The organism is Mesorhizobium sp. B2-4-12, assembly GCF_006441575.1.
Taxonomy (GTDB): Bacteria; Pseudomonadota; Alphaproteobacteria; order Rhizobiales; family Rhizobiaceae; genus Mesorhizobium.
Map to the genome: position 1 here is coordinate 1 of NZ_VFVC01000033.1, position 55,729 is coordinate 55,729.

The 55,729-nt window shown below is 63.1% G+C and carries 55 protein-coding genes, 1 pseudogene and 1 riboswitch; of the genes and pseudogenes, 18 read left to right on the forward strand and 38 right to left on the reverse strand.

Annotation, left to right across the window (positions count from 1 at the left end; translation table 11 throughout):
- Positions 1-290: 290 nt before the first annotated feature.
- The 5 genes from FJ934_RS18995 to FJ934_RS19015 all read right to left on the reverse strand — a co-directional run bounded on the left by FJ934_RS18995 (position 291) and on the right by FJ934_RS19015 (position 6,560).
- Positions 291-1,154 carry a patatin-like phospholipase family protein gene (locus tag FJ934_RS18995; protein WP_140611260.1) on the reverse strand — a complete coding sequence of 288 codons (864 nt, stop codon included), beginning with the start codon at positions 1,152-1,154 and terminating at the stop codon, positions 291-293.
- Positions 1,151-2,512 (reverse strand): pitrilysin family protein, encoded by a 1,362-nt coding sequence (locus FJ934_RS19000; protein WP_140611262.1) that lies wholly within the window; start codon positions 2,510-2,512, stop codon positions 1,151-1,153. Before FJ934_RS19000 ends, FJ934_RS18995 begins: the two co-directional genes overlap by 4 nt.
- Positions 2,513-2,514: 2 nt before the next feature.
- Positions 2,515-3,903, reverse strand: a complete 1,389-nt coding sequence (locus FJ934_RS19005) for a pitrilysin family protein (protein ID WP_140611264.1) — start codon at positions 3,901-3,903, stop codon at positions 2,515-2,517.
- A gap of 120 nt (positions 3,904-4,023) precedes the next feature.
- Positions 4,024-4,578 carry a 16S rRNA (guanine(966)-N(2))-methyltransferase RsmD gene (gene rsmD / locus FJ934_RS19010; protein ID WP_140611266.1) on the reverse strand — a complete coding sequence of 185 codons (555 nt, stop codon included), beginning with the start codon at positions 4,576-4,578 and terminating at the stop codon, positions 4,024-4,026.
- On the reverse strand, positions 4,575-6,560 hold the full coding sequence (locus FJ934_RS19015; protein ID WP_140611268.1) for a pseudouridine synthase: 1,986 nt from the start codon (positions 6,558-6,560) through the stop codon (positions 4,575-4,577). Before FJ934_RS19015 ends, rsmD begins: the two co-directional genes overlap by 4 nt.
- 180 nt (positions 6,561-6,740) lie before the next feature.
- Here FJ934_RS19015 and FJ934_RS19020 point away from each other — a divergent pair, with 180 nt between their 5' ends.
- Positions 6,741-7,190, forward strand: a complete 450-nt coding sequence (locus FJ934_RS19020; protein WP_140611270.1) for a nucleoside deaminase — start codon at positions 6,741-6,743, stop codon at positions 7,188-7,190.
- Positions 7,191-7,231: 41 nt separating this feature from the next.
- On the opposite strand, the gene FJ934_RS19025 is transcribed toward FJ934_RS19020, so the two are convergent.
- From FJ934_RS19025 to FJ934_RS19035, 3 genes are all read right to left on the reverse strand, one after another.
- Complete coding sequence (locus FJ934_RS19025) at positions 7,232-7,912, reverse strand: hypothetical protein (RefSeq protein ID WP_140611272.1); 681 nt, start codon at positions 7,910-7,912, stop codon at positions 7,232-7,234.
- 245 nt (positions 7,913-8,157) lie between these two features.
- Positions 8,158-11,148, reverse strand: coding sequence for an isoleucine--tRNA ligase (gene ileS, locus FJ934_RS19030; protein ID WP_140611274.1), 2,991 nt, complete (start codon positions 11,146-11,148; stop codon positions 8,158-8,160).
- 283 nt (positions 11,149-11,431) lie between these two features.
- Positions 11,432-12,244, reverse strand: coding sequence for a MipA/OmpV family protein (locus tag FJ934_RS19035; RefSeq protein ID WP_140611276.1), 813 nt, complete (start codon positions 12,242-12,244; stop codon positions 11,432-11,434).
- Between the two features lie 186 nt (positions 12,245-12,430).
- Between FJ934_RS19035 and FJ934_RS19040 the strand changes: the two genes are divergently transcribed.
- A complete protein-coding gene (locus FJ934_RS19040; RefSeq protein WP_140611278.1) occupies positions 12,431-12,985 on the forward strand; it encodes an HdeD family acid-resistance protein in 555 nt (184 codons plus the stop codon).
- Positions 12,986-13,075: 90 nt separating this feature from the next.
- Here FJ934_RS19040 and FJ934_RS19045 read toward each other — a convergent pair whose 3' ends face one another.
- Both FJ934_RS19045 and FJ934_RS19050 read right to left on the reverse strand, forming a co-directional pair.
- Complete coding sequence (locus FJ934_RS19045) at positions 13,076-14,056, reverse strand: bifunctional riboflavin kinase/FAD synthetase (protein WP_140611280.1); 981 nt, start codon at positions 14,054-14,056, stop codon at positions 13,076-13,078.
- Positions 14,057-14,062: 6 nt separating this feature from the next.
- The gene (locus FJ934_RS19050) at positions 14,063-14,923 is read right to left on the reverse strand and encodes a TIGR01459 family HAD-type hydrolase (RefSeq protein WP_140611282.1); all 861 of its coding nucleotides are present in this window, start codon (positions 14,921-14,923) and stop codon (positions 14,063-14,065) included.
- Between the two features lie 424 nt (positions 14,924-15,347).
- On the opposite strand from FJ934_RS19050, the gene FJ934_RS19055 reads away from it, so the two are divergent.
- Entirely contained in the window at positions 15,348-15,980 is a 633-nt protein-coding gene (locus tag FJ934_RS19055) for a LysE family translocator (protein ID WP_140611284.1), read from the forward strand.
- A gap of 7 nt (positions 15,981-15,987) precedes the next feature.
- Here the strand turns inward: FJ934_RS19055 and FJ934_RS19060 are convergent, their stop codons facing one another.
- A complete protein-coding gene (locus tag FJ934_RS19060; RefSeq protein WP_140611286.1) occupies positions 15,988-16,812 on the reverse strand; it encodes a DUF2189 domain-containing protein in 825 nt (274 codons plus the stop codon).
- Between the two features lie 190 nt (positions 16,813-17,002).
- Here FJ934_RS19060 and FJ934_RS19065 point away from each other — a divergent pair, with 190 nt between their 5' ends.
- Entirely contained in the window at positions 17,003-17,515 is a 513-nt protein-coding gene (locus tag FJ934_RS19065; RefSeq protein WP_140611288.1) for a CAP domain-containing protein, read from the forward strand.
- 259 nt (positions 17,516-17,774) lie between these two features.
- Here the strand turns inward: FJ934_RS19065 and FJ934_RS19070 are convergent, their stop codons facing one another.
- The 8 genes from FJ934_RS19070 to FJ934_RS19105 form a co-directional block, all read right to left on the reverse strand.
- Entirely contained in the window at positions 17,775-19,307 is a 1,533-nt protein-coding gene (locus FJ934_RS19070) for a DHA2 family efflux MFS transporter permease subunit (RefSeq protein WP_140611290.1), read from the reverse strand.
- A 306-nt stretch (positions 19,308-19,613) separates the two neighbouring features.
- Positions 19,614-20,789 (reverse strand): HlyD family secretion protein, encoded by a 1,176-nt coding sequence (locus FJ934_RS19075; protein WP_140611292.1) that lies wholly within the window; start codon positions 20,787-20,789, stop codon positions 19,614-19,616.
- Positions 20,786-21,265: a MarR family transcriptional regulator gene (locus tag FJ934_RS19080; RefSeq protein ID WP_140611294.1), complete on the reverse strand. Its 480-nt coding sequence runs from the start codon at positions 21,263-21,265 to the stop codon at positions 20,786-20,788. Before FJ934_RS19080 ends, FJ934_RS19075 begins: the two co-directional genes overlap by 4 nt.
- Positions 21,266-21,424: 159 nt before the next feature.
- Complete coding sequence (locus FJ934_RS19085; protein WP_181165683.1) at positions 21,425-22,474, reverse strand: iron ABC transporter permease; 1,050 nt, start codon at positions 22,472-22,474, stop codon at positions 21,425-21,427.
- Positions 22,474-23,421, reverse strand: coding sequence for an ABC transporter substrate-binding protein (locus FJ934_RS19090; protein WP_140611296.1), 948 nt, complete (start codon positions 23,419-23,421; stop codon positions 22,474-22,476). Before FJ934_RS19090 ends, FJ934_RS19085 begins: the two co-directional genes overlap by 1 nt.
- Positions 23,422-23,468: 47 nt before the next feature.
- Positions 23,469-24,254: an ABC transporter ATP-binding protein gene (locus FJ934_RS19095; RefSeq protein ID WP_140611298.1), complete on the reverse strand. Its 786-nt coding sequence runs from the start codon at positions 24,252-24,254 to the stop codon at positions 23,469-23,471.
- Positions 24,251-24,655, reverse strand: coding sequence for a DUF1636 family protein (locus FJ934_RS19100; protein WP_210241969.1), 405 nt, complete (start codon positions 24,653-24,655; stop codon positions 24,251-24,253). Before FJ934_RS19100 ends, FJ934_RS19095 begins: the two co-directional genes overlap by 4 nt.
- An 85-nt stretch (positions 24,656-24,740) precedes the next feature.
- A riboswitch (cobalamin riboswitch) is annotated at positions 24,741-24,948 on the reverse strand.
- A 317-nt stretch (positions 24,949-25,265) separates the two neighbouring features.
- Positions 25,266-26,213, reverse strand: coding sequence for a helix-turn-helix domain-containing GNAT family N-acetyltransferase (locus tag FJ934_RS19105; protein WP_140611302.1), 948 nt, complete (start codon positions 26,211-26,213; stop codon positions 25,266-25,268).
- A 709-nt stretch (positions 26,214-26,922) separates the two neighbouring features.
- Here FJ934_RS19105 and groES point away from each other — a divergent pair.
- Both groES and groL read left to right on the forward strand, forming a co-directional pair.
- On the forward strand, positions 26,923-27,219 hold the full coding sequence (gene groES / locus FJ934_RS19120) for a co-chaperone GroES (RefSeq protein ID WP_010915433.1): 297 nt from the start codon (positions 26,923-26,925) through the stop codon (positions 27,217-27,219).
- 69 nt (positions 27,220-27,288) lie between these two features.
- Positions 27,289-28,941: a chaperonin GroEL gene (gene groL / locus FJ934_RS19125; RefSeq protein WP_140611304.1), complete on the forward strand. Its 1,653-nt coding sequence runs from the start codon at positions 27,289-27,291 to the stop codon at positions 28,939-28,941.
- 171 nt (positions 28,942-29,112) lie between these two features.
- On the opposite strand, the gene FJ934_RS19130 is transcribed toward groL, so the two are convergent.
- Positions 29,113-29,721, reverse strand: coding sequence for a TetR/AcrR family transcriptional regulator (locus FJ934_RS19130; RefSeq protein WP_140611306.1), 609 nt, complete (start codon positions 29,719-29,721; stop codon positions 29,113-29,115).
- Positions 29,722-29,888: 167 nt separating this feature from the next.
- On the opposite strand from FJ934_RS19130, the gene FJ934_RS19135 reads away from it, so the two are divergent.
- Positions 29,889-30,275, forward strand: coding sequence for a nuclear transport factor 2 family protein (locus FJ934_RS19135; protein ID WP_140611308.1), 387 nt, complete (start codon positions 29,889-29,891; stop codon positions 30,273-30,275).
- Positions 30,276-30,381: 106 nt separating this feature from the next.
- On the opposite strand, the gene FJ934_RS19140 is transcribed toward FJ934_RS19135, so the two are convergent.
- From FJ934_RS19140 to FJ934_RS19170, 8 genes are all read right to left on the reverse strand, one after another.
- Positions 30,382-30,993 (reverse strand): LysE family translocator, encoded by a 612-nt coding sequence (locus tag FJ934_RS19140; protein ID WP_140611310.1) that lies wholly within the window; start codon positions 30,991-30,993, stop codon positions 30,382-30,384.
- 74 nt (positions 30,994-31,067) lie between these two features.
- Positions 31,068-31,388, reverse strand: a complete 321-nt coding sequence (locus FJ934_RS19145; protein ID WP_226890681.1) for a YkgJ family cysteine cluster protein — start codon at positions 31,386-31,388, stop codon at positions 31,068-31,070.
- 34 nt (positions 31,389-31,422) lie between these two features.
- Positions 31,423-31,584 carry a hypothetical protein gene (locus FJ934_RS28065; protein WP_181165684.1) on the reverse strand — a complete coding sequence of 54 codons (162 nt, stop codon included), beginning with the start codon at positions 31,582-31,584 and terminating at the stop codon, positions 31,423-31,425.
- Position 31,585: 1 nt separating this feature from the next.
- Positions 31,586-31,990 carry a hypothetical protein gene (locus FJ934_RS19150; RefSeq protein WP_140611313.1) on the reverse strand — a complete coding sequence of 135 codons (405 nt, stop codon included), beginning with the start codon at positions 31,988-31,990 and terminating at the stop codon, positions 31,586-31,588.
- Positions 31,991-32,447: 457 nt separating this feature from the next.
- A complete protein-coding gene (locus tag FJ934_RS19155; RefSeq protein ID WP_246671564.1) occupies positions 32,448-33,230 on the reverse strand; it encodes an SRPBCC domain-containing protein in 783 nt (260 codons plus the stop codon).
- A complete protein-coding gene (locus FJ934_RS19160) occupies positions 33,227-33,547 on the reverse strand; it encodes a metalloregulator ArsR/SmtB family transcription factor (protein ID WP_140611315.1) in 321 nt (106 codons plus the stop codon). Before FJ934_RS19160 ends, FJ934_RS19155 begins: the two co-directional genes overlap by 4 nt.
- A 69-nt stretch (positions 33,548-33,616) precedes the next feature.
- Complete coding sequence (locus FJ934_RS19165) at positions 33,617-34,369, reverse strand: SDR family NAD(P)-dependent oxidoreductase (RefSeq protein ID WP_140611317.1); 753 nt, start codon at positions 34,367-34,369, stop codon at positions 33,617-33,619.
- 83 nt (positions 34,370-34,452) lie between these two features.
- Positions 34,453-35,106: a glutathione S-transferase family protein gene (locus tag FJ934_RS19170; RefSeq protein ID WP_140611319.1), complete on the reverse strand. Its 654-nt coding sequence runs from the start codon at positions 35,104-35,106 to the stop codon at positions 34,453-34,455.
- Positions 35,107-35,295: 189 nt separating this feature from the next.
- Between FJ934_RS19170 and FJ934_RS19175 the strand changes: the two genes are divergently transcribed.
- On the forward strand, positions 35,296-35,484 hold the full coding sequence (locus FJ934_RS19175; RefSeq protein WP_181165685.1) for a CsbD family protein: 189 nt from the start codon (positions 35,296-35,298) through the stop codon (positions 35,482-35,484).
- A gap of 57 nt (positions 35,485-35,541) precedes the next feature.
- On the opposite strand, the gene FJ934_RS19180 is transcribed toward FJ934_RS19175, so the two are convergent.
- Positions 35,542-36,669 (reverse strand): metallophosphoesterase, encoded by a 1,128-nt coding sequence (locus tag FJ934_RS19180; RefSeq protein WP_140611323.1) that lies wholly within the window; start codon positions 36,667-36,669, stop codon positions 35,542-35,544.
- A gap of 165 nt (positions 36,670-36,834) precedes the next feature.
- Complete coding sequence (locus FJ934_RS19185) at positions 36,835-37,389, reverse strand: TetR/AcrR family transcriptional regulator (protein ID WP_181165686.1); 555 nt, start codon at positions 37,387-37,389, stop codon at positions 36,835-36,837.
- A 149-nt stretch (positions 37,390-37,538) separates the two neighbouring features.
- Between FJ934_RS19185 and FJ934_RS19190 the strand changes: the two genes are divergently transcribed.
- The 4 genes from FJ934_RS19190 (at position 37,539) to FJ934_RS19205 (ending at position 41,091) form a co-directional block, all read left to right on the forward strand.
- Positions 37,539-38,375 (forward strand): NIPSNAP family protein, encoded by an 837-nt coding sequence (locus tag FJ934_RS19190; RefSeq protein WP_140611387.1) that lies wholly within the window; start codon positions 37,539-37,541, stop codon positions 38,373-38,375.
- Positions 38,376-38,525: 150 nt separating this feature from the next.
- The gene (gene fumC, locus FJ934_RS19195; RefSeq protein WP_140611327.1) at positions 38,526-39,923 is read left to right on the forward strand and encodes a class II fumarate hydratase; all 1,398 of its coding nucleotides are present in this window, start codon (positions 38,526-38,528) and stop codon (positions 39,921-39,923) included.
- A 177-nt stretch (positions 39,924-40,100) separates the two neighbouring features.
- Positions 40,101-40,523, forward strand: a complete 423-nt coding sequence (locus tag FJ934_RS19200) for a DoxX family protein (RefSeq protein WP_140611329.1) — start codon at positions 40,101-40,103, stop codon at positions 40,521-40,523.
- A 163-nt stretch (positions 40,524-40,686) separates the two neighbouring features.
- On the forward strand, positions 40,687-41,091 hold the full coding sequence (locus tag FJ934_RS19205; protein WP_140611331.1) for a DoxX family protein: 405 nt from the start codon (positions 40,687-40,689) through the stop codon (positions 41,089-41,091).
- Positions 41,092-41,098: 7 nt separating this feature from the next.
- Here FJ934_RS19205 and ppx read toward each other — a convergent pair whose 3' ends face one another.
- Together ppx and FJ934_RS19215 are read right to left on the reverse strand one after the other, a co-directional pair.
- Complete coding sequence (ppx, locus tag FJ934_RS19210; RefSeq protein ID WP_140611333.1) at positions 41,099-42,637, reverse strand: exopolyphosphatase; 1,539 nt, start codon at positions 42,635-42,637, stop codon at positions 41,099-41,101.
- Positions 42,637-44,838: an RNA degradosome polyphosphate kinase gene (locus FJ934_RS19215; RefSeq protein WP_140611335.1), complete on the reverse strand. Its 2,202-nt coding sequence runs from the start codon at positions 44,836-44,838 to the stop codon at positions 42,637-42,639. Before FJ934_RS19215 ends, ppx begins: the two co-directional genes overlap by 1 nt.
- 221 nt (positions 44,839-45,059) lie before the next feature.
- Here FJ934_RS19215 and FJ934_RS19220 point away from each other — a divergent pair, with 221 nt between their 5' ends.
- The 4 genes from FJ934_RS19220 (at position 45,060) to FJ934_RS19235 (ending at position 47,234) form a co-directional block, all read left to right on the forward strand.
- On the forward strand, positions 45,060-45,305 hold the full coding sequence (locus FJ934_RS19220) for a zinc-finger domain-containing protein (RefSeq protein WP_140611337.1): 246 nt from the start codon (positions 45,060-45,062) through the stop codon (positions 45,303-45,305).
- A gap of 18 nt (positions 45,306-45,323) precedes the next feature.
- Positions 45,324-46,544, forward strand: a complete 1,221-nt coding sequence (locus FJ934_RS19225) for an FAD-dependent monooxygenase (RefSeq protein ID WP_140611339.1) — start codon at positions 45,324-45,326, stop codon at positions 46,542-46,544.
- An 89-nt stretch (positions 46,545-46,633) separates the two neighbouring features.
- Positions 46,634-46,933 (forward strand): BrnT family toxin, encoded by a 300-nt coding sequence (locus tag FJ934_RS19230; protein ID WP_140611341.1) that lies wholly within the window; start codon positions 46,634-46,636, stop codon positions 46,931-46,933.
- Entirely contained in the window at positions 46,911-47,234 is a 324-nt protein-coding gene (locus tag FJ934_RS19235; protein ID WP_140611343.1) for a BrnA antitoxin family protein, read from the forward strand. The genes FJ934_RS19230 and FJ934_RS19235 overlap by 23 nt, the downstream gene beginning before the upstream one ends.
- Positions 47,235-47,251: 17 nt before the next feature.
- Here the strand turns inward: FJ934_RS19235 and FJ934_RS19240 are convergent.
- The 6 genes and pseudogenes from FJ934_RS19240 to FJ934_RS19265 all read right to left on the reverse strand — a co-directional run bounded on the left by FJ934_RS19240 (position 47,252) and on the right by FJ934_RS19265 (position 52,916).
- Positions 47,252-47,916: pseudogene (locus FJ934_RS19240) on the reverse strand (TIGR02117 family protein).
- A 115-nt stretch (positions 47,917-48,031) separates the two neighbouring features.
- A complete protein-coding gene (locus FJ934_RS19245; protein WP_140611345.1) occupies positions 48,032-48,835 on the reverse strand; it encodes an amino acid ABC transporter ATP-binding protein in 804 nt (267 codons plus the stop codon).
- Positions 48,836-48,859: 24 nt separating this feature from the next.
- A complete protein-coding gene (locus tag FJ934_RS19250) occupies positions 48,860-50,017 on the reverse strand; it encodes an amino acid ABC transporter permease (protein ID WP_140611347.1) in 1,158 nt (385 codons plus the stop codon).
- 4 nt (positions 50,018-50,021) lie between these two features.
- Entirely contained in the window at positions 50,022-51,209 is a 1,188-nt protein-coding gene (locus FJ934_RS19255) for an amino acid ABC transporter permease (protein ID WP_140611349.1), read from the reverse strand.
- Between the two features lie 63 nt (positions 51,210-51,272).
- On the reverse strand, positions 51,273-52,301 hold the full coding sequence (locus FJ934_RS19260) for an amino acid ABC transporter substrate-binding protein (RefSeq protein ID WP_140611351.1): 1,029 nt from the start codon (positions 52,299-52,301) through the stop codon (positions 51,273-51,275).
- A gap of 369 nt (positions 52,302-52,670) precedes the next feature.
- Entirely contained in the window at positions 52,671-52,916 is a 246-nt protein-coding gene (locus tag FJ934_RS19265; protein WP_140611353.1) for a hypothetical protein, read from the reverse strand.
- A 91-nt stretch (positions 52,917-53,007) separates the two neighbouring features.
- Between FJ934_RS19265 and FJ934_RS19270 the strand changes: the two genes are divergently transcribed.
- Both FJ934_RS19270 and FJ934_RS19275 read left to right on the forward strand, forming a co-directional pair.
- Positions 53,008-54,189 carry a cystathionine beta-lyase gene (locus FJ934_RS19270; RefSeq protein ID WP_140611355.1) on the forward strand — a complete coding sequence of 394 codons (1,182 nt, stop codon included), beginning with the start codon at positions 53,008-53,010 and terminating at the stop codon, positions 54,187-54,189.
- A gap of 229 nt (positions 54,190-54,418) precedes the next feature.
- Positions 54,419-55,498 carry an HPP family protein gene (locus FJ934_RS19275; protein WP_140611357.1) on the forward strand — a complete coding sequence of 360 codons (1,080 nt, stop codon included), beginning with the start codon at positions 54,419-54,421 and terminating at the stop codon, positions 55,496-55,498.
- Positions 55,499-55,729: the final 231 nt, after the last annotated feature.

Consider the following 55,729-nt stretch of genomic DNA (forward strand, 5'->3'; position numbering starts at 1 on the left):
GCCCATGGTGCACCTCCGCATCCATAGGAATCAGACTTCAGTCGAAAAGGGAATCCCAACGATTCACCCTATTCGCCTGACGCTCTAGTCTGGCGGATGGTATCGCGGACTTCGGATAAAGCGGCCGAGGATGGATCTAGCCCTTACCGGCCATGATCGACTGACGTTCGCCTTGCGGTCGCCGCAAGAATAACCGGCACGACATGGCGCACGTCCGCCCCAATTCGCTCGATTGTCGATCGCATCGAGCGTCGTTTCGCCCGGTAAGTATCGGCCTGAAAACCTGACGATTACCCAGCCACCCGATTCCCGCGCTCGCTCTTGCCAGCCCGCGCGTCCACAACCCTCTCCACCTCCCGCTTCAATCGATCCTTAATTTCGGCCGTTTCGTTCATCAGGGCATCGATCTTCAGGAAGTCGAGCACGCGGTATTTTGACACTGCCGGGCGGACCAATATATCGGGGCGGCACTGTTTCAGCTTGTTGGCGATGATCGACTGCATCATCAGCTGCGTGGCGCCGAACATCAGGTCGACGGAGGTCGGCTGTTTGCGGTCGGCTTCTTCCGGCGCGCCGACCACGTCAACGCCAATGATGATGTCGGCGTCGTCCTCGATCAGGTCGAACGGCACGGGATTATAGATGCCGCCGTCGATCAGCAGCCTGCCGTCGCGGGTCACCGGCCGAAAGACGGCGGGAATGGCGGCAGAGGCGGCGAGTGCGGAGTGCAGGTCACCGTCGTCGAACACGGCGAGCTTGTGGCCGAAATAGTCCGTCGCCGTCACCTTCAGCGGGATCTTCAGCTCGGCGAAGGTTTCGGGAATGGCCTCGGGCAGGAAGGCCTTCAGAATGCGCTCGACATTGAACTGGCTGACCCGGATGCCGCCTTGCATGGCTTCCGCGATCGTGCCCGGCCGGGCGCGCCACATGCGGCTTGCCACTTCGGCGCGCCGGCCGAGAATCGAGCGGGCATAGTCGTGGATGTCCTTGCCGGTCATGCCCGATGCCATGCCAGCGCCCATGATGGCGCCGATCGACGAGCCGGCGATCGCCACGGGCCGGATGCCAAGCTCGTCCAGCGCCTCGATGACATGGATATGCGCCAGACCGCGCGCCCCGCCGCCGCCGAACGCTATCCCGAAAGTCGGACTCATCCCTTACCGGCCCCGGCCAGCGGAGGCCCGACCACCATGATGGTCGGCTCGGCCGAGAGCAGCTTCCGCGCCGCCGCCTTGACCTGATCCAGCGTCACCGCATTGATGTAGCCGGCGCGACGCTGCATGTAGTCGATGCCGAGATCGTCCAGCTGCAGCTCGACCAGCGTCGCGGCGATAGAACTGGAAGAGTCCAGATTGTTGATGGCATAGGCGCCAATCAGATATTTCTTGGTCGCCGCAAGTTCGGCCTCTGTCGGGCCCTCCTCCGCCAGTCGCTTGACGACGTCGCGCACGATGCCGAGCGTCTCGGCCGCACGGTCGGAGCGCGTTCCGGTGCTGACGATCAGCGCATTGGCATGGTCCTGATTGACCAAAGAGGAATTGACGCTGTAGGCCAGCCCACGCTTTTCACGCACTTCCTGGAACAGGCGCGAGGTGAAGGTGCCGCCGCCGAGGATTTCGTTCATCAGGACGGTGGGGAAGAAATCCGCCGCCTTGCGCTTCACGCCGGGCCAGGCGAGCTGGAGCGAGGTCTGCGGCAGGTCGTAATTGACCTCCACACGCTGCGCCAGCTTGGGTTCGATATCCGCAACAGGGGCGAGCGCCTGGTTCTGCGGCAGGTCGCCGAACACCATGTCCAGCTTCTTCTTCAGCGTTTCGGCATCGATGGCGCCGACGACGGCGACATGCAGACCGCCGCGCGCGAACACCGCCTTGTGCAAGGCTTTGAGATCGTCCTGCGTGATGGCAGCGATGCTCTGCCTCGTGCCCTGGTCGGAGCGCGAATAGGGATGGTCGCCATAGATGGCGCGTGTCCAGCGGTTCTGCGCCACCGTGTCGGGGTCATTCTCGTTGGCGATGATGCCGGACAGGATTTGGGCGCGGATGCGGTCGATCGGTGCCTGATCGAAGCGCGGCTCGTCGACCGCTAGCCGCAACAGGTCGAAGGCCTCGTCTCGCTGTTCAGCCAGCATGCGCATCGAACCATAGACGCCGTCGCGGGTCTCTTCGAAGCTCATCTCGGCGCCGGCATCGTCCAACCTGATCTGGAAGGCTTCCGAGTCGAGAGAGCCGGCGCCTTCGTCGAACAGGCCGGTCATCAGGTTGGCCAGGCCTTCCTTCCCTGGCGGATCCTGCGTCGAACCGCCGCCGAAGACGAAGCGGATGGCGACGACCGGCACGGAATAGTCCTCCACCAGCCAGGCAGTGATACCCTTCGGAGAAGTGACGGACTGGATCTCCATGGCGCGGGCAGCAAGCGCCGGCAAGATCAGGAAGAAGATGGAGAGGAAGAGGGTTGCCAGTGCGGCACGCGCCTTACCTTCGCCGCTTGTAGGATGGTGGTGCTGGCTCATCGTCAATTCCCCGCCTGTTGCTGCGGCAAGAGATAGCCGGTCGTCGAGCGAGCCAGCACCAGATAGCGCGCGGCGACGGCCTTGACTTCGTCCGCCGTGACCTTGCGGATGCGGTCCGGCCATTGCTGGACATCCTGCACGTTGCCGCCGGTAGCCAGGGTCGAGCCATAGATGTTGGCCATGGAATCCTGCTTGTCGCGGGCAAAGATCATCGACCGGACATAGCGGTCCTTGGCCTTTTCGAGCTCATCCGCTGTGACGCCGTCGGTCGCGATGCGCGCCACCTCGGCATCGACCGCGGCCTCGACATCGGCCAGCTTGGCGTCGCCGCGCGGCGCGCCGTAGACGGTGAAATTGGTGTCGTCGAGCATGGTGCCCTGGAAATAGGCGCCAGCGCTGGAAGCGATGCCTTGCTGGACCACCAGCGCCTGGTAGAGCCGGCTGCGGTTGCCGCCGCCGAGGATCTCGGCCAGCAGGTCGAGCGCTTCGCCTTCGCCCGGCTTGGCGGTGTGGTAGGACGGCACCACCCATTGCGTCGAAAAACTCGGTACGCTGACGCGGGCATCGGAAAGTGTGACGGTGCGCTTGGTGTTCTGTTCCGGCTCTACCGGGCGTACGCGCGGCGGCAGGTCCGGCCCGCGGGCCACCTTGCCATAGGTCTTCTCGGCGAGCGCCTTCACGGTGTCGGGTTCGACATCACCGGCCACGATCAGCACGGCGTTGTTGGGCCGGTAGTATTTGTTGTAGAAGGCCACCGCGTCGGTGCGGTTCAACTGCTCCATCTCCTGCATCCAGCCGATGACCGGAATGCGATAGCGTTGATTCTGCCACAGCGTGGCATCGACTTCCTCGTCGAGCACCGCCTGCGGATTGTTGTCGATGCGCGAGCGGCGCTCCTCGAGAATAACATCGCGCTCGGTCTTGATGACGTCATCGGTCAGGACGAGGTTGCGCATGCGGTCGGCTTCGAAGCTCATCATCAACTCGAGCGCCGATGGCGCCACCGTCTCGTGGAAAGCGGTGTAATCGTAGGAGGTGAAAGCGTTGTTGGAGCCGCCAATATCGGAGACGGCGCGGTCAAACTCGCCGGCCGCGTGATTGGTCGTCGCCTTGAACATCAGATGCTCGAAGAAATGAGCGATGCCGGATTTGCCAGGCGGCTCGTCGGCACTGCCGATCTTGTACCACACCATATGGGTGACGATCGGCGCGCGGTGGTCGGGAATGACGACGACTTCCATGCCGTTGTCGAGCAGGAAATCCGTCACCTTGAACTCGGCCGGCATCGTATTGGGCAATACCGGGCCGTCGGCCAGCACCGGGCCGGTCATGGTAAAGGCCAGCGACGTCGTCAGCAGTGCCATCCGCAGCCATTCGGCCCTTTGTGTCATCAATGGCTCCGGTCTCCTCGGCAAGACGATAGGCAAGCTGTCTGTGACAAGCAAAGTGAATTGTTGGCTATGTTGCCGGCAAAGGCGGCGGCAAAGAGGCCGCCGCTGGGCGCAGGCGTGTCACGCAGCCTCGATGAAGCGGATGACGGTCTCGCCGTAGCCGCGCTCATCAAGCACCGAAAAGCCGGGGCCGGGTTCAAATGGAACCACCGCCGTCTCCTCAACCACGCACAGTGCACCGGGGCGCAGCCAGCCGCCGGCACTGGCCGACCGCAGGGCACGTTCGCCAAGACCCTTGCCATAGGGCGGATCGGCGAAGACGAGACCGAACGGCGCCAGTGTGCCCGCTTCGCCAAGGGCGGTTGCGTCGCGGCGGAAGATCTTGGTGCGGCCGGTCAGGCCGAAGGCCTCGACATTATCGCGGATCAGGCCACGGCCTTCGGCCGACTCCTCGATGAAGACTCCGTAGGACGCGCCGCGCGACAGAGCCTCCAGACCAAGGGCGCCGGTCCCGGCAAACAGATCGAGCACGCGGGCTCCGTCCAGTTGACCGGCGAAGCGATGCGCCAGCACGTTGAACACAGCCTCGCGGGTGCGGTCGGTCGTCGGACGGATGGCGCTGCTGCGGGGCGTCGCCAACGGACGCCCGCGAAACTCACCGCCAACGATCCTCATCTCGTCCTGGGGCCCTTGGGACCGCCGCGCGGACGCTCACCGCCACCCGCGCCGCCCGGACGCTCGCCACGCGGCTTGCCGAACGGCTTTGCACCGACCGGTTTGCCGCCGGGCTTGCCATAGGCCGGCTTGAACGAGGCCTTGCGCGCCTTGGCCTCGGCGGCCTTGGCCGCTTCGGCCTCAGCCCTGCCCTTGCCGATCGGCCGGGCACCCGGCGCCATCCAGACATTGGCCTTGCGCTGGCCGGGCGGCTCAATCGGCCGCTGCTCGCGCTCGGGTTTCTTACCACCGCCACGAGGCTTGTCACCGAAGCGCGGCTTGTCACCAAAGCTGCCACGCGGCTTATCGCCGAAGCCGCCGCGTTCGGGCCTCGGACCGCGTTCGCCAGGGCTCTTTTCCGATAAACTTCTGTCAGGACTTGTCGACAATTTGCCGAGCGCCTCGTCGCGCCTGCCTTCCCGGCGCTTGCGGTTCTTGATCAACCCGCCCTCGCCGATCGGCCGGCGCTCGCCGTCACGCGTGAATTTCGGCCGCTCGGGCTCGGCTTCACGGGCCTCGGTGCGCCGCACCGGCTTGTTCGAAAATGGTTTTGTTATCTCGGCATCGAAGTTCGCGCCGGATTCCTCCACCAGCCGCTCGCCAAGCTGGTCGCGCAGCACCCGGCCCTTGATCTCCAGCACATGGCCCTCCGGAAGATCCTCGAGCTGGAAGGGTCCGTAGGAAATGCGGATCAGCCGCGTCACGTCGAGGCCGAGCGCGCCGAGGATGTTCTTGACCTCACGGTTCTTGCCCTCGCGCAAGCCGATCGTCAGCCAGGCGTTGGAGCCCTGCTCGCGGTCGAGGCTGGCCTCGATGGCGCCATAGAAGACACCGTCGACGGCAATGCCTTCGCGCAGGCCGGCCAGCGCGCTTTCCTCGACCTTGCCGTGGACGCGCACGCGGTAGCGGCGCAGCCAGCCGGTGGCCGGCAGTTCGAGCGCGCGCGACAGACCGCCATCGTTGGTAAGCAGCAGCAAGCCTTCCGTGTTGATGTCGAGCCGGCCGATGGTCATCAGCCGCGGCAATTCGGCGGGCAGCACGTCGAAGACGGTCTTGCGGCCTTCGGGATCGCGGTTGGTGGTGACGACGCCGGCCGGCTTGTGAAACAGGAACAGACGCGTGCGTTCGATCGGCGGAATTTCCATGCCGTCGAGATGAATAATGTCGTCGGGCATGACATTGAAAGCCGGCGAAGCCAGCACTCGGCCATTGACCTTGACGCGGCCGGCAGCGATCAGGTCCTCGGCATCGCGGCGCGAGGCGAGACCGGCACGCGCCAGCCGCTTGGCGATGCGCTCGCCGGCTTCTTCCGTTGCTTCCGCCGGCCGCGGGCGTGGCTTGAAACCGCCGCCCGATGCACCTTGGGATCGATCACTGAAATCACGCTTGGGTCTGTCGCTCCCGGAGTCGCGCTTGGGACGGTCAGCGAAGTCACGCTTCGGACGATCTGCGAAATCACGCTTGGGACGGTCGAAGCGCTTTTCGCCGCGCTCCGGCGAAGCAGCAACCGGACGATCACCACGTGGGGCGTAGGGCTTACGCGGCCCCTCGCGCTTCTCATACGGCTTGCGCTCGCCTTCGGCCGCCATTGGGCGGTTGCGGCGTGGGGCGTAGGGCTTGCGCGGCCCCTCGCGCTTCTCATACGGCTTGCGCTCGCCTTCGGGCGCCATCGGACGGTCGCCGCGAGGCGCATAGGGCTTGCGCGGGCCTTCGCGCTTCTCATAAGGCTTGCCCGCGGGGCGTGGCCCCTTGCTGAATGGCTTGTCGCCGCCCTTGAAGTCGCGCTTCGGGCGCTCGCCCTCAGCGGCCATCGGCCGATCGCCACGCGGCGCATAGGGCTTCTTGGCACCGAACGATGGCTTGCCGCCCCTGTCGCCGCGCGGAGCCGCGGGTTTCTTGCCCGGGCCTTTTTGGCGCGGAGATTTCTTGTCGTTGTCGTCCATGTGGCCTTTGTCCGTTTGCGCTGCTACAGCGTGGCGCATCCTTTCGGGCGCGCAACGAACGCTGTAGCACTTTGATTTGGCGCATGATCATTTCTGAAAATCGAGTCCGATTTTCAGGTTGATGCGCTCAATAACAGGATCACCGCCGGGAGGCGAGGAGATAATGGGAATGGAAACCGCGTGAAGCGGCCGGATTTCATGGCCGTGGCGTTGCAGGAGGCCAAAGCGGCAGCCCTGCGCGGCGAAGTGCCGGTCGGCGCCGTCATTGCGAATGGCAGTACGATTGTGGCCAGCGCCGGCAACCGCACCCGCGAGCTTGCCGATCCAACGGCGCACGCCGAGATGCTGGTCATCCGCGAAGCCTGTGGCAAACTCTCCAGCGAGCGGCTCACAGGCTACGATCTCTATGTGACGCTGGAACCCTGCGCCATGTGCGCCAGCGCCATTTCCTTCGCCAGGTTGCGCCGTCTTTACTTCGGCGCGCCCGACGAGAAGGGCGGCGCCGTGGTCAATGGCGTACGCTTCTTCGCCTCGCCAACCTGCCACCACATACCGGACGTCTATCCCGGAATGGGTGAAACGGAAGCAGCCTTGCTCCTGAAGGGTTTCTTTCGGGACCGTCGCGATTGAGGGGCGCAAACGCCCTTCAGCATTGAAAGAGCTTGCAAGTCTTACAGGGACGGCAGCCAGTCGAACCAGCCACCGCTCTTCTTGCCTTCGGCTTCTTTCCTTAGGCGGCGTTCCTTCTTGTACTCGTCTTCACCAAGCTCGTTTTGCGGCGCGGTATCGGAGGCGACGCGATAGGCGACCGGCGGCTCGCTGAGATATTTTCGGGTGTTCGGGTCGCCCTGCTTGCTTTCGGCAAGACGGCGCTGGATTTCGGCAGCGCGGCCCTTGTCGGAATCAGCGGGCGTCCAGCGCGGCGGATGGCTCGAGCCAGAATCTTCCATCGCCTTTTTCACAGATGCGGGATCCGTCTGCACGTCATCAACGATCTGCGACTGGTAAGATGGATCATCCTGATGAGCGGTGGCGTCGGCACGCAGACGTGCACGGCGCTGCTCGGGCGATTCGGGCCATTGAGCACTTGCCGTTTCGATGCTGTCCTGCGGAGCCGGCAGCGCGCCCTTCTGGCCAGGCGCCGGCTTCACCAATGTGGGACGCGGCTTGTAATCGATCTGGTCCTTGTGCTTCGGCGCGATGGAAAAGGCGCTCGATAGATCGCCGGCCAATTGTTCGCCGGCGGTCTTGTCGGTGCCGTAGGTCGGGGAGCCGACGCAGCCGGCCAGAGCAAAGCCCGATGCGACAAGCGGCGCCAGCAGCGCGAGGCGCGCATTGTATCTCACGGTCATGCCAAAAAGTCCCACTCTAGACAGCCTCTCGATCGTCACCGGCCCGGGTCCGGTCCCCATCGTCCACGCACTTGCGACGGAAATCCGGCGACAATTTGTCTTCCGGAGTTTCGCGTGTTTACCTCAACCGCTCGTTAAGGGCAACGCGCGGGCGGATTTGCATCGCCCGGCGTGGCATTTGTGCACCTTTTTGACTGCATGCGTGTCGTTGTCCCAAACCGCTACATACTCTTGGGCGACATGCATCAGAGCCTACCGAGCGCTTTCAGCTCATGCAGCACCGCGGCGTCGCGCGCCGAGACGCCAGGAAAGGCGGGATCCTGCCCGACATCGGCCGTGTAGCGCCAGGAACGCGCGCATTTGACCAGGCCGCGGTCCTCGGCCTTCTCGACGACCACGGCGACGCCCTTGACGTCGTCGAGCGTGAAAGCGCCTTCCGGCGCTTGGCCATGGGCAATCACGAGATCACTGGTGATCGCCATCTCGGCCATATCGATGTCCGATATCGCCGTCTCGAGCCCAGCGTCATTGATCGTCACGACAGGCACGGCCTCAAGCGAGGAGCCGATCACCTTCCGGGCACGCGCGATCTCGAGCGCTCCGGTGACGACGCGGCGCACTTGCCGCACCTTGCGCCATTTCTCCGCCAGCGCCTCATTCTTCCAATCCGCCGGAACCTCCGGGAACTGGTCGAGATGCACCGACACCGCATCGGGATGACGGTCGAGCCAGGCCTCTTCCATGGTGAAGGGCAGCATCGGCGCCAGCCATTTCACCAGGCAATCGAAGAGATGACGCACCACCTGCACCGAGGCCTGGCGCTTCACGCTCGACGGCGCCTCGCAGTAGAGCGCGTCCTTGCGGATGTCGAAATAGAAGGCCGACAGTTCGACCACCATAAAATCGAGCAGCGCGCGGGTGATACGCTTGAACTCGAAGGCGTCGTAGCCCTGACGCACCACCTCGTCGAGCTCGGACAGCCGATGCAGCATCAGCCGTTCCAGCTCCGGCATCTCTTCCAGCGGCACGGTCTCGCCATCGTCATGGGCGAGCGTGCCCAGCATCCAGCGAATGGTGTTGCGCAGCTTGCGGTAGGCGTCGATGTTGGTCTGCAGCACGTTCTTGCCGAGCCGCTGGTCTTCCCAATAATCCGTAGTCACCACCCAGAGCCGCAGGATGTCGGCGCCGGACTGCTTGATGACGTCCTGCGGCACGACGGTGTTGCCGAGCGATTTCGACATCTTGCGGCCGTCCTCGTCCATGGTGAAGCCATGGGTGACGACAGTGTCGTAAGGCGCCCTGCCCCTTGTGCCGCAGCTTTCGAGCAGCGAGGAGTGGAACCAGCCGCGATGCTGGTCGGAGCCTTCGAGATAGACGTCGGCAGGCCATTTGAGATCAGGACGGTCCTCCAGCGTGAAGACGTGCGTCGAGCCCGAATCGAACCAGACGTCGAGGATGTCCATCACCTGCTTCCATTTGGAGGCGTCGTGATTGCCGAGGAAACGCTCCTTGGCGCCGGCGGCGAACCAGGCGTCGGCGCCCTCGTTCTCGAAGGCATCCATGATGCGCTGGTTGACGGCGTCATCCCTGAGCACATTGCCGTCCGCGTCGGCGAAGACGGCGATCGGAACGCCCCAGGCACGCTGGCGCGAGAGCACCCAATCCGGGCGTTCCTCGACCATGGCGCGGATGCGGTTCTGGCCGGCGGGCGGCACGAAGCGGGTGTCGTCGATGGCCTTCAGCGCGCGGCTGCGCAGCGTTGTGCCGTCGCCGAGATCCTTGTCCATGTAGACGAACCATTGCGGCGTGTTGCGGAAGATCACCGGCTTTTTCGAGCGCCAGGAATGCGGATAGCTGTGCTTCAGGCGGCCGCGCGCAAACAGCGCGTTGCGCTTGATCAGCTCGTCGATGACCGCCTGGTTGGCGTTGCCCTTCTTGCCATTGTCATCAATGACGCGCGCGGGCCCGCCCTCGCGGTCGGGGCCGAACCCCGGCGCGTCCTTGGTGAAGAAGCCGGCATCGTCGACCGTGAAGGGGATGACCGTGTCGATACCGCGCTGGCGAAGGTCCGGCGCCGCATCCATCCAGGCGTCAAAATCCTCACGTCCGTGGCCGGGCGCCGTGTGCACGAAGCCGGTGCCGGCATCGTCGGTGACATGATCGCCGGCAACCAGCGGCACCTGGAATTCGTAGCCGCCGCCGAGACCCTTGAAGGGATGCGAAAGCACAAGACTTCCAAGCTGTTCGGCCGAAACGCCATGAAGGCGATTCAGGGTGATCTTGGCCTTGGCCTGACTTTCCTCGGCCAGCGCATCGGCAAAGATCAGCTTCTCGCCCGGCTGCGGGCCAAAGGCGTTTTCGGCGGCCGTCACTTCGTAGAGGCCGTAGGCGACGCGCGGCGAATAGCTGACGGCACGATTGCCCGGGATGGTCCATGGTGTCGTCGTCCAGATGACGACATGGGCATCCAGCAGGTCCAGCGACCGCCCGCTCAGGTCGGGATCGAATTCGGCCGGCTGGCCGTCGACGACGCTGGCGACGACAAGATTGGCCACCGGAAATTTCACCCAGATCGTGTCGGACTCATAGTCCTGGTATTCGATCTCCGCCTCGGCAAGTGCCGTGCGCTCGACAACGCTCCACATCACCGGCTTGGAGCCGCGATAGAGCTGACCCGACATGGCGAATTTCAGCAGCTCGCCGGCGATGCGCGCCTCGGCGTGGAAAGCCATGGTCGTATAGGGGTTCTTGAAATCACCGACGACGCCGAGCCGCTGGAATTCCGCACCCTGAACATTGATCCAGTGCGCGGCGAAATCCCGGCATTCCTTGCGGAACTCGTTGATCGGCACCTCGTCCTTGTTCTTGCCCTTGGCGCGATACTGCTCCTCGATCTTCCATTCGATCGGCAGGCCGTGGCAGTCCCAGCCCGGCACGTAGTTCGAGTCGTAGCCGCGCATCTGGAACGAGCGGGTGACGACGTCCTTGAGGATCTTGTTCAGCGCGTGGCCGATATGGATGTTGCCGTTGGCGTAGGGCGGGCCGTCATGCAGCACGTACTTCTCGCGGCCGGCAGAACTGTCGCGCAGCTTGCGGTAGAGGTCCATATCCTGCCAGCGCTTGACCAGCACCGGCTCCTTCTCGGGTAAGCCGGCGCGCATCGGGAAATCCGTCTGCGGCAGGTAAAGCGTTTTGGAATAGTCGATCGTCGGGGTGTCCAGTGTTTCGTCGGTCATTGGTCTGCCATGTGCGTGCCGGGCCATGCGGCCTGCGGCGTTGATTTTACTTCCGCGCCTGTCGTTTTCCCAAACCGGGGCCACTTTTGGGCGACATGCCTTGATGATCTGGAAAAGCGCGACGGGTCGCGCGCAAGATTCCCGGCGGCTCCGACAGCCTTCAGGCCGCCAGGAACACCGGGCTGGTAATTCGTATCATCGGCGCGTGAAGGCGCGAAAAGCTCGTCATTGGTCGGCTTTTAGCGGAGATAGGCGCAGGAATAAAGCGTCTCGTTCGATTCGCTTACATCTTGAAGTCGAAGCGATAGGTCGTCGACACGCCGACCATGAACTGGTTGCGGTCGCCGCGCTCCCTGACCAGGCTGGAATCGGCCGCCGGACCTTTCAAGCGCGAATATTCGCCGAACAGGCTGGCCGTCATCGGATCGGTCACCTTCCAGGTCACCGCGCCACCGAGGCCGACGGATTTAAGGCCGCCGCCAGGATTATATTGGCTCAGGCCCGAGGCCACGGCTTCCTGCGCGTCGACGCCGTAATAGGCGTCGAAATATTTGGCCGAGGCAAAGGACACCCGCGGCCCGCCCGAAATCCTGACCGTTGGCGTCACATCGTAGAAGGCGTCGGCTGCGATATCGGCGACAAAGCCGTTGTGAGCACGGATGCCATGCCGCAGTTCGGCGCGCGCGCGCATCCAGTCCGTCGGATAAAATTCGAAGAAGCCGCCGACTTCGCCGCCCCAGCGGACCGGATCGAGGCCTTTGAGCTCGTCGGCATCGCTGTCATCGCGTGAGAACAGGAATTTGCCGGTCAGGCCGGCGCGAACGCCGCCATCATCGATAAGCGCCAGCGAAATGTTGTCGTTACGCGACGTGAAGCGTACCGCGGGACCCGCCTTGCCCAAGGAGATGATGGGCTGGGCGCTGAGCATGTATTTCTTGCCGCCCTCGAAATTCGGCGCGACCAGGCCCGTGGCGCCGACCGTGAGATACCAGTCGCCGGACAGCCAGCCAAAAGCGCCGTCGCCGGCCTCGGCCGCGCCTGACGTCGCCAGCATGATGGTGGCCAAAGCTACCGAAATCTTCCCGACCGGACTCATGACCACTCCACTACACGATACAACTATCCTGCGGCGACAGCTTTGACGAGGCTTTGGTAAAATTTGATTTAAGGGCGAGACATCCGGCCCGCATTGCCCTGCACCATCGGCCGCCACCGGTTGGCGGTGGACTGGCACCGAAGCTAACTTCGTCGCATACTGGCAGACCTCAACGGAGGTGGCGACATGACTTTGCACGGCGATACACTGAAGAACGCAATCGGCCAGACGCGAGACAAATGGGGATGGTTTATCGGTCTGGGCGTGGTGCTGCTGATCCTCGGCGGCATCGCCTTCGGCAATCTGTTCATCGCCACGGTGGCTTCCGTCTATGTCGTGGGATGGCTGATGCTGGTGGCCGGCATCATCGAGATCATGCATGCCTTCGGTGTGAAGACCTGGGGCCGCTTCTTCTACTGGCTGCTCAGCGGACTGCTTTATGCGGTGGCCGGATTTTTCGCTTTCGACAACCCGTTGCTGGCCTCTGCGGTGCTGACCTTCCTGCTGGCCGTTGCGCTTGTCGCTTCCGGCGCGCTGCGCGCCTGGGTCGGCTACAGCCACCGCCCGGAAAGCGGCTGGGGCTGGATCGTCGCGGCCGGTGTCATCAGCGTGCTTGCGGGCCTGATCATCGCCATGGGCTGGCCGGTCAACAGCCTGTGGGTGCTCGGCATGTTCCTGGCGATCGACCTGATCTTCCAGGGCTGGACCTTCATCGCGGTCGGCCTTGCGCTGAAAAAGTAAGGTCTCGTCTGCGCAGTCCTTCAAGCGAAGCCCGATGCCGAAAGACGGTGATCCCGGCCGAAAGCCGGCACCGGGTTTCGGGATCATGCCTTAAAACGCCACTGCCGCGTCCAGACTGGACAGCGGCTTGACGCCGGCAAGCAGCGCGCGAGCCTCGGCTTCGTCCCGCCTCATCTGTACGACCAGTGCATCCAGCCCGTCGAACTTGATCTCGCTGCGCAGGAAGCCGAAGAACGACACCTGGCAGGTCTCGCCATAGAGATCGCCGGAAAAATCGAAGACGAAGGTTTCCAGAAGCGGTGCGCCATTATCGTCGACGGTCGGGCGGCGGCCGAAGCTCGCGACACCATCGTGCAGCGTGCCGTCAGCGCGGCGAAAGCGGACGGCATAGATTCCTTCCTTGAGAGTGGCCTCCGTGGCAAGCCTCATATTCGCGGTCGGAAAGCCTAGCGTTCGCCCGAGCTGTTGGCCGCCCACGATCTCGCTTTCCACCGTGAAGCGATAGCCGAGCAGACTGGCGGCTTCGGCTATCTCGCCATCGCACAGCAAGCCCCGGATTCGGCTTGACGAAATCACCTCGGCACCCTCGTCTCGAAAGGCGTCGACAAGCGTGACGCCGAAACCATGGCGCTCGCCGGCCACCATGAGATAGGCCGGCCCGCCCTGCCGGTCCTTGCCGAAATGGAAATCGAAGCCGGTCACGGCATGAGTGATGCCGAGCGTCCTCTCCAAGACATCGGTGATGAAAGCTTCCGCTGACAGCGAAGCGAAATCCCGCGTGAAGGGCTGCTCGACGAGCGCGGCAAAGCCCAGCAACGACAGGAGGCGCGCTTTCATTGGCGGCGGCGTCAGCACGAACAGCGGCATGTCCGGCCTGAAAACCTTTCGGGGATGCGGCTCGAAAGTCAGCACCAAGGCCGGCACGCCACGCCGCGTGGCCTCGGCCAACGCCCGTTCGAGCACCGCCTGATGGCCGCGGTGGACGCCGTCGAAATTGCCGATCGCGACGACACCACCACGCAGATCGGCGGGCAGCGGCGCGGTTGCTGAAAGATGCTGGAAAGCCACCATTGTCACCTACTGCAGTCTGGCTATGACGGACACCGGACGATAGCCGTGCCGTTCCAGGAAGAGCCCGAGTTTTGCCGGATCCGGCCGCAAGGCGTCGCCATAGTCGCGGGCGTGAATGCCGCCAGAGACATAGAGAACGTCGAAGCCATTGTCGGCCGCGCCCTTGATGTCGGTCATGATGCCATCGCCGATGGCCAACACCTGCGAACGCTCGACTGGCCGTCCGAGAACCTCGGCCACCTCCTTCATCGCGACTTCATAGATCGGCGCGTAGGGCTTCCCGGCGATCAACGTGCGACCGCCGAGTTGGGCATAGTCGCGTGCCAGGGCGCCGGCGCACCAGATGATCCGTTCGCCGCGCTCCACCATGATATCGGGGTTGGCGCAGATGAACGGCAGGTTCCTGGCGCGCAATCGCCGCAACAGTTCCGCATAGTCCTCGGGCTTTTCGACCTCGTCGTCGAACAGCCCGGTGCACACGACGCCGGCGGCCTCGAATTCCTCGACGAGCTCGACCTCCAAGCCATCATAGAGGGTCAAATCGCGGTCGGCGCCGATGTGGAAGACTTTGCGTGGGCCCTCCGCGATCAGGTCGCGGGTCACGTCGCCCGACGTCACCACACGGTCGTAGGCCGACGGGGGAACGCCGATCACGCTCATCTGAGCCACGACATCGGCGCTGCGGCGGGGCGAGTTGGTGATCAGGACAACCGGAATACCGGCCGCCCTCGCCCTCGCCAACGCGGCGGCGGCTGCCGGAAAATGCCATTCGCCGTTGTGAACGACGCCCCAGACATCGCAGAGAATCGCCGAATAGGCTTTCGACGCATCTTCGAGCGAGCCGACGATCTCAGGCGAATCCGCCATGCCGTTTCCTTCAATGTAATTGTTGCAAGTGCCAAGTCCGACGGTTCGCCGCAGCCGGTCCGAATTATCCGAACCGGCCCATGCTGTCACCAGCTTTCGCCTGGAGATCGACGCGAACCGCCGCCTGTCCGCCCGGCGCCTTCGATTGACGGCAAAATCCGCGACCCGGGCGATGTTTGGTTAACGAGCCTTGAAGGGGAGGCTTGATTCTGGACTCGAACGGTCAACGTTGAACGCGGCCGACAAGGAGGCGATCGATGCGCTGAAGTCCTGCTCGTCGGATTCGCGCTTCTAAGCCACACGGCCTTTTTGGCGCAACGTCTGTCGCCGTCAAGCTCTTGCGTGCTCTTGCGTGCGCCTGCCGTGACAGGCACATATCGCTCGGAAAAATCGCGCATCCAGCGCGGCCCGCTGGGGACGAACAATGCCCGAAACCGCCAATCACCTCGCCTTCGCGCTGGTCTGCCTCGGCATGGTGCTGACGCCAGGCCCGAACATGATTTACCTGATCTCGCGCTCGCTGTCGCAAGGGCCAAAAGCAGGGCTGATCTCGCTTGGCGGGGTCGCTGTCGGCTTTCTGTTCTATGTGCTGTCGGCCGCGTTCGGCATCACGGTGCTGCTGCTTGCCGTGCCCTATGCCTACGACGCCCTGCGCTTTGCCGGCGTGCTCTATCTCTTGTGGTTGGCCTGGCAGGCCGTGAAGCCCGGCGGACGCTCGCCATTCCAGGTGCGCGAACTGCCGAAGGACAGGCCACGCAAGCTCTTCGCCATGGGATTGATGACCAATCTGCTCAACCCCAAGGTGGCCGTCCTTTACCTGTCGCTGCTGCCGCAGTTCATCAACCCCGGCAAGGGTCATGTCCTGTCGCAGCTTCTGGTGCTCGGCGCGACGCAGATATCGATCAGCCTCAGCGTCAATGCCATCATTGCGGTCACCGCTGGCTCGATCGCCGCCTTCCTGGCTGGACGGCCATTATGGCTGGTGATTCAGCGCTGGATGATGGGAACCGTGCTGACGGCGCTGGCGCTGAAGATGGCGACCGACGCGCAACGCTGAAGGCGTCCTACATTGGCCGACGGATCGGCCGGATCTGCGCCGGCTCGACCACCTTGCGGTACAGATGCCAGGTAGCATGGCCCAGGATCGGCATGACGACGGCCAGCCCGGCAAACAGCGGGATAGAACCGATCACCAGCAGCACGGCGACCGTCAGGCCCCACAGCGCCATCTGCAGCGGGTTCGCCATCACCGCGCGGGCCGATGTCTCGATTGCCGAGACGGCGCCGACATCACGGTCGAGCAACAGTGGGAAGGCGATCACGGTGGTGGCCAGCACGACCACGGCGAAGACAAACCCCACGGCATTGCCGGCGATGATCAACGTCCAGCCCTTCCTGGTCGTCAGAACGTCACGCAGGAAGGCGCCGACGGAAGCTGGTGGCTGGTCACCAAACTGGCTGGTGTAGATCGACTGTGCCGTGAACAGCCACAAAACGAACAGGGCGAACAGCATGATGCCGATGGCGGCGATCGAGGGCAGCGCCGGGGAGCGACGGACATCGAGGGCATGCCGCCAGCTGGTGTTCATGCCGAGCTCGCGGCGGCGGCTGATCTCGTAGAGCCCGATGGCGGCGAACGGGCCGACCAGCGCAAAGCCCGACATCAAGGGATAGACGAGCTGGATGGCATTGGAGCCCGACGACCACCGGGTGAGGATCAGGCCGACGATCGGGTAAATCAGGCACAGGAACACGTAGTGGGATGGTTTTGCCCAGAAATCTTCTGCGCCGAGCCGCAGCGCGTCCCAGAGGTCGGAGGTCGTGATGTGGCGCACCGTGGGCTGCACATGCATTCCGCGCGCGTCCGCCATGACATGAAAGCCGGCCATAACCTTCCTCCGTTTTTCTCGGGGGCGATCACCGCCTAGGGTGGCCGCCCGTAGCTGCCACTTCAAGAACGCCGGCATCATAGCCGATCTTCCCGGGATTGTCGCCGCATGGACGGCATTTCGCCTCTCCTCACGCGATTTTCATTGCCCAGCCCGGTAAAAGCCATGATCGCGACTATGTCAGGCAAGCATGACCGCTGAAAAAATCGAAATCCGTCAAGCAGGCCTGAACAGGCGCATGTGGCTCAAGGCAGCCGGCCTCGTGGCCTTGGCCGGGCTGGCCGCCTGCGGCACCGTTTCTGTGCCGACCGGTCAAGGGGCGGGGGTCTCCTCCTCCGCCACCGGCACGCTGGCGAGCTTGCGCGCGACCGCGGGACTGGGGCCACTGGTTCCCGATGCACAGCTGGAACAAGCAGCACTCCAGCAGGCCGGCTACATGGCGTCACGGGAGCGCATGAGCCATACCACAGATTGGGGCAAGGATTTCGCTTCGCGCATGAAGGACAACGGAGTGCGAGGTGCCGCGGCCGAGAACATCGCCGAGGGCCGCTTCGACCAGCAAAAACTGTTCGACATTTGGATGCATTCGCAGGGCCACCGGCGCAACATGCTCGACCCGGATTTCAGCCGCTTCGGGCTTGCCTATGTCCGGGACGGACGTGATCCTAATCTGCGCTATTGGGCGCTGGTTCTCGGCAGGTAGGCCCCTATTTTGGTCGTCGCCTTGAATTTCCCCATCAGGTAGGGACCGGAGCGCACCGGCTCGTATTTCGGCGCTTCGTGCCTTTGACCACGCCGCGTCGATCACCGCCTGTGGAATTCCGTGGTTGGTTACAGCCAGAACCCAGTGTCGCGGCAGATGCGATCGACTTCGACGGCGAGCGCCTTCTTCTCGTCAGTGCTGGCGTTTCGAACCGCCCGGGATCGAATACCGGAAAGTGTCGGTCCGCCTGCCGCCGGGCCTAGTCCATATGCGCTGCAGGCGCGCCGCCGGCCGGACCGGCCGTCGGCTTGCGCAGCAGGAAGACAAACGGGATGGCGAGCAGCGTCATCACCATCAATATTTTGAAGTCGTTGACGTAGGAGATCATCATGGCCTGGAGATTGACCATGCGGTCCACCTCCGACAGCGCCATTGGATCGCCACCCGCCGCAGCCGGCGAGACTGCCCAGAGATTGGGGTTGAACGGGCTGATGAAGGCGGAAAGTTCGGCGTGATTGACCTGCGTGTTGCGCACCAGCAGCACGGTCACGACCGAGACGCCGATCGACGAGCCAAGATTGCGCACCAGGCTGAACAACGAGGTTGCGTCGGTGCGGTAGCGTGCGTCGAGCGTGGCGAAGGCAACCGTCGACAGCGGCACGAATACCATTCCCATGCCCAGGCCCTGGATCACCCCGGAGCTGATGATCAGCCAGTTGTCCATCTGCGGCGTGAAGCTGGCCATGGTGTAGAGCGACTGGGCGGTCAGGAGAAAACCGATGACGACGAGAATTCTGGCGTCGATCTTGCCCATGATCCGTCCAACGGCGAGCATCGAAATCATCGTGCCGACGCCGCGTGGTCCCATGACGATGCCGATGGTGACGGTCGGATAGCCGAAGATGGTGGACAGCATCGGCGGCAGCAGCGACATGGAAGCTAAAATCAGCACACCCATGACGAAGATGAACGCCAGCCCGGTCACGAAATTGCGGTCGAGGAAAATCTTCGGATCGATGAAGGGATGTTCCGATGTGACCGTGTGAATGATGAACACCCAGAAGCCGGTGATCGAAAGCCCCAGCTCGATCCAGATCTCGACCGAGGAAAACCAGTCGACCTCGCCACCGCGGTCGAGCAGCAGCTGCAGCGCGCCGACGCCGAGCGATATCATGGCAAAGCCGAAGAAATCGAAGCTGCGCACGCGCCGGGCAACGACCGGCAAATAGGCGGCCATGCCAAGGAAGGCGACGATGCCGACCGGCAGGTTGATGAAGAACACCCAGCGCCAGTTGAAGTTCTCGGTCAGCCAGCCGCCCAGCGTCGGACCAAGGATCGGCCCCAGCATGATGCCGGCGCCCCAGATGGCCATTGCCTGGCCGTGACGTTCCTTGGGATTGATGTCGAGCAGGAAGGTCTGCGACAGCGGCACGATCGCGGCGCCGAACACCCCTTGCATCAGCCGGAAAAGCACCATGGTTTCCAGGCTCCACGCCAGGCCGCACAGCATGGAGAAGATGGTGAAGCCGACCACCGCCGTCAGGAACAATTCCTTGCGGCCGAAGCGATCGGCGAGCCAGCCGGTGACCGGCGTCATGATGGCGGCGGCCACGATATAGGAGGTCAGCACCCAGTTTATGTTGTCCGGGGAGGCGCCGAGATCGCCGGTCATCGTCGGCAGCGCGACATTGGCGATGGTCGTGTCGAGCGCCTGCATGATCGTCGCCAGCATGAGCGCGACCGTGATCAGGCCGCGATGCGGCACTTCTTTGAGGGGTTCGGGCGTGCTCATGCGCGCAACTTCCAGCAGGTAACAAAAACGTGTACACAGGGTTTCCGGGCGGCAAGGCCTTCCCTGAGAGACCTTCATCGCGGTGGGACGCGATTATCGATGTGGGGGTTACATCGACCGAAAGTCTCGAGTGAGCGGATGCCTGCCGCCCGGAAACATGAGGACCGACGGGGCGGTGTCGAAGATTTCAGGTGTCGGCCAAACCACGACGCGGCTCGAACCAGGCACTGATCCTTCCCGCTCCTCCCATCAGACCAATCCTGCTATTCGCTTCCACCCGCCTGGTCCTCGCGGGCTTCCGCCGACTTACTGCGCGTGCTCGCCAGCCGTTGCGTGACCGAATATGGCCGGAAAACCGCGGGCAACCCCGGTATCGACCGTGACGGAGACGCTCATGCCGGTACGCAGAGCCATCTTGGCGTCGGGATCGGTCAGTTCCAGCCGCACCGGGATGCGCTGCGTGACCTTGACCCAGTTGCCGGTGGCATTTTGCGCGGGCAGCAGCGAGAATTCCGCACCGGTTCCAGCACCGATCGCCTTGACGGTCGCCTCGAAGGTCCTGCCCGGATAGGTGTCGACGACGATCTCGGCCTTCTGGCCCGGCTTCATGTTGGTGAGCTGGGTTTCCTTGAAATTGGCATCGATCCAGGTGTCGCCGGTCTCGACCAGAGAAAACAACGGCGTGCCGGAGCCGACAAACTGGCCGACCTTGAAGGACGAAGCCTGGGAGATGACGCCATCGGCGGGCGCCTTCACCGTGGTCTGCGCCAGGTCGTATGCGGCCTTGTCGCGGGCGGCGAGCGCCGACATCACGGTCGGATGCTTGTCGGTTTCGATGTCGGGGTTGCCGCCGAGGGCGGCCTTGGCGCTGATGATGCCCTGCTGGGCAACGGCAAGCTGCTGCTTTGCCTTGTCGAGATCGTTCCTGGCCTGGTCGAGTGAAGACTTGGCGTTGATGCCCTTCTGGGCAAGATCGGCGGCACGGCCATACTGCGACTGGGCGTAGTCGACCTCGCTGCTGGCGGACTTCTCCTGCGCCATTGCCTGGCTGTAAGCGGCGCGCAGCTGCTCGACATTGAGGCGCGCGGCAGCAACAGCCGCGTCGGCCTGGGCAAGCGCGATCCGGTAAGGCTCGGGATCGATGGCGAACAGGAGATCGCCCTGCTTAACCATCTGATTGTCCGATATGGCGACCTGAACGATGCGTCCCGCAGTGTCCGAGGCGATCGACACCTTGGCCTGCTGCAGGTTGGCGTTCTCCGTCTCCTGATAGCGTCCGCCGGTCACCCAGACATAGCCGCCGCCGATGACCAGGGCCGCCGGCAAGGCGAACATCAGAAAAAAACGGCCCATGCGGCGCTTCTTCGGCGCTGGCACTGGCTGCACGGGAGGAGCGACGGCAACAGGAGCAGCAGCCGGCTGGGCCGGTGCATCCATCTCCACCTTGGGGGCGCTCTCGCCTATCTTGGCTACCGCGTTCATGCTGCTGCGCCTTCTGTATTCTTGACCTTTTCGTCCGACGATGAATCGCCATCCGCGAGATTTTGCGCCATCGCATCGAGCGACCTGATCAGGATGCGACGGTCCTCCGGCGAAACGCCGACAAGCGATTCCTCATAGACCTCGCCGGCGAGGCTCTTGACCTCGGCATAGGCCGCGCTCGCCTTGGCGGTCGGAAAAATCATCCGCACTCGGCGGTCGGCGGCGTCGGCGCGGCGTTCGATCCACCCGCCCTCCTCCATCCGGTCGACAAGGCGCGAGACGCTGATGGGCTCGATTTCGAGCAATTCCGCGAGCCGGGCCTGCGAGACCCCCGCCTCCTTGGCGACACGCACCATAAGGCGCCACTGCGCCGACGACAGGCCAAGCCCGCTGGCGCGCATCTCGAAGCGCTTGCGCAGCAGACGCTGTACGTCGTGGATTAAAAATCCCAATCTATCGATGCCATCAGAAACCATGAGCGATACTTATAATAAGCGTGCTTACTATTCAAGGTGCCAAATCGCAACGGAAGCCGGCAAATGTGCAGGACAGCCATGCGACACGGTCATGGTTGGCAAGAAGTAAGCGTCGTGAGCTTTTTGGAAGGAACCTGACAAGGGCAGAACCGAACGTTCTCACAGGCGATTTCGAACGACCATCGTGACGACGAAGAACGCGCCGAGCGAACTGGTGATAATGCCGATCGGCAATTCCTGTGGCGGCAGAAGCGTGCGGGCCAGAAGATCGCTTGCCAGCAAAAGCACCGCCCCAAACAGCGCGCAGCTTGCGATCAGACGCAAATGCAAGGGGCCGGCCAGCGGCCGCGACAAATGCGGGATCATCAATCCGACAAAGCCGATGACGCCGGCGACCGAGACCAGAATTGCCGTCGAGAAGGCGGCGACGAGGAATGTCGCCCTGCGCATCCTTGCCACGGGCACGCCAAGGCTTTCGGCGGCACTTTCGCCGGCCAGGAAGGCGTCCAGCCTGCGATGGTTCCAAAGCCCGTAGGCCGCGATCGTGCCGGCCCCCAACGCACCCAGCCACACATTGTCCCAGCGCGCCAGCCCAAGCCCGCCCATCGTCCAGAACAGCACCGAATGGGCCGCGCGCTGGTCTCCGGCAAAGACCAGGTAGTTGGTCAACGCCGTGAACATGAAGGAGACGGCAAGCCCGGCAAGGATCAAACGTTCCGGGCCCTGCCCCCTTACCCGCGCGACCAGCAGCAGCACGATGCCCGCTGCCAATATGCCGCCGGTGAAGGCCGCGATCGGCAAGGTCCAGATGCCGAAACTGTCACCAAAGACGGTGATGACGGAAACCGCGCCCGCGGCGGCCCCCGAAGACAGGCCGAACAGGAAGGGATCGGCGAGATCGTTACGCGTCACCGTCTGCAGCAACGCGCCGACCATGCCGAGGCCCGCGCCGACACAGACCGCCAGGATCGTGCGCGGCAGCCGCAGATCGACGACGATCTTGCCCACCGGGCCAGACACCTGATGTTCATTCAACCCAACGGCATGGCCAAGTGCGGCAATGACGTCGGTCAGCGGTATCAGCGTCGAACCATAGGCGATCGACAGCAGCACGAGAGCGACGGTCGCCACCGCGCCCGCCGCCATGGCCAGCGGGAATGCCTTATGCCCTGAGAGCGCGCCGGATTTGTGCTTCAGGGCGAGATGCATCAGAACGCTTCCGGATGCATCGCCCTGGCGATCTTGCCGATCGCGTCGATGTTTGCCGGTCCGGGCGTCAGCTCGGCATAACGCAGGGCCACGAAACGCTCGTTCTTGACCGCGTCCGTCTCTTTCATCGCCGGATGGGCCTTGAGGAAGTCGAGGAGCTTCTTGTAGCCGCCACCATCCTGGTAGTCGAGCAGGATAAGGAATTGCGGATTGCGCGACGCCACGGTTTCCCAATCCGTGTTGCCCCAGCTCGTCTCCATGTCGGCCATGATGTTTTCGCCGCCGGCCGCCGTGATCATGGCACTCGGGATGGCGAATTTTCCGGCGGTGAACGGCTTGTCCTCGCCTGAATCATAGAGGAACACCCGTGTTCCATTGCGGGCGCCGACCTTGGCGGTAATGTCGGCGAGTTGCGCCTTCCAACCGGCAACGAGCTTCTCCGCCTCGGCCTCCTTGCCGAAGATCTTGCCCAGTTTTTCGACATCGCCGTAGAAAAGGTCCATCGAGGCGGCGGGCCGGTTCTTGTCGAGATGGACGCAGCTTTCCGTCAGCACCAGCGTCTTGATGCCGTGCGGCGCGAGCGTGTCGGGCGTCACATCGCCGCCCGGCTTCATGCCATAGTACCAGCCGGCGAAGAAGAAATCAGGCTCGACCGCGACGAGGTTTTCGAGTGTCGGGTATTTCGGCGCCAGTTCCGGGATCGAACCCTTCTCGGCCTTGAAATCGGGCCCGACCTTGTACCATCCGGTGATGCCGGTCAGGCCGACGATCGACGGCTGCAGCTTCAGCGCGAAGGCCATCTCTGCCATGTTGAGATCGTGGATGACGGCGCGCTTGGGAGGCGCATCGAAGGTCAGCGGCTTGCCGCAACTGTCGACGGTGACCGGGAAGGCGAAGGCTGCCGACGCCAGCAGCGAGAAGGCGAGCGACAGGGCGAGGCGTTTCACGATTTTTGCTCCTTGGTTGAACTGTGTCGGATGAAAGTTGGTTTCGGTCAGGAAGGCGCGGCACGGTTCGGAACATCGAACACGGTCAGTTCGCGATCCTCGGTGGGATGGCGCAGGCGAAACACGTCGACGCCGAAAATCTCGCGGATCAGCTGTTGCGTCAGCGCTTCGCGCGGCGCCGCCAGCGCATGCAGCCGGGCTTCGTTCATCACCGCGACCCTGGTGGCGAAGGGTGCCACCAGCGCCAGATCGTGCAGCACCGCGATCACCGTCATGCCGAAGCCAGCCACGAGTTCGAGCAGTTCCGCGCGGGCGCGCGGGTCGAGATGATTGGTCGGTTCGTCGAGGAACAATACTTTCGGTTCCTGGGCGATGGCGCGCGCAAGCTGGGCGCGTTGGCGTTCCCCGCCCGACAGCGAGCCAATGGTGCGGCTAAGCAGGGGCAGCAAACCGGTCCGGCGCAGCGCGTCCACGACAATGTCGCGTTCCTCGCTCCTGCGTTTCAAGCCGGCATGCGGGACGCGGCCAAGCTCGACATAGTCGATCACCGCCAGCCGCGGATCCGGCTGGTCGGTCTGGCCGACGACGGCGATGTGAAGGGCCCGCTCGGCCGGCGAAATCCTGTCGAGGCGGCGCCCGCCGAGTTTCACCTCTCCGGAACTTGGCTTGAGCATGCCGGACAACATGCGCAGCAACGTGGTCTTGCCGGCGCCGTTGGGGCCGATAATGGCGAGGCGATCGCCGATGGCCATGGACAGGCTGACCGCGTGGACCAGATTCCGCCCATTCGCCACCGCGCCGAGATCGCGCGCCTCGAGAAGCGGCACCGTCATCGGCTGTCTCCTGCTGGCTCGCCCGCTACCGGGATGCGGGCCAGCGTCTTGCCGGCCAGTCGCGGCGGACGTTGTCCGGCATTGCACCAGCCGTCGGGGAGCGAGGCGTAGAGCCTGGCAAACCGCACGAGATCGCCGGCGTCGGCCTCGGGATCGATGGAGCCGAAGAGATAGGCGGCCTTGCCCGGGGCCTGGAACGCCACCGCCAGCGGCCGCGCACAGCCTGCCATGCACGCCACCCCCTCGACCGTGAAACCCTGCGCCACCGCGAGTTCGGCGTGGGTCGACAACCGCGAGCGCAAATCGGTGCACAAAGCTTCGCCCGACCTGGTCCCTGTCGGGATGTCGCGGCAAAGCGTGCACACGATGATACGGTGAATGCGATCTATGGCGGCGCCCAACTTTCCGTCTTTCTCGATTGGCGACGGAAGGATGTTGGCGGTCGGTCGTCAGACCGACGTCCACGTCTCCTCCCGGCACACCCCGTCCGGTCAACTCCGTGATGGCAGGTCTCCTGGCTCGCGGGTCTCGGCGCAATCCTGCCTTCCCAGCCTCGCCGGCCAGTGGCATTTCGGATCTCGCTCACCGCTTACAGTTGCGGGGGCAGCCACGGCCTCGATCCTAGGCGGATCTCACCGTGTTCCCTTTTCACCCCTCGCCTTTCGACTCGGGGACCATCACCATTCCACCCTAGTTTTCCCCGGATTGCATCGCAACGGATTTCTCAGTCGCCACGATCGGAGCCGAAGCCGCGCGCGACCACGCATCTTTATGTAATAACATAACGCAATAACGCATGAGGCGCGGCGCTGTCAAGCGAGGGGCTGTCAGCCATCTGTCGAGCGAATTGCGCGGAGTGCGCAATTTCGATCAAATTGGCCAAGCGCGGAAAGCCGGATGATTTCAGGTCGAATCGACCTGAAATCTGAATCCGCTTCTAATCAAAGAGATAGGGCATGACGTCGTCTGAAAACCGCTTCACACTTTTCGGCATCATGCTCTGGCGGAAGATCACAAATCAAGATTCCAGTTCTGACCAACCAGATCCTTGCCGAAGGAATGGTGAGGTTCTTCCTCGATCAGTTTGAAGCCGGCGGCCTGATAGATATGCCGGGCAGCGGCGAGAATGTCGTTTGTCCACAAGGTCAGGGTCTTGTATCCCCTGGCGCGGGCAAAGCCGATGACTTCCTCCACCAGTCGCTTGCCGATGCCGAGGCCACGCGCCGAAGGCTCGACATAGAGCAAACGCAGCTTGGCCACCTGATCCGACTTGCGTACGACGAAGACCGAGCCGACGACCTCGCCTTCCCGCTCGGCGATCCAGCTGCGCTCCCATTTCGGATCGTAGGATTTCACGAACGCCACGAGGATTTCGGCGACCAGCGCCTCATAGGTTTCGTCCCAGCCATAGTCCTGGGCATAGAGCAGCCCTTGCCGGTGGGTGATCCAGCCGATGTCGCCGATCTGCAGCGGCCTCAACAGATAGGGGATCGTTGGCTCGGCATTTTCGGCGAGTAGACGCTGCACCGTCTGCATGGATTTGACCAGCCGGTCTTGTTCCGATGCCGGCAGCCGATCGAGCAGGGCCCGGACCTGATCGTGCGATTCCTTGTTCAGCGGTGCGAAGGCATTCCTGCCCGCCTGCGTCAACGCAATCGACGATTGCCTCGCGTCCGAAACCAGCGTCGCTCTAGAGATGAGGTGAAGGCGTTCGAACTTTTTCAGCAAACGGCTGACATAGCCGGCATCGAGGCCGAGATCGCGTCCAAGGTCGGTCGCGGTCAGGCCATCGCGATGCGCCAACTCGTAGAGCACACGCGCCTCGGTCAGGGAGAAGGCGCTTTTCAGCAGCCCTTCGTCGAGCAGCCCGATCTGGCGGGTGTAGAAGCGGTTGAATGCCCGCACGACATCGATCCGCTCATTGGGCGCATCATTGCCGGGCTGATGGTGAACCGTCATGGACATCTCCTGTCTTTACAGGATCAATCATTTACTTGACTGAGTCAACTATCTTGAGCATCCGACGTGTTCACATCATCGGCAACACCGGCCAACGATCCGCAAATCCTGCCGCCGGATAGCACCGCGATCGGCCCGAACTGCTGCAGCACGGCCGCGCTCTGCGTCGGCCGCAGGAACACGCAATCGCCTGGCCTGATGGCCGTATCGGCAGGCAAGCCCATGAATTGCTGCAACCGATGTCAACAGGCGGGAGCGGCGTGAGGGCGATCCTGGCCGGTCGCTGGTCTATCTCGCCCGACGAATAAGGCCTTCAAAGCCGTCGGCCAGATCGGAGGCGCCGGCCGTGAACATCTTAACGAGGTTCTAGGGACGGCCGGGAGTTTTGTTGGCATCAAGGAGGATGGCCCTGCCCTCATGCAGAACAAAATCGAATTTTCCGTAGTCAAAGCCGAGTTCACGTCGCCGCGGCGGAACGTTGCCCGCTTCTGGTCCTCGGTTCGGCCAAGCTTCGGTGAGTTCACCATCATGATGGAAAGAGGCACTCGGCGCGCCTTGACTCTGGCAGGCCAGCAGCCTATCTCATCGCCACGTTAGCACTCGCCATTGGTGAGTGCTAACTACAGGTCCGGCGCCGCCGGACTTTGTTGTTGTCCGGCTTCGCCGGATGGAGGAACTGTTTCTCACCGTTCTCATCGAGGAAGAAAAAATGGCAAAGTCGAAGTTCCGCCCGCTTCATGACCGCGTGGTCGTTCGCCGGGTCGAATCCGAATCCAAGACCGCCGGCGGGATCATCATCCCGGATACGGCGAAGGAAAAGCCGCAGGAAGGCGAGATCATCGCCGTCGGCTCCGGCGCCCGCGACGAAAGCGGCAAGCTCGTTCCGCTGGACGTCAAGGCTGGCGACCGCATCCTGTTCGGCAAGTGGTCGGGCACGGAAGTCAAGCTCAATGGCGAAGACCTTCTGATCATGAAGGAATCCGACATCATGGGCATCATCGGCTGATTATCGGCCTTTCCGTCAACTGAATCTTGAATCTTCGGGCTCGCTGCGAGCCCCTGCCAGGAGTTAAACATGGCTGCCAAAGACGTAAAATTCTCCCGTGACGCCCGCGAGCGCATGCTGCGCGGTGTCAACATCCTCGCCGACGCGGTGAAGGTCACGCTCGGCCCCAAGGGCCGCAACGTCGTCATCGACAAGTCGTTCGGCGCCCCGCGCATCACCAAGGACGGCGTCACCGTCGCCAAGGAAATCGAGCTTGAGGACAAGTTCGAGAACATGGGCGCGCAGATGGTCCGCGAAGTTGCTTCGAAGACCAACGACATCGCCGGCGACGGCACCACGACCGCGACCGTTCTGGCTCAGTCGATCGTCCAGGAAGGCCACAAGGCGGTTGCCGCCGGTATGAACCCGATGGATCTGAAGCGCGGCATCGATCTCGCCGTGGCCGACGTGGTCGGCACGCTGATCAAGAACGCCAAGAAGATCAAGACCTCGGAAGAGGTTGCCCAGGTCGGCACCATCGCCGGCAATGGCGACTCCTCGGTCGGCTCGATGATCGCGGAAGCGATGCAGAAGGTCGGCAACGAGGGCGTCATCACGGTCGAGGAAGCCAAGACCGCCGATACCGAACTGGAAGTCGTCGAAGGCATGCAGTTCGACCGCGGCTATCTCTCGCCTTACTTCGTCACCAACGCCGACAAGATGGTCGCCGATCTGGAAGACGCCTACATCCTGCTGCATGAGAAGAAGCTCTCCAACCTGCAGGCCATGCTGCCGGTGCTCGAGGCTGTCGTGCAGACCTCCAAGCCGCTGCTCATCATCTCGGAAGACGTCGAAGGCGAGGCTCTGGCCACGCTGGTCGTCAACAAGCTGCGTGGCGGCCTGAAGATCGCCGCCGTCAAGGCGCCGGGCTTCGGCGACCGCCGCAAGGCCATGCTGGAAGACATCGCCATCCTGACCGGTGGCCAGGTCATCTCGGAAGACCTCGGCATCAAGCTCGAGAATGTCGGCCTCAACATGCTCGGCCGCGCCAAGAAGGTGTCGATCTCCAAGGAGAACACCACCATCGTCGACGGCGCCGGCAAGAAGCCGGAGATCCAGGGCCGCGTCGCGCAGATCAAGCAGCAGATCGAGGAGACCACCTCGGACTACGACAAGGAGAAGCTGCAGGAACGCCTGGCCAAGCTCGCCGGCGGCGTTGCGGTGATCCGCGTCGGCGGTGCGACCGAAGTGGAAGTCAAGGAAAAGAAGGACCGCGTCGATGATGCCCTCAACGCGACCCGCGCGGCCGTCGAAGAAGGCATCGTTCCCGGCGGCGGCGTCGCGCTGCTGCGCGCCTCGCTCAACATCAAGGCGACCGGCGCCAACTCCGACCAGACCGCCGGCATCAACATCGTGCGTCGCGCGCTGCAGGCTCCGGCCCGCCAGATCGCGGCCAACGCCGGTGCGGAAGCCTCGATCGTCGCCGGCAAGATCCTTGAGAACAAGGGTGCGACCTTCGGCTACAACGCCCAGACCGGCGAGTATGGCGACATGATCGCCATGGGTATCGTCGACCCGGTCAAGGTCGTGCGCACGGCTCTGCAGGACGCGGCCTCGGTCGCCGGCCTGCTGGTCACCACCGAAGCCATGATCGCCGAGGCTCCGAAGAAGGAGTCGGCTGGCGGTATGCCGGGCGGCATGCCTGGCGGCGGCATGGGCGGCATGGGCGGCATGGACTTCTAAGAAGTCCATAAGTACGCCCATCAACTCACTTTGCTCAAGCCCGCAAGCGGGCTTGAGTGGCGGCATGGACTTCTAATCCAGCCAATCAGCTATTTGCAAAGGGCGGCAGCGATGCCGCCCTTTTTCTTTGGAACCAGCAGTTGCCGGCAGCCGATCAAATGAAGAGCAGCGTCACACGGCAGCGTCGGCGCGTTGGGCAACTTTACCTGCAAGCACCGCCTGCTCGATTAGCGCAGCCACCTCATCGGCTACCGTAATGACCGGCGTGCGGTCGCGAGTGGCGCGGGCAATCACCATCAGGCCTTCCAGCGACGACTCGACCAGCAGCGCCAGCACCTGCGCGCGGCGCTCGGCCACCCCTGCCCGCAGGAACGCCTCCCGCAGCAGCCCAATCCACTGCTCGAAGGCGGAGCGGCAGATTTCCGCCAGGTCCGGCACGTCGTTGGGCGCGTCGAGCACGATCGGCGCGATCGGACAGCCGAGCGAAAACTCATTCTCCTCCAGCATGCGGGCCACAGACTGGTAGATGTGGTGGACGGCAACCGCCGGATCTTTTTCCGCCGCCAAGGCCGCGCCCAGCCGCTCGGTCACCTCGGCCACACTGGCCCGCGTCACCTCGATAACCAGTTGATCCTTCCCGCCCGGAAAATGGAAGTAGAGCGAGCCGCGCGGCGCGGCACTGGCACTCAAAATGTCGTTCAGCGAGGTCCCGTGATAGCCACGCCGCCGCAAAAGCAGGGCCGTCGCCTCGATCATCCGGGTGCGTGTGTCAGTCGCCATGTCAACCTCTGTCAGGAGAGCGCATTATAGGTCTTGCCTCAAATATGACAATCGGTCTACATGATATGTAAATCGGTCTACATATTTCGGAGACGATAATGCGGAGCTATCGGCTGGAGGTACAGGGCGACGCATCGACGGGTTGCTGAACGGAAGGAGCAGATCAAATGACTACTGAAAACATCATCGACACTGCCGCTGCCTCGCGCTCTGATGCGACGACGGAAATCATGCGGCGCTTCAACGACGTCTTCCAGCGTCATGACCCATCGGCGCTGAGCGAGCTGGTCGACGAAGGCTGCGTGATCGAGAACACCACGCCGGCGCCGGACGGCGCCCGCCGCGACGGCAAGGCCGCCTGCGTCGAGCTGTGGTCGGCGATCGCCACCGGACCCGGCACACGCTTCGATCTCGAGGAGACGTTCGTGGCCGGCGACCGCGCGACGATCCGCTGGCGCTACTGGATGGCCGACGGCAACTCGCTGCGCGGCGTCAACCTGATGCGTGTCGCAAACGGGCGGATCGTCGAGGCGATGGGCTACGTGAAGGGATAGCGTCTCGCGCAATTCCCGGCAAAGTCCATGGCGATTTTCGTCCGGAGTTGCGCAAGAGCCAGTGCATGGAGGGGATCTACGAAGCGGAACCGCTTCCCGTGTGGCGCTAGCGGTCCGCCAGCGCCAGCTTGGCGCCGAGCATCACAAAGGCACCGGCGAAGGTGCGACGCATCCAGGTCAGCACCATCGGTCGCGACACGACATGGCTGCGGATCGAAGCGGCAAAGATGCCGTAGCCGACAAAAACCACGAAGGTCAAAAGCATGAAGACAAAGCTGAGTTCCAGCATCTTCGACAGCGCACTGGGTTCTGTAGCGCTGACGAATTGCGGCAGGAAGGCAAAGAAGAAGATCGACAGTTTCGGGTTGAGCACGTTGACGAGGATACCGGTGGCAATCACCTTGCCGGCCGAGCGCGGCGCGACATTCTCATCGACGCTGAGGCCTCCCTTCTCCTTCAGCGTGTTCCAGGCCATGTAGAGCAGATAGGCGACGCCGAGATATTTCAGCGTCTCGAAGGCGATCGCGCTGGTGTGCAGCAGCGCTGCAAGACCGGTGATGGCGGCGGCCATGTGCGGGATGATGCCGAGCGTGCAGCCGAAGGCGGCAATGACCGAGGCCCGCGCGCCGCGCGAAAGCCCGGCGCTCAGCGTGTAGAGAACGCCGGTACCGGGCGAAGCCACAACGATCAGCGACGTCAACAGGAATTCGATGCTCACGATTGATCCTCCGCTGCCCTGCTCCGATGCAGCCTAGCCAGCAAGGTAGATCAGCACAAGCCGCCGGAACGCGGCTACGACGTCGTCGGCAATCCGTGCGCCCGGCGCGCCATCAGGCAGTCGTCGTCGCCCGGCATGCAGGCGCGACAGACATCCGGGCGGACGTCGTAAATGCCGCAAGCCGTCGCCTTGCCCACCTCGCCGGTCAGGGCCGAGCAGCGCACGCCCTCGCAACGCATGCCGGATTCGTTGGTCGCGACATATTTTGCCGGGATACGGTCGAGCTGCGCGTCATCTTCGGTGGAAAAGCGCGGCCATTCGGCCGAGTAGGAACAGCAAGCGCCACAGCTCTGGCAGTCGAAGGCGGGCGCCGCGAGGCCGCGCGGCGCAAGCACGACAAGGCTGCGATCGGCGTCCTGCGGCAAGGCGTTATTTTTTCCTGCCCGCCTTGCGCGGTGGCGTCTCGACCGGTGACTTGAACAGGTCGGTCGCTGCCTCAACGGGCGCGGCCTTCGGCGCCGCGGCCGGCTTCGCCGGCTTTGCAACGGCCGACGCTGCCGGCTGGTCCTTGGCGGAGAATTTTATGGCCATGTCAGTCCTCGTTGCCGGAGCGCGATGGCGCGCGCGGATTGCGCAAGCGGCCGATCAGCGCCGAAACCGCCGTGATGTTCATTTCCTCCGGCGACCAGATCGCCGTTGCCTCGATGTGATGCGGCCCAAGTTCGCGATGCGTGCTGCCGCTGTAAGCGGCGTCCTGATAGGTGACCAGCTGCCGTGTCTTGGGATCTTCGCGGACATATTCGATCAGGTAGTTCGGGCACTCGGCACGGCCACGCACGCCAATCCGCACCTGCGCATCGCCATGGGCCCGCTTGCAGCGCTCGAGCTTTTCCAGCACACGCCGGACATATTCGACCGGCTTGTCCAGCCCTTCGACCATATCGGCGATGGTCGCATTGGCAGCGATCGGCGTTGGCGGCACGCGTTTGGTGGCCATCAGCGTGCGTCCGTGTGGTTCGGCAAGGCTGGCTTGCGCGGTTTGTGCAAAGTGGCGGTCAAAATCTTCTCCTGTCCGGAGCGCCGAAAATGGCGAGGCCGGTCTTTCGGCCATGGCTGCGTACAAAGCAATACGGCGTCTGGTTCAAATTTGTCGGGTGCTGCCTCGCCGCCATGGCTGCCCACAAATACGCATAGCACACCCTGACGGCCAGCGGCCTGGAATTCGATCGCCCTGCACGGGAAAGATGATGCCCGCCCTGCTGCGCCGCAACGCTCTGGCCACTTGCCACGGCCGCTTGAAGAAAAACTTGTGTTCGTAGGGAACCGATGTTCCGATCGGGCGTTTTGGATATGCCGTTAGCAATTCATGAGAGCAATCGAAGAAGGTTGACGGCAAAAGAACGCCTCCCGCGCAATAAAACGCACGAGGGGCGTTCTTGTATGGCGCGCGTGGCCTACATCACGGCGGTCATCATCGGCAGGATTTCATAGCGAAAACCCAACCCGGAACGAACCGCCGGATCCGCCTCGGTCAGTTCCCGCACGGCGGCCTCATCATCGGCGCGCACGATGCCGAGTCCCCAGGGGCCGACAGGATCGGCGACCGGTCCGAACAGGATGACACCGCCCTCGCCCAGCTTGCCGCGCAGATAATCCGAATGCTGTTTCATCAGCGCCTTTTCCGCATCGGTCAGGGTGAAGGCAAAGTCGGGCCGTGGCGGGATCAGCCGGCAGTGGAACACGCCCTGCGGTTTGCCGCCGGCCCCATCCGTGAGGAAGGCGGCCAGCCAACCCAGCACGCGTTCCCAGCCGAGGCCGTGATCGCGGCAAGCACCCTCGCGAGTGCCGAACCCCTCATGACGCAAAATCAGCCGCGTTCCGGTGTCGATCGCTTCGAGCATGTAGGTCACGGTGGTGACGTTGTCGCCGTCCCACGGGGCCTTCCATGTCAGGACCAGAAGGTGCGGCGGCTCGACCTTGAGATATTCGCCCTGGACATGAAATTCCTGGCCATCGGCGCCCTTGCCTTCCGATCGCCACGTGCCGCCCGGCCGCACGTCTGCCGTATGTCTCGTTGTCCGGTAGAGCTCGTCCGATCCCCACCAGAGCGGAATCTGATCATCCGCCGTCAGGGCGCGAAACACCCGCTCGGGAGGCGCGGCTATCGTCACGGTGGCGAGAATTGTGCCCGCCGACACATCGGCGATGGCGCGAGGTCCGTCGTGGCTGGCCATCATTCATTCTCCAGATAAGACTTCAGATTGCCGAGGCTTGCCTGCCAGAAATCGCGATAGGGCAAGATCCAATCGGCCACGTCCTTCAGTTCAGCCGGTTCCAACCGGTAGAGCCGCTCGCGGCCGTGCTTCTGCTCGGAGACGACGCGCAGCTCGCGCAGAACCCTCAGATGCTTGGAAATCGCCGGCCGGCTCTGCGAAAAGGCCGAGGCGAGTTCGTTGACCGGCGCCGGCCCATGCCGCAACCGGTCGAGAATGGCACGGCGCGTCGGGTCGGCAATGGCGCGAAAGACGGAACGGTCAGGATCAGTCTGCAGCATAATGCGTATCCATTTGGTTACGTATTATGCTGATTGGAGACTTCCGTCAATCTTGCTCCAAAAGAGTGCTCAGCGCTCCTGGTCGGTCGGCCTGATGACGATCTCGTTGACGTTGACGCGTGCCGGTTGAGTGACCGCATAGAGGATGGCGGCGGCGACATCCTCGGCGGCCAGCGCCTCCATCGTGGCGAGGCGCTGGTCCAGTCCCGCCTTCGAGGCGGCGTTGGTGATGTGGTCGCCGAGCTCGGTGCGCACCAGGCCGGGCTCGATGACGGTAACGCGGACCTTGTCGGCATAGACCTCACGCCGCAGCGATTCCGAAAAACCGACGACGCCGAATTTGGTCGCTGCATAGCCGCTGGCGCCGGGATTGGCGACGCGGCCGGCGACCGACGAGACATTGACGATATGACCCTTGGCAGCCCGGAGATGCGGTAGCGCTGCCTTGGTCACGCCCATCAGGGCCAGCAGGTTGAGTTCCACCATCTGGCGCCAGTCCTCGAGCGTCGCCTCCGCGGCCGGCGACAGCAACATCACTCCGGCATTGTTGACGAGGATATCGAGCCGGCCCCATTCGGCCACCACCTTTCCGACCATAGCAGTGATGTCATCGTTGCGGGTGACATCAGCCTCGATGCGCAACGCCGCTCCGCCGGCCTTCTCGATGCGTGCGGCCAGCGCTTCGAGCCGATCGGCACGGCGGGCGGCGACCGCCACCTTTGCCCCAGCGGCGGCCAGCGCCGTGGCTGTTGCCTCACCAATACCCGATGAGGCGCCGGTGACGAGAGCGACCTTGTCGGCGAGCCTGGAAGAAACGGTCATTGCAACATCTCCAAAAAGCCCCTGCCCAACGCTCCTAGATAGGCTGGCCCGATCCTTCTGGAAGGCCGCTTCCCAGACAGGCGCTATTCGTCAGGCCCGGGCTCGGGCCAAGGTTCCCTCGCCGCCTCCGTGTACCATTGCCGCATCGCCGGCGTCGCGAGCACGGCATCGACATAGGCCCTGGTGTCGGACGCCAGCATGCCGCCATAAGTGTCGAAGCGTGTGACAACGGGCGCATACATGGCGTCGGCCGCAGTGAAATGGCCGAACAGGAAGGGGCCACCCTTGCCGTATTTCTCGCGGCACTCGCGCCATAGCGCTTCAATGCGCGCTCGCTGCGCCTCGCCTTCGGCGTCGAGCGGCTTGTGCGCTTTCGGCCGCCGCAAATTCATCGGCCAGCCATAGCGGACCTCGCGAAAACCGGAATGCATCTCGGTCGCCGCCGCGCGCGCCATAGCGCGAGCGCCAATATCGGCAGGCCAGAGGTTCTTGTCCGGAAAAACGTCGGCAAGATATTCAAGGATGGCAAGGGTTTCCCAGACGACCCTGCCCTTGTGATTCAGGACCGGCACCTGGCCGGTCGGCGACACTTTGGCGAGGTTGGCGGCAGTTTCGGGCGTGCGCAGCCGCACAAGACCTTCCTCGAAGGGAATCTCCAGATGCCTCATCGCCAGCCATGGCCGCAGCGACCATGAGGAGAAGCACTTGTTGCCGATGTAGAGCGTGAAGTCCGCCATTTTTTTCCCCATGTGCACGACCGTCCCGGAAACCTTTGGCGCGTGCGTCTCGGCAACCTAGCCGGTCAGCTTTGCCGCCGGAAGCGGCTGCTCGCACTCATTTGCTTGCGGGACAATGCTTGGAACTTAACAGACACTGGCCCGTTTGTTCCGCGCGGACGAATTCCTCCGAATTCGAACTCCCAGGAGATGCGGAAAATGGTGAACAAGGATCAGGTCGCGGGCATGGCCAAGCAGATCAAGGGCTCGGTCAAACAGGCTGCCGGCAAGGCGACCGGCAACAGGCGGACCCAAGCCGAGGGCATGGCGGACAAGGCCGCGGGCAAGGTGCAGAAGACCTATGGCGACTTGAAGGACAAGGTTAGGAAGGCCCTCTGACCCCCAGCCAGACCTGATTCTGTTCATCAGGAAAGGCGGCTGCCAAAGCCGCCTTTTTCATGTGCTCCAACCCTTGCTGAAAGCATTGGTGAAGGCGACCTCGCCATGATCATCGCGCGCCTCACCCAACACCAGGTCCATGCCGTCGCTGGTCACCCTGGCCAGCGCGAAGCCGCCCATAAAGGCAGCCTTCGGCTTGAACAGGTCGAGCCCGTCACGGCGGTAGACCAGCGACGTTTCGTGCTGGTGGCCATGGAAGATTCCAACGATATTGTACCCCTTCAGCATCGCCACCAGCGCCTGCCTGTCGGCATCGCCCCACCAGTGCGGCGCACCGGCGCCCTCATCGTCGTAGGTCCGCTTGGCAGGATCCCAACGCTCCGTCGAAAAAGTATCCCAGCCATAGTGCTGGAACAGGATGACGGGGCGGCCATCGGCCGCGTAGGTCGCCAGATCCTGCTTGAGCCATGGCAGGCTGCTGTCAGCACCGTGGCCGGTATCGCCGGCGAAACGATGCGTCTGGACGAGATGCAGACCGCCCCAATCCCATGAATAGCAGTCGGTCTCGACATCATAGCTCGTGGCCGGCACGGGCGGCTTGAAAAACACTCCGGCGCGGTGGTTGACCTCGACATAGTCGCGCATTTCGCGCCGGTACCAATCGACATGGTTCGGCGGGCCGTTCTGGTCGAGATCATGGTTGCCGAGCCCGACATAGACCGGCATGTGGACGCGGTCCGGGCCAACGCCTTGCTGGTAACGCTGGCTGAATTGGAGAAGCTGCGTGCCCTCGCTCGGCTGGGTGATCTGGCCACCGCCATCGTCGGTCATGTCGCCGCCGACGACGAGGCCGAGCGGCATGCCGATCCGGTTGCCTGCCGAACGCAAGCCGGTGGCGACACCGTTGATCTCGGCCGGCCAATCCTTGTCGGCGATGGCGTTCAGTGCCGCGACATTGCGCAGCAGTGCGGCGTCGGTCTTGCCTTCCTGCAGGCAGTTGGGGCTCAAGCCGTTCGCCATGCGGCAGGCATGGACATCGGCGATGAACAGGAACGTGGCGTCGATGGGCTGGATGCGCTGCCCGGTCTGGCTGAACGCCGGACGTGAAACCGCCACGGCAAAACCCGCGGCCTGCGCCAGAAAGCTGCGTCGTGAAAACAATGTTGGCTGCCGGTGATTCATCATCGGCGGAATTTCAGCACAAACGGCGTCTGCCCGTCCAGTTTCACGACTTCCTTGGCCATCGACATCGCGATGAACGGCTATGAGACGATCAAGCCGCTGGCCGAGTAGCAATACCGTTGCGGAATCAGCCTTCCCAATGCCGGATTCCGGCTTCGAAGCCAGGTTCTAGGCTTTATCCAGGGCCGCCAGACAGTCGCGCAGCACGGCGGTGTCCTGCATCGCCTTGGCCATCGACATGGCGCCGGAATAGGTGGCCACGGCCAGTGCCGCAAAACGCTGAGGATCGGTGCCTTGCTCCCTGCCCTCCTGCTGGTCGGCCCTGATCTTATCGGCGAGCGCCTGACGCCACGCGGCAAAGATGCCGGCAAGGGCAGCGCGGAAATCGGGATTGGCGAGCGACAGTTCATGCGCGAGATTGTTGAGCGGACAGCCGCGCACGAAACCCTGCCGCTCCAGTTCCGCCGCCACGGCCTCGAACACAGCCCGCACGCCATCGCGGGCCGAAGCCGCCGCCCGCACCGGCGCGATCCATGTCTCCTCGACCGCCGCCGCGACGCGCTCATCGATTACCGCCAGCGCCAGCGCCTTCTTGGTCGGGAAATGATGATGCAGAGCCCCGCCACTGACACCCGCCGCCGCCATCAGGTCGGCCAGGCTGGAAGCGTGATAGCCGCGCACCTGAAATGATTCCTCGGCCACGTCGAGCATTTTCCTGCGCATGCCCTCAGGGTCGTTGACGCGTTTTCGCGGCCGGGGCGCTGATCGACTGGTCGTCTCTGCTGACATTGGCCAACAATAGCATGTTGACAAAACAGGACAACCGGTCTGTTTATAAACAGGATGATCAACCTGTTTATAAGGACTGCCAGATGAACCTGCCTCTGAACATAACGCCGGAGGCGGCGCTCGCCTCGCCTGTCGTCGAGTTGCGGCAGTACACATTGAAGCCCGGGCAGCGTGAAACGCTGATTGCCCTTTTCGACCGGCAGTTCGTCGAGAGCCAGGAGGCGAGCGGGATGACTGTCATCGGCCAATTCCGCGATCTGGACCGGCCGGACATGTTCGTCTGGCTGCGCGGTTTCGACAGCATGGACGCACGCAAGGATGCGCTGACCGCGTTCTACGGCGGACCGATCTGGGCGGCGCACCGTGATGCAGCCAATGCGACAATGATCGATTCCGACGATGTGCTGCTACTGAAGCCGGCTTGGGCAGGCGCTGGCCTTGACCTCTCGGGCGCGGAGCGGGCCGGCTCGTCCTTTGGCGAAAAACCCCTCCGAAACAAGCGCCTGGCCGGCATTGTTGTCATCCGGATTCATCATCTGCGACCGGGGGCCGAGGCCGGTTTCATCGGCCGCTTCGAAGCCGAGGCGGCGCCGGTACTGACAGCATCGGGAGCACCTTTGCTCGCAGCCTTTGTTACCGAACATGCCGAAAACAGCTTTCCGCGGCTTCCGGTACGGGCAAGTGAAAACGTTTTTGTCAGCGTCATGAGCTTTGAGAACGTGGACGCGCACGCACGTCACGAGGCCGTGCTTTCAGCCTCGTCGGGTTGGCAGGCCTTCTGGCAAGCCGTCCGGCAGGATCTGAGGCGCCCAACGGAGACATTGCGTCTGGCGCCGACCTCGCGCTCGCTGCTTGGCTATCCCGTTGACGTGGCGGGGGGCAAGGGGCTGGCAACTGGCGAAGTTCATACCGTGGGATAGCCTAGCGCCTAACCACGGTTCGGCTGCCTGCGAAGCGTATTACCGGAGCACCTTCTTCAACCGATTTGCATCCTCACCGCGCACAATCTCTGCTTGAAGCCATTTGGGCAACGCGATACGCCGTTGCCGACTTCGAGAAGGAGAAACCTTGTGAGCACGCCAAAGACCAGAACCGAAACCGATACGTTCGGGCCTATCGAAGTCGCCGCCGACCGTTATTGGGGTGCGCAGGCGCAGCGTTCCCTGGGCAATTTCAAGATCGGTTGGGAAAAGCAGCCGGCTTCGATCGTGCGCGCGCTCGGCATCGTCAAGCGGGCCGCGGCGGAAGCCAACATGGACCTGAAGCGGCTCGATCCCACGATCGGCAAGGTGATCGTCGAGGCCGCGCAAGAGGTCATCGACGGCAAGCTCAACGAACATTTCCCGCTGGTGGTCTGGCAGACCGGCTCAGGCACGCAGTCCAACATGAACGCCAATGAAGTGATCTCCAACCGGGCGATCGAAATGCTGGGCGGCGCCATGGGCTCGAAGAAGCCGGTGCATCCCAACGACCACGTCAATATGAGCCAGTCGTCGAACGACACCTATCCGACGGCCATGCACATTGCCTGTGCCGAGCAGATCGTGCATCACCTGATCCCCGCGTTGCACCACCTGCACAAGGCGCTCGCCGCCAAGAGCCGGGACTTCAATCATATCATCAAGATCGGCCGCACGCACACGCAGGATGCCACCCCCCTCACCCTCGGCCAGGAGTTTTCCGGCTATGCGGCACAGGTCGCCTCCTCGATCAAGCGCATCGAGATGACGTTGCCCGGCCTGCAGGAACTGGCGCAGGGCGGCACCGCCGTCGGCACCGGCCTCAACGCGCCGGTCGGCTTCGCCGAAAGGGTTGCGGACCGGATCGCCGCCATCACCGGCATCGCCTTCGTCACCGCGCCGAACAAATTCGAGGCGCTGGCGGCCCACGATTCCATGGTGTTCTCGCACGGCGCCATCAATGCGGCCGCCGCGGCACTCTTCAAGATCGCCAATGACATCCGCTTCCTCGGTTCGGGCCCGCGCTCGGGCCTTGGCGAGCTGTCGCTGCCGGAGAACGAGCCCGGCTCCTCCATCATGCCGGGCAAGGTCAATCCGACGCAGTGCGAAGCGATGACGCAGGTCTGCGTGCAGGTGTTCGGCAACAATGCAGCGCTGACCTTCGCCGGCAGCCAGGGCCATTTCGAGCTCAATGTCTACAACCCGCTGATGGCCTACAACTTCCTGCAGTCGGTGCAGTTGCTCGCCGACGCTTCGGTTTCCTTCACCGACAATTGCGTGGTCGGCATCGAGGCGCGGGAAGACAACATCAAGGCGGCGCTCGACCGCTCGCTGATGCTGGTGACGGCGCTGGCGCCCACCATCGGCTACGACAACGCCGCCAAGATCGCCAAGACCGCGCACAAGAACGGCACCACGCTGCGCGAGGAAGCGCTGGCCACCGGCCTGGTCAGCGAAGCCGATTATGACCGGCTGGTGCGACCGGAGGACATGACGCATCCGGGGTAAGGTATTTTTCGGCGGGAGAATTTTACCCCGTCGTCGCACAGCCCGGCACGAATTTTGCGCGTCTTGCCGGGCCGCGAGAATGTACAACCTGTGAACAATGTGTCGCCACACAGGCGTCTTTGGTGAACAGTTGGCATGGTCTATTTGATTGGCATTCAACCCATTCGGAGAGCCACCATGTCCACCAACACTTCTGTCGCCGGCACCGGTACCGCATCCAACGCCTCGGGCGCGATCCTGGCCGGTCGCGTCCTTCTCTCAATCCTGTTCATCCTTTCGGGCTTCGCCAAGCTGGCGGCGATTTCCGCCACCGCGCAATGGTTCGGCGGTATCGGCCTGCCGCTGCCGACGGTCGCCGCGATCGGTTCGGGCCTGCTGGAATTCTTCGGCGGCCTCGCCATTCTGGTCGGCTTTCAGACCCGCATTGTGGCGATCGTGCTCGCCATCTTCACGCTCGCCGCCACCGCCATCGCGCATCTCAACTTCTCGGACCAGATCCAGATGCTGATGCTGGAGAAGAATCTTGGCCTCACCGGCGGCTTCATCCTGCTTGCAGTGATGGGTGCCGGCGCCTACTCGATCGACGCCAAGCGCGGCTGAAATTCCATCCTCCCAACGATCTGAATTCAGGCGGCGCGGAATTTTCCGCGCCGCTTTTTCGTTGTCCAAACAAGCGCCGCGGTGGTTTCGGCCGCAGTCCCGCAGGCGTAAGGTGGACGGTAGCCGGTGTGGCCCTGACCGGGGCGCCGGCAAGGGAGTAGCCATGAACCGCAATGCATTGCTCCTGGTTTCGCGGCTGCTGTTTGCCGTGCTGTTCGTGCCGTCTGGCTTCCAGGCACTCAGCAGCATCGCCGGCACAATCAATTATTTCGCCGGCCTCGGCCTGCCGCTGCCAACGCTCGCCGCCTGGGGCACGGGCCTGTTCGAGTTGATCGCCGGATTGCTGATCCTCATCGGGTTCCAGACCCGTATCGTGGCACTGCTGCTGGCGGCCTTCTGCGTCGCGGCCGGGTTCATCGGCCATTACGGCCAAGGCGCCGGCGATGCGACGCTCGCCTTCCTGCACCAGCAGATGCTGATGAAGGACATTGCTATTGCGGGCGGTTTCCTGGCGCTGGCCATGGCCGGTGCGGGAGCATGGTCGGCTGACGGACGCGGGTCCGTCTGAGGCCTGCCTACTTCACCGTCATGCTCGGGCCGCCTTCGACCGACAGCACCAGCCGGCGGTTGGTGATCTTGGCCAGTTGCGCCAGGCGCCCGGCCGGCCGCTCGCCGTAGAGATCGGCAAGCGAGGACGGCAATACCAGCGCCAGGGTGCCATTGGCACGGCTTTCCCATTCCAGTCTCGGCATGATGCCAGGCATCGCGGCGGTCAGCAGATAGACGACACGCATCATCGCCGCCAGCACGCGGGCGCGCTCCAACAGGCGCGGTGGCGCTAGTGCCTTGATCTCTGGCGCGATGCCATCATTGAAGATGCCATCATGGCGATAGGCGCTGGCGAGCGCGAGATAGGCGCGGCCAGGATGGTCGACACCGATGAAAGAAGCATGCGCGATGATGTTCAGCGACTGCCTGCCGCGATATTCGGGATGCGCACGCCAGCCGATATCGGCAAGCAGGCAGGCGGCGTGCCGATAGCGCGCCTCGTCCTCCGTTTCGTCGATGCCGAAGGCCTTGAAGGCCTTGCCGGTCCATTCGACGAGATCATGCGCGTGATGGACCGAACGCGAGCGCAGCAGAGCCAGTTCCTCAGCGGCCGAGATGAGCGGATCGGCGTTCTGCTCCTCCTCATCGAGCAGCGAATAGAGAAAGCCCTCGCGCACGCCCTGCGCCGAGACGACGATCTTCGACGGCTGCATCGCCGACATGATCTCCTGCAGCACGACGGCACCGTAGGGCAGCAGCGAGCGGCGGTTCTTGGAGACGCCCTCGATGCCCTTGACTTTCTCGACCTCGCCCTTGGCCACCTGCTTCAGGAAGTTCTGGGCTGCACCGTCGGCCGAAATCTCGTAGTGATGCATGACGCCGAGCGGGTAGTTGGTCATCTCCATGTGCAGGCGGGCGAGGTTTCGCCAGGTGCCGCCGACTGCGTAGAAGGCCCTGCCCTGTCCGCCCTTGAGTAGTTTCGCCCGCGCCAGTTCCTGGCGCGCGATTTTCTGCGCCTGAACGAGCGAATTCTTCGCCATGTCCTGCAGACGCAGGCCGCCGAGCGGCAGCGTTATGCCTTCGCCCATCGCCTCGCCCTTGATGTCGATCAATTCCAGGCTGCCACCGCCCAGATCGCCGGCGATACCGTTGGCGGGGTGAAAGCCGGAGATAACGCCGAGCGCCGAGTAGTAGGCCTCCTGGCGGCCGGAAAGCACCCGGATCTCGGTCTTCAGCACTTCCTCGGCGCGATGGATGAAATCCGGGCCGTTGACCGCCTCGCGGGCGGCGGCGGTCGCCAGCACATACATATGCTCGGCGCCGGCTTGATCGGAGAGCGCCCGAAAACGGCGGAATTCCTCCATCGAGCGCGTCACCGCATCCGGGTCGAGCTTTCCCGTCGATACGATGCCGCGGCCGAGACCCGCCAGCATCTTTTCGTTGAACAGCATGGTCGGCGAACGCGCCAATCCCTCATAGACGACGAGACGGATCGAGTTCGAGCCGATGTCGATGATGGACAGCGGACGGCGGTCCTGCAGCCGGCCCTGGGAAATGGACAACATCAGTTGGACGCTGCGGCGTTCTTCTTGCGGCGCTTGAACTGGGCGATCCGCTGGGGCGCATGCGACTTCAGCGCGTCACCCCGTCCCGACAGGCTCGGATTGGTCATGAAATATTCCTGCGCGTTGAACGGTTCCTCGCCCTCCTCCAGCACGACACGCCGGGAAGTTCCATCAGCCAATACGTCGAAACTTTGCTGATTGTCCATGATGTTGCCCAGCATGATCTGACCCAGAACCTGTTCATGCACAGTTGGATTGGTGATCGGCACCATGGTCTCGACACGGCGGTCGAGATTGCGCGGCATGAGGTCGGCGGAGGAGATGTAGACGATCGCCTCGTCCGCCGGCAGGCCGTGGCCATTGCCGAAGCAGTAGATGCGGCTGTGTTCGAGGAAGCGGCCGACGATCGACTTGACCCTTATGTTCTCCGACAGGCCCGGCACCTGCGGCCTGAGGCAGCATATGCCGCGCACCACGAGGTCGATTTCCACCCCGGCACGGCTGGCATCATAGAGCGCATCGATGATGATCGGGTCGACAAGCGAGTTCATCTTCATCCAGATGCGCGCCGGCCTGCCCTCCAGCGCGTGGGCGACTTCGTCCGATATGTGTTGGAGAATGCGGTTTCTGAGCGTGAACGGCGAGATCGCGATACGCATCTCGGCGGTCGGCTCGGCATAGCCGGTGATGAAGTTGAACAGCTGGGCGACATCGCGCGCGATCGTCGCATCGGTGGTGAAGAAGGACAGGTCGGTGTAGATGCGCGCTGTGACCGGGTGGTAGTTGCCGGTGCCGAGATGCACGTAGTTGCGCAGCTTGCCGTCCTCGCGCCGCACCACCAGGGACATCTTGGCGTGGGTCTTGAGTTCGAGGAAACCGAACACAACCTGCACGCCGGCGCGTTCGAGATCGCGGGCCCAGCGGATGTTGGCTTCCTCGTCGAAACGGGCCTTGAGCTCGACCAGCGCCGTCACCGATTTGCCGGCCTCGGCCGCGTCGACCAGCGCACGCACGATAGGGCTGTCGTTGGAGGTGCGGTAGAGCGTCTGCTTGATCGCCACCACCTCGGGGTCGGCCATCGCCTGGCGCAGAAACTGCACCACCACATCGAAGGATTCGTAGGGGTGGTGGACGACGATGTCCTTCTCGCGGATGGCGGCGAAACAGTCGCCGCCATGCTCGCGGATGCGCTCTGGGAAGCGCGGATTGTAGGGCGTGAACTTCAAATCGTCGCGGGGGACGGAGACGATTTCCGAGATCTGGCTGAGCGCCAGCGGACCGGTGAGCACGCTGATACGGCTCGACGAGACGCCGAGCTCGCCGGCGACGAAATCGCGCAGTTCGGGCGGCATCAGCTTGTCGAACTCGATGCGGATCACCGAACCACGGCGGCGGCGCTTCAGCGCGGTCTCGAACAGGCGCACGAGATCTTCCGATTCTTCCTCCACCTCGATATCGCTGTCGCGGATGATACGGAATGTGCCGGAGCCCTTGACTTCATAGCCCGGGAAAAGCTTGCCGATATAAAGCCCCACCGCTTCCTCCAGCGGGATGAAGCGGACATGGTTCTTGCGATCCGGCAGCCGGATGAAGCGCTTCAGCGCTACCGGCAGGCGCAGCAGCGCACTCATCTCCTCGCCGTTCTTGCGATGGCGAAGCTGCAGCGCCATCGAGAAGCCGAGATTGGGAATGAACGGAAACGGATGCGCGGGGTCGATCGACAGCGGGGTGAGCACCGGAAACACCTGATCCTGGAAGTGTTCTTCCAGCCAGACCTTCTCGTCCTTGGTCAGCGCATCTCGCGTGATGCTCTCGATGCCTTCCTTGTTGAGCAGTATCGTCAGCGCCGAAAGGCTCTTCTGCTGATCTTCCTGCAGCCGCTCGACCTCGCGCAGCAGCTGTTCGAGCTGCTGTTCGGGCGTGCGGCCGTCAGGGCTCTTCAGCACGATGCCCTCGCGGACCTGACCGGCGAGGCCGGCGACGCGCACCATGAAGAACTCGTCGAGGTTGGCGGCCGAGATCGACAGGAAGCGCACGCGTTCGAGGAGCGGGTGGTGCTCGTTCAGCGATTCTTCGAGAACGCGGCGATTGAACTGCAGCCAGGAAAACTCCCGATTGACGAAACGGTCCGGATTGCCGCCCTGCGGGCTCGCCGCCTCGACATTGATGAATTCGCTCTGCACCGGCTTCAGTTCGTTCATGATTCCTGCTCTTCCCAGCCGCTGTCGTCCGAACGCCGCGCCCGCGAGGGTCGTCCGACGAATCGACACATACCCTCCCGTAACCGATTCCGGTTGCGGGGGTCAGGCATGACCGAGCTTAACTTATCCTCTGACAGGCTTTTGCAACAGTTTGATTTCATCGATCTTGCAAAGAGACGGGTTATGATCCAGATGCAATTGCAAGAGATCAGGAGACGACGATGGCAGGCGGTTCCATTCCCCATTTCCAGAACGATGCGGGCTACCCGGCGATCGACATCGGGGTCAAGGAATTCATGTGCACGGGCGCCAACCCGCCTTTCGACCACCCGCATGTGTTTCTCGATATGGGCGACGACAATGAGAAGGTCTGCCCCTATTGCTCGACGCTCTACCGCTATTCGCCAAAGCTGAAGGCGACGGAAACGGTGCCGGCCGGCTGTCTCTACATCGACCGGGCCGCCTGATTTCCAGCGGCTGAAATCATGCCCGATGCACAGCCCCGGCAGATCGTGATCGCCGGAGCTGGCGTCGCCGGGCTGACCGCGGCCCTGGCTTTCGGCGAACGCGGCTACCCCGCACAGCTGTTCGAACAGGCGGAGCGGCTGGACGCGGTGGGCGCCGGCATCCAGCTTTCTCCAAACGCGACACATATCCTACGCCAGCTCGGCGTGCTCGACCGGCTGCTGCCGGCAGCGGTGCGTCCGGAAGCAGTGGTGCTGAAGGACGCCGCGACGTTGCGCGAACTGGCGCGCGTGCCGCTGGGGCAAGCCGCCGAAAAACGTTGGGGGGCGCCTTATCTCGTCGCTCACCGGGCCGATCTGCAGAGCGCACTGACCGAACGCGTCGCCGAAAACCCGAATATTGCGCTCGTCACAGGCGCGCGCTTGAGCGATGTTGTCACAGGTGGCGATGGTGTGACGGCCACAGTCGAGAAGGACGGCAAGACCGTCCAGTCACAGGGCTTCCTTTTGGTCGGGGCCGATGGCGTATGGTCGTCGGTGCGCGCGGTTGTCGATCGGGCCCGGGGAGCGGCATCGCCGAGAAGCCGTTTTTCCGGCGAACTGGCCTGGCGCACCACTGTCGCTGCCGGCAGCGCCGCCGGACAAGCATTTGCCGCGATCGGCGCTACCGACAGCGTCACGACCTTCCTGCATCCGGGATTCCACATGGTCGCCTACCCCGTCAGCAAGGGTGACGCTTTCAACCTTGTCGCCTTCACCAGAGGCGAGCGCATTGCCGAGGGCTGGTCCGGGCATGCCGATCCCGGCATCCTCGCCGGCGCCATGCGCGGCACGGCCGCGGGCCTTGCAAGGCTGGTAGAAATGGCTGGCCCTTGGCTGACTTGGCCGCTCCATACAGTCGAACAGAAGCAGCCCTGGACGACGCCAGCCGGCATCGCTCTGATCGGTGACGCCGCACATGCGATGACCCCGTTCGCTGCACAAGGCGCGGCAATGGCCATCGAAGACGCGGCAACGCTTGCCAGCCTGGTGGCTGACTTCCCTGCCGATCTGCGTCAGAGCCTCACCATCTGGGAAAATCTCCGGCGGCCGCGCATCGTCAAGGTCATCCGGCGCGGTGCGCTTAACCGCCTCGCCTGGCATGCCTCGGGTCCGGTGGCATTCGCCCGCAACCTGGTTCTGGCGAAGCGGCCACCGGAAAAGCTCGTTGCGGATCTGGACTGGCTCTACGGATGGAGGTAGCGGAGGATCATCAGGCGTTAGCCCGCCAGGAAGTCCCATCTGTCTTGACGCAATGGTGAATTGTAGTTACATTTTTGTGGTTACTGCGCATGAACGAATTGCGGTTTGAATGGGATCCAGAAAAGGCAGCATCAAATCTGCGCAAGCATGGCGTGAGTTTCGAGACTGCCGTTCGTGTTTTCTCCGACCCTTTCGCGCTGGCGGTACAGGACAGAGTCGAAAACGGCGAATACCGTTGGCAGACCATCGGTAGGATTGACGGCACGCTCGTATTGCTTATTGCCCATGCCGATCGAGAAGAAGATGGAACCGAGGTTATACGGATCATTTCAGCGCGCAGAGCCACGACGAAAGAAAGAAGATATTATGCGCAAAATCGTTCGATTTGAATTCGACCCGACAAATCCCTCTCCGTTGACAGAAGCACAGAAGGCGGAAATCGCAGCGTTGAAAGCGCGCTCGCAAGATGACGTCGATACGAGCGACACTCCCGAATTGGCCGAAGAATTCTGGCAAAATGCTGCTCGAAATCCGCATTTCAGACCTATAAAGCAGCAACTGACCCTTCGCCTCGATTCCGACCTTGTCGCCTGGTTCAAGAGACGCACCCCCGATGGTCGGGGCTATCAGAGCGCGATCAACAAGGCACTACGCGACTATATGATGAGGCAGGATCGCAAAACGGGCTGACCGCTGCTGTCCAAATTTCAATTGTAAAGCCGCAGCGACAGCCCAAGCGAAGCCGGGAGCGGATTCCACCAGCCAGTGCGAAGCCCGGCCGTGCGCAGTGCCGCCGCCGTCCAGGTGTTGCAGCCGATCAGCGCGTTGAAACGGCCATTCGCCTCGTAGAAGCGGTCGAAGTTGGAGTAGCCCGCATTCTCGATCACGACCGGGCCGTTCTGCCCCTGCTGGAAGCTGGCCGCGATATAATCGAGCAACGCCGCGAACCGATCCTCGCCAATGTCGAAGCCAGCGACGTCAGGATGCGGCTCGGCGATCGCGCCGGCGACATCGACATGCATCACAGAGGCATCGAGCGTCATCGCCTTGACCACTGGCACCGCCTTTAGTTGCGACCATGTTGGCGTTTCAAGATAGAAGGCGCGACCACCCCAGCCGAAGATGATGTAGCGCACCTCGGGTGCGTCGGCCGGAAGGCCGGCCTCGGTCAGGAAATGAAAACGCCTGCGAACCGCGTCGTCCACGGGATGGCGATGTCGGTGTGGATCGGGTTCTTCAGCACCAATATGCGCCGCGTGCTCTCGCCAGCGGCGGCCGCCGGCCAGAGCGGGCGTGGCACCAGCGTGCCGAGGACGGCGGCAAGCATGAACATGGCTGCCAACATGGCCAGGAAACGCAGGGGCTTTTTCATCGGTGTCCGGTTTGGGGGCTCCCTCTCCTCGACGGCAGCGACCATGGCCGATCGCCATATGCAAAAAGCCCGGCCGTGGTGCCGCCGGGCTTGTTTTGAACCGGTGCCGGAGCGCTCAGTGCAAGATCTGCGACAGGAACAGTTTCGTACGCTCGTGGCGCGGATGATCGAAGAATTCGGCCGGTGTGTTCTGCTCGACGATCTGGCCCTGATCCATGAAGATCACCCGGTTGGCGACCTTGCGGGCAAAGCCCATTTCGTGCGTGACGCACAGCATGGTCATGCCTTCCTCGGCAAGGCCGACCATGGTCTCCAGCACTTCCTTGATCATTTCCGGGTCGAGCGCCGAGGTCGGCTCGTCGAACAGCATGATGCGCGGGTTCATGCACAGCGAACGGGCGATCGCCACGCGCTGCTGCTGGCCGCCGGAGAGCTGGCCCGGATACTTGTTGGCCTGCTCCGGAATCTTGACGCGCTTGAGGAAATGCATGGCGATTTCCTCGGCCTGCTTCTTCGGCGTCTTGCGCACCCAAATCGGCGCCAACGTGCAGTTCTCCAGGATGGTCAGGTGCGGGAACAGATTGAAGTGCTGGAACACCATGCCGACCTCGCGGCGCACTTCGTCGATCTTCTTCAGATCATTGGTCAGTTCCTTGCCGTCGACGATGATCTTGCCCTTCTGGTGCTCTTCCAGGCGGTTGATGCAGCGGATCATCGTCGACTTGCCGGAGCCGGACGGGCCGCAGATGACGATGCGCTCGCCGCGCATAACCTTGAGGTTGATGTCCTTCAGCACATGAAACTCGCCGTACCATTTGTGCATGGCGATGATGTCGATGGCGACATCGGTGGTCGAGATGTGCATCTTGGCGGCATTGACCTTGAGCTCTTCCGCGCTGACGGCGTTTTCGGTGGCCATGACAGGATCCCCTTATTCTTTTGTTTAGCGTCTGTAGCCGGTGTCGAGTCGGCGTTCGGTGTACATCGAATAGCGCGACATGCCGAAGCAGAACAGCCAGAACACGAAGGCGGCGAAGACCAGACCGGATTTCGCGGTCTGTGGCGTCGCCCAATTGGCGTCCGAGAAATTCTGTTTGACGACGCCGAGCAGGTCGAACATCGAGATGATGAGAACCAGACTGGTGTCCTTGAACATGCCGATGAAGGTGTTGACGATGCCGGGGATGACCAGCTTCAGCGCCTGCGGCAGCACGATCAGCCCCATCTTCTGCCAGTAGCCGAGGCCAAGCGAATCGGCGCCTTCATACTGGCCCTTCGGGATCGCCTGCAGGCCGCCGCGCACGACTTCGGCCATATAGGCCGCCGCAAACAGCGACACGCCGATCAATGCCCTGAGAAACTTGTCGAAGGTGACCCCAGCCGGCAGGAACAGCGGCAGCATGACGCTGACGAAGAACAGAACGGTGATCAGCGGGATGCCGCGCACCGTCTCGATGAAGACCACACAAAGCGTCTTGACGATCGGCATCTTCGAACGCCGGCCGAGCGCCAGCACAGTGCCCAGCGGTAGCGACACGGCAATGCCGACGAAGGACAGGCTGAGCGTTACCAGCAGGCCGCCCCACCGCGAGGTCTCGACATGCGGCAGGCCGAACATGCCGCCGATCAGCAGAACGAACGAAACGATCGGCAACACCAGGAAGAGCAGGATCGCGTTCAGTCCCTTGCGCGGCACGCGCGGGATCAGCATCGGCACCAGCAGCGCCACGAACAGGATGGCGACCAGAATCGGGCGCCAGCGCTCCTCGATCGGATAGGTGCCGAACATGAACTGGCCGAACTTGGCATTGACGAAGGCCCAGCACGCGCCGCTCCAGCCGTCCGGCTGAATGCCGCCTTGCGCAACGGTGGCGCAGACAGTGCGATTCGGCCCTGTCCACTGGGCATTGATGAACGCCCAGTTGATGATCTGCGGCAGGATCATGACGACCAGCGCGATGCCTATGATGGTCAGGATCGTGTCACCGACCGAACCGACCAGGTTCTTGCGCACCCAGGCCGTTGGGCCGCGCACGCTTGCTGGCGCAGGCTGCGCCAGCACCATCTCGGCACGCACCCAGGACATGTCGTGTTCCTGCATGGCTCTACCTTTCCACCAGCGCCATCTTGGCGTTGACCACGTTCATGACGGCCGAGGTCACAAGGCTGAGTATGAGGTAGGCGACCATCATGATCAGCACGCCTTCGACCGCCTGTCCGGTCTGGTTGAGCACGGTGCCGGCGGTCGCCGTCAGGTCCGGATAGCCGATGGCGATCGCCAGCGACGAGTTCTTGGTCAGGTTGAGATACTGGCTGGTCAGCGGCGGGATCACGATGCGCATGGCCTGCGGCACCACGACGAGCCGCAAAATCGGCCCCGAGCGCAAGCCCAGGGCGCCGGCCGCCTCGGTCTGGCCTTTGCTGACCCCCCTGATGCCGGCGCGCACGATCTCGGCGATGAAGGCTGCCGTGTAGCAGGACAGAGCCAGATAGAGCGACAGGAACTCCGGCTTGACCTGGAAGCCGCCGGTCAGGTTGAAGGTCGACTGTTTCGGCAGATCAAAGGTGAGCGGCATTCCGCTGAGCAGGAAAGCGAGCAGCGGCAGGCCAACGATCAGCGCGAAGGAGGTCCAGAACACCGGGAATTGCTGGCCGGTCGCCATCTGGCGCTGGCGCGCCCTGCGGGCGACGAACCATGCCATGGCAACAGCCACGACGAGCGCCACCAGGATCAGCCAGGAACCCTCGCCCCAGATGGTGCGCGGAAAATAGAAGCCGCGCTGGTTGAGGAAGGAACCAAACGGCAGATGGATACTGTCACGTGGCGCCGGCAGCACGGCAAGCACGCCGGAATACCAGAAGAAGATGACCAGCAGCGGCGGGATGTTGCGAAAGATCTCAACATAGACCGTGCAGATCTTCTGGATCAGCCAGTTCTGCGACAGGCGGCCGATGCCGATGACGAAGCCGATGATGGTGGCGGTGATGATGCCGGCGACGGCGACGATGATCGTGTTGATCAGGCCGACGACGATGGCGCGGCCGTAAGTATCGTCAGACGTGTAGGCGATCGGCGTGTCCGAGATATCGAACCCGGCACGTCCCTTGAGGAAGCCGAAGCCGGAGGCGATGTGCAGGCGCTGCAGATTGTCGATGACGTTCTGCACGATCCACCACACAGAGCCGAACAGAACGATGACGACAAGCGTCTGGAAGAAGAGACTGCGGACTTTCGGATCATTGACGAAGGAAGCCCGGCTGGACTCCTCGCGAAGAACTTCCTGCGATGCCATTCGACCGTCCCCTGGAAAGAGAAACCGGGAGGCAGATGATATGCCTCCCGGATCACATTTCAATCAGCGGATCGGCGGAGCATATTGCAGGCCGCCCTTGGTCCACAGCGCGTTGATGCCGCGAGCGATCTTGAGCGGGCTGCCCGAGCCGACATTGCGATCGAACATTTCGCCGTAATTGCCGACGGCCTTGACGATGTTGACGACCCAGTCATTGGAGACGCCGAGATCGGTGCCGATCTTGGTGTCGGCTTCCTGGCCGAGCACGCGCTTGATCTCGGGGCTTGTCGAGTTCTTCATCTCATCGACATTGGCCTTGGTGATGCCAAGTTCCTCGGCGTCGAGCAGCGCGAAATAGGTCCACTTGACGATATGGTACCACTGGTCGTCGCCCTGGCGCACCGCCGGTCCGAGCGGCTCCTTGGAGATGATCTCGGGCAGCACGACGTGATCGGCTGGCGAGCCGAGAGTGAGGCGGATGCCGTAGAGACCCGACTGGTCGGTGGTGTAGACATCGCAGCGGCCGGCATCGTAGGCGGCATTGACCTCTTCGAGCTTCTCGAAGACGACCGGATTGTACTCCATCTTGTTCGCCTTGAAGTAGTCGGCGAGATTGAGCTCGGTGGTGGTGCCGCTCTGCACGCAGACGGCGGCGCCCGAAAGCTGGAGCGCCGAATTGACGCCCGGCAGTTTCTTGGCGTTGATCATGAAACCCTGGCCGTCATAGTAGGTGGTGCCGACGAAATTCAGGCCAAGTGCTGTGTCGCGGTTGATGGTCCAGGTGGTGTTGCGCGACAGAACGTCGACCTCGCCGGACTGCAGGGCGGTGAAGCGCTCCTTGGCGCTGAGCGGCGTGAACTTGACCTTGGTGCCGTCACCGAAGACAGCGGCTGCAACGGCGCGGCAGAAATCCGCGTCGATGCCTTGCCAGTCACCCTTGTCATCCGGCGCCGAGAAGCCGGCCAAACCTGTCGAGACGCCACACTGGATGAAGCCCTTCGCCTTGACGGTGTCGAGCGTGCTCGCCGAAGCGGCCGACGCCATAATCCCCAGCGTGGCGGCGCCAAGAATGCCGAAAGCAATATGTTTCATGACCCACAGACCCTTTTCTCTGTTTTCAGGCAAACCCTGATCTTTTTTCCCGTGTGAACGCAGTTCCCATCCCGGCCCATTCCCGGAACCCCGCATCGCAACCGACGCGCTGCCTCCCATTCACGGACGGCATCGAAGGCGATAATTCCCGTGAGGTCAAGGGAAATGACCGAATCCGAACGTGTTTGAAAATCGATTGCCCTGTTTGCCTGAATTGCAGACAAACGCACCCGCAATTTGATCAGTGTGCAAATAAAGCCGGCAAAGCGCATTCAACACAATGCGAGGCCGCGGTAACGAAATCCGTCTTGGCAATAGCTTTGGCGCTACTGATCTGGACGCGCTATGAATTGGTCCTTCCGAAGACTGTCACCAGGGCTGCGGCCTTGGAACGCGCGAGACAGGAGCCTCGTTCCGGCCGCCGCCATCAACGCGCCGGAAATGCGCGGGATCAACTGGGCCGTGACTGCCTTTTCCCGGGGAAACGAGGACGGCGATGCCGGCGACCCCCACCATGTTCATGACGCCGACGAGGAACAGCAGGGCGATCAGCACCACGCACCTGGCAGCGAGGTCGGCGCCTGGCCGCGACGCCGATCCCTTGAGAATTGGCACATTCGAAGTCCATTCCTGGCGGGTGCTGGGCTGTTGCACGGCCCATGACGCGGCACTATGGCTAGCGCCCTATCAAACAAGGCGAAGAAGAATGGCGAAAGACGGCAGCGCGCAGGGTTACGGCAAGGTGGGCATCAACACCCGGCTTGCCCATTCGGGCAACAACCCGCATGATTATTTCGGCTTCGTCAATCCGCCGGTTGTGCATGCCTCCACCGTGCTGTTCCGCAATGCCGAAGCAATGGTGGGACGCAGCCAGAAATACACTTACGGTACGCGCGGCACGCCGACGACGGATGCCCTTGCCCACGCCATCGACGCGCTGGAGGGATCCGCCGGCACCATCGTGGTGCCGTCTGGCCTGGCAGCGGTGACCGTTCCGCTGCTTGCCTTCCTATCGGCCGGCGATCATCTCCTGATCGTCGATTCCGTCTACCATCCGACCCGCAATTTCGCCGACACGATGCTGAAGCGGCTCGGCGTCGAGGTGGAGTATTATGATCCCCGCATCGGCGCTGGCATTGCCGCCTTGATCAAGCCCAACACCAGGGTCGTGTTCACGGAATCGCCGGCTTCCAACACCTTCGAGGTGCAGGATATCCCGGCGATCGCCAAGGCGGCGCGTGCGGCCGGCGCCATCGTGATGATGGACAATACCTGGGCGACGCCGCTCTATTTCCGGCCGCTCGACCATGGCGTCGACATCTCCATCCATGCGGCAACCAAATATCCGGCCGGCCATTCCGACGTGCTGCTTGGCACGGTCTCGGCCAATGAGAGCTGCTGGGAGCAACTTTATGAGAGCTTTTGCACGCTTGGTTGCTGCGCGGGCCCCGACGATGTCTACCAGGTGCTGCGCGGCCTGCGGACCATGGGCGTGCGCCTGGAGCATCACCAGCGCAGCGCATTCGCCATCGCGTCGTGGCTCGAAGGCGAGAAGGGCGTGGCGCGCGTGCTTCACCCCGCCCTTCCCAGCCACCCGGACCACGGCCTATGGAAGCGCGACTTCACCGGTTCGAGCGGCATCTTTTCGATCGTGCTTGCCGGAGGCGGCCAGAGACAGCAGCACGCCTTCCTCGACGCGCTGCGGATATTTGGGCTCGGCTATTCCTGGGGTGGGTATGAGAGCCTTGCGGTGCCGGTCTGGCTCAGCGACCGCGTTGTTGCAACGGCCCCTTATGAAGGTCCGTTGATCCGCCTGCAGATCGGCCTTGAGGATGTCGACGACCTGAAAACCGACATCATGCGCGGCCTGGCCGCAGCCGCTGCCTGACCGTCGCATACGAGGCCGACTGCCGGACGGAACGGCAAGAACGACCGCAACGTCTTGACGCTGATGACAAAGCGCGAGCCGCTCGCAGCAGTCCGGCGACGCGCGGCGCGCAATATTATTCTCCCGGGTCGCGACTTTCCGGATTTGTTTGACTTTCAAATCCGCGGGTTCGGCTGCATTGCGTGGCGCACCGGAATCCGCGCTCAACCCACTCGTCACAAGCTTGCCCATGGCCTTTCGTCTTTTTGTCCCCATCCTCGCCGGCGCGACGCTGCGTGAACGCATCCTGGCGTGTATCGGCGCCACGCTCGGCATCGCGCTGACCGGCGTGATCAGCGGGCTGGCCATGGGCGGCGGCCCGCACGTAGCCCTGCTGGTGGCGCCGATGGGCGCATCCGCCGTGCTTCTCTTCGCCGTACCGGCGAGCCCGCTGGCGCAGCCCTGGTCGATCATCGGCGGCAATTCGATATCGGCGCTGGTGGGGGTTACCGTGGCGCATTTCGTCCATGATCCGGTCATTGCGTCGGGCCTGGCTGTAGCGCTCGCCATCGCGGCGATGTCGTTCACACGCTGCCTGCATCCGCCAGGCGGCGCGGCGGCGCTGACGGGGGTGCTCGGTGGGCCGGCCGTCATCAGCGCGGGCTTCCTGTTTCCGTTCGTGCCGGTGGCCTTGAATTCGACCATTCTGGTCACGCTCGGCTTCCTCTTCCACAAACTCGCGCGGCGCAACTATCCGCATGTCGCCGCCCCCGCCGCCAACAGCCACGGCACCGCCGATCCGCCGGCGCAGCAGCGCGTCGGCTTCCGGCCCGAGGATATCGACGCGGCGCTGACCACGCTCGACGAGACGTTCGACATCGACCGCGACGACCTCGAACGGCTGCTGAGACAAGTCGAGTTGCAGGCCATGGTGCGCTCGCACCGGACGCTGCTGTGCAAGGACATTATGTCCCGCGACGTCGTTTCAGTGCCCGAGCAGGCCACGATCGACGAGGCGCGCCAGCAACTGCTCGATCATAATATCCGCACCTTGCCGGTGGTCGACGCCGAAGCAAGGCTGGTTGGCGCCGTCGGCTTGCGCGAACTGACGAAAGCCACCGACACCGTGAAGAGCGTGATGTCGAAAGCCGGCACCGCCGCGCCCGAGGCGCCGGCGATGAGCCTGCTGCCGGTGCTGACCGACGGGCGCAGCCATGCCGTGGTCATCGTCGACGGCGAGCGGCGGATTCTCGGCCTGATCACCCAGACCGACCTTCTGGCGGCGGCCGCGCGCGTGCAAACGGCAGGCAAGGGATTGGCGGCGGCTTGAAATAGCGGTGCCGCCACGGTGGGAGCGGTCGATGTTTTTCCGCTTCCAACTCAAGATGAAAGGCCATGTCGACGTATCGCCCTGACCCGCGGGCCCGCTCGAGGTACAGGGAACCGCACCCGACCTCGTCGCGCCGGGCGGCATGCGTCCACGAGTCATCATGGCTCGGCCCGCGCCGCTCAATCCTGGCGTCGAGTTCTTGGCGCAAATCCTTGCTCCGGTCATGCGGAA

Excerpts from the sequence above, each read along its gene's own strand:
- FJ934_RS18995 (WP_140611260.1), bottom strand. The coding sequence starts at position 1,154 with ATGAGTCCGACTTTCGGGATAGCGTTCGGCGGCGGCGGGGCGCGCGGT.
- FJ934_RS19000 (WP_140611262.1), bottom strand. The coding sequence starts at position 2,512 with ATGAGCCAGCACCACCATCCTACAAGCGGCGAAGGTAAGGCGCGTGCC.
- FJ934_RS19005 (WP_140611264.1), bottom strand. The coding sequence starts at position 3,903 with ATGACACAAAGGGCCGAATGGCTGCGGATGGCACTGCTGACGACGTCG.
- rsmD (WP_140611266.1), bottom strand. The coding sequence starts at position 4,578 with ATGAGGATCGTTGGCGGTGAGTTTCGCGGGCGTCCGTTGGCGACGCCC.
- FJ934_RS19015 (WP_140611268.1), bottom strand. The coding sequence starts at position 6,560 with ATGGACGACAACGACAAGAAATCTCCGCGCCAAAAAGGCCCGGGCAAG.
- FJ934_RS19025 (WP_140611272.1), bottom strand. The coding sequence starts at position 7,912 with ATGACCGTGAGATACAATGCGCGCCTCGCGCTGCTGGCGCCGCTTGTC.
- ileS (WP_140611274.1), bottom strand. The coding sequence starts at position 11,148 with ATGACCGACGAAACACTGGACACCCCGACGATCGACTATTCCAAAACG.
- FJ934_RS19035 (WP_140611276.1), bottom strand. The coding sequence starts at position 12,244 with ATGAGTCCGGTCGGGAAGATTTCGGTAGCTTTGGCCACCATCATGCTG.
- FJ934_RS19040 (WP_140611278.1), top strand. The coding sequence starts at position 12,431 with ATGACTTTGCACGGCGATACACTGAAGAACGCAATCGGCCAGACGCGA.
- FJ934_RS19045 (WP_140611280.1), bottom strand. The coding sequence starts at position 14,056 with ATGGTGGCTTTCCAGCATCTTTCAGCAACCGCGCCGCTGCCCGCCGAT.
- FJ934_RS19050 (WP_140611282.1), bottom strand. The coding sequence starts at position 14,923 with ATGGCGGATTCGCCTGAGATCGTCGGCTCGCTCGAAGATGCGTCGAAA.
- FJ934_RS19055 (WP_140611284.1), top strand. The coding sequence starts at position 15,348 with ATGCCCGAAACCGCCAATCACCTCGCCTTCGCGCTGGTCTGCCTCGGC.
- FJ934_RS19060 (WP_140611286.1), bottom strand. The coding sequence starts at position 16,812 with ATGGCCGGCTTTCATGTCATGGCGGACGCGCGCGGAATGCATGTGCAG.
- FJ934_RS19065 (WP_140611288.1), top strand. The coding sequence starts at position 17,003 with ATGACCGCTGAAAAAATCGAAATCCGTCAAGCAGGCCTGAACAGGCGC.
- FJ934_RS19070 (WP_140611290.1), bottom strand. The coding sequence starts at position 19,307 with ATGAGCACGCCCGAACCCCTCAAAGAAGTGCCGCATCGCGGCCTGATC.
- FJ934_RS19075 (WP_140611292.1), bottom strand. The coding sequence starts at position 20,789 with ATGAACGCGGTAGCCAAGATAGGCGAGAGCGCCCCCAAGGTGGAGATG.
- FJ934_RS19080 (WP_140611294.1), bottom strand. The coding sequence starts at position 21,265 with ATGGTTTCTGATGGCATCGATAGATTGGGATTTTTAATCCACGACGTA.
- FJ934_RS19085 (WP_181165683.1), bottom strand. The coding sequence starts at position 22,474 with ATGCATCTCGCCCTGAAGCACAAATCCGGCGCGCTCTCAGGGCATAAG.
- FJ934_RS19095 (WP_140611298.1), bottom strand. The coding sequence starts at position 24,254 with ATGACGGTGCCGCTTCTCGAGGCGCGCGATCTCGGCGCGGTGGCGAAT.
- FJ934_RS19105 (WP_140611302.1), bottom strand. The coding sequence starts at position 26,213 with ATGACGGTTCACCATCAGCCCGGCAATGATGCGCCCAATGAGCGGATC.
- groES (WP_010915433.1), top strand. The coding sequence starts at position 26,923 with ATGGCAAAGTCGAAGTTCCGCCCGCTTCATGACCGCGTGGTCGTTCGC.
- groL (WP_140611304.1), top strand. The coding sequence starts at position 27,289 with ATGGCTGCCAAAGACGTAAAATTCTCCCGTGACGCCCGCGAGCGCATG.
- FJ934_RS19130 (WP_140611306.1), bottom strand. The coding sequence starts at position 29,721 with ATGGCGACTGACACACGCACCCGGATGATCGAGGCGACGGCCCTGCTT.
- FJ934_RS19135 (WP_140611308.1), top strand. The coding sequence starts at position 29,889 with ATGACTACTGAAAACATCATCGACACTGCCGCTGCCTCGCGCTCTGAT.
- FJ934_RS28065 (WP_181165684.1), bottom strand. The coding sequence starts at position 31,584 with ATGGCCATAAAATTCTCCGCCAAGGACCAGCCGGCAGCGTCGGCCGTT.
- FJ934_RS19150 (WP_140611313.1), bottom strand. The coding sequence starts at position 31,990 with ATGGCCACCAAACGCGTGCCGCCAACGCCGATCGCTGCCAATGCGACC.
- FJ934_RS19155 (WP_246671564.1), bottom strand. The coding sequence starts at position 33,230 with ATGATGGCCAGCCACGACGGACCTCGCGCCATCGCCGATGTGTCGGCG.
- FJ934_RS19160 (WP_140611315.1), bottom strand. The coding sequence starts at position 33,547 with ATGCTGCAGACTGATCCTGACCGTTCCGTCTTTCGCGCCATTGCCGAC.
- FJ934_RS19165 (WP_140611317.1), bottom strand. The coding sequence starts at position 34,369 with ATGACCGTTTCTTCCAGGCTCGCCGACAAGGTCGCTCTCGTCACCGGC.
- FJ934_RS19170 (WP_140611319.1), bottom strand. The coding sequence starts at position 35,106 with ATGGCGGACTTCACGCTCTACATCGGCAACAAGTGCTTCTCCTCATGG.
- FJ934_RS19175 (WP_181165685.1), top strand. The coding sequence starts at position 35,296 with ATGCGGAAAATGGTGAACAAGGATCAGGTCGCGGGCATGGCCAAGCAG.
- FJ934_RS19180 (WP_140611323.1), bottom strand. The coding sequence starts at position 36,669 with ATGATGAATCACCGGCAGCCAACATTGTTTTCACGACGCAGCTTTCTG.
- FJ934_RS19185 (WP_181165686.1), bottom strand. The coding sequence starts at position 37,389 with ATGCGCAGGAAAATGCTCGACGTGGCCGAGGAATCATTTCAGGTGCGC.
- FJ934_RS19190 (WP_140611387.1), top strand. The coding sequence starts at position 37,539 with ATGAACCTGCCTCTGAACATAACGCCGGAGGCGGCGCTCGCCTCGCCT.
- FJ934_RS19200 (WP_140611329.1), top strand. The coding sequence starts at position 40,101 with ATGTCCACCAACACTTCTGTCGCCGGCACCGGTACCGCATCCAACGCC.
- FJ934_RS19205 (WP_140611331.1), top strand. The coding sequence starts at position 40,687 with ATGAACCGCAATGCATTGCTCCTGGTTTCGCGGCTGCTGTTTGCCGTG.
- ppx (WP_140611333.1), bottom strand. The coding sequence starts at position 42,637 with ATGTTGTCCATTTCCCAGGGCCGGCTGCAGGACCGCCGTCCGCTGTCC.
- FJ934_RS19215 (WP_140611335.1), bottom strand. The coding sequence starts at position 44,838 with ATGAACGAACTGAAGCCGGTGCAGAGCGAATTCATCAATGTCGAGGCG.
- FJ934_RS19220 (WP_140611337.1), top strand. The coding sequence starts at position 45,060 with ATGGCAGGCGGTTCCATTCCCCATTTCCAGAACGATGCGGGCTACCCG.
- FJ934_RS19225 (WP_140611339.1), top strand. The coding sequence starts at position 45,324 with ATGCCCGATGCACAGCCCCGGCAGATCGTGATCGCCGGAGCTGGCGTC.
- FJ934_RS19230 (WP_140611341.1), top strand. The coding sequence starts at position 46,634 with ATGAACGAATTGCGGTTTGAATGGGATCCAGAAAAGGCAGCATCAAAT.
- FJ934_RS19235 (WP_140611343.1), top strand. The coding sequence starts at position 46,911 with ATGCGCAAAATCGTTCGATTTGAATTCGACCCGACAAATCCCTCTCCG.
- FJ934_RS19245 (WP_140611345.1), bottom strand. The coding sequence starts at position 48,835 with ATGGCCACCGAAAACGCCGTCAGCGCGGAAGAGCTCAAGGTCAATGCC.
- FJ934_RS19250 (WP_140611347.1), bottom strand. The coding sequence starts at position 50,017 with ATGCAGGAACACGACATGTCCTGGGTGCGTGCCGAGATGGTGCTGGCG.
- FJ934_RS19255 (WP_140611349.1), bottom strand. The coding sequence starts at position 51,209 with ATGGCATCGCAGGAAGTTCTTCGCGAGGAGTCCAGCCGGGCTTCCTTC.
- FJ934_RS19260 (WP_140611351.1), bottom strand. The coding sequence starts at position 52,301 with ATGAAACATATTGCTTTCGGCATTCTTGGCGCCGCCACGCTGGGGATT.
- FJ934_RS19270 (WP_140611355.1), top strand. The coding sequence starts at position 53,008 with ATGGCGAAAGACGGCAGCGCGCAGGGTTACGGCAAGGTGGGCATCAAC.
- FJ934_RS19275 (WP_140611357.1), top strand. The coding sequence starts at position 54,419 with ATGGCCTTTCGTCTTTTTGTCCCCATCCTCGCCGGCGCGACGCTGCGT.